This window comes from Stenotrophomonas sp. YJH_SMC_119, assembly GCF_059368315.1.
In genome coordinates, this window is the sequence record NZ_JCAFRP010000008.1 from 1 (window position 1) to 56,847 (window position 56,847).

47 protein-coding genes and 4 tRNA genes (1 of these 51 only partly in view) are annotated in these 56,847 nt (G+C 67.4%); 25 read left to right on the top strand and 26 right to left on the bottom strand.

The genetic code is table 11. The features are described 5' to 3' along the window. The 6 genes from AC5P6S_RS13310 to AC5P6S_RS13335 form a co-directional block, all read right to left on the bottom strand. Positions 1 to 321 (bottom strand): GTP-binding protein (locus tag AC5P6S_RS13310; RefSeq protein ID WP_254005100.1); only part of this gene is annotated, 321 nt, incomplete at its 3' end. A gap of 41 nt (positions 322 to 362) precedes the next feature. Continuing rightward, positions 363 to 438: transfer RNA gene (locus AC5P6S_RS13315), tRNA-Thr, on the bottom strand. A 49-nt stretch (positions 439 to 487) separates the two neighbouring features. Beyond that, positions 488 to 561, bottom strand: a tRNA-Gly gene (locus AC5P6S_RS13320). A gap of 24 nt (positions 562 to 585) precedes the next feature. Then, a tRNA-Tyr gene (locus tag AC5P6S_RS13325) sits at positions 586 to 671 on the bottom strand. Positions 672 to 808: 137 nt separating this feature from the next. Continuing rightward, the gene (locus AC5P6S_RS13330; protein ID WP_049395824.1) at positions 809 to 1,825 is read right to left on the bottom strand and encodes an isoaspartyl peptidase/L-asparaginase family protein; all 1,017 of its coding nucleotides are present in this window, start codon (positions 1,823 to 1,825) and stop codon (positions 809 to 811) included. Between the two features lie 104 nt (positions 1,826 to 1,929). Continuing rightward, on the bottom strand, positions 1,930 to 2,949 hold the full coding sequence (locus AC5P6S_RS13335; protein WP_495204633.1) for a cyanophycinase: 1,020 nt from the start codon (positions 2,947 to 2,949) through the stop codon (positions 1,930 to 1,932). Positions 2,950 to 3,119: 170 nt separating this feature from the next. On the opposite strand from AC5P6S_RS13335, the gene AC5P6S_RS13340 reads away from it, so the two are divergent. The 6 genes from AC5P6S_RS13340 (at position 3,120) to AC5P6S_RS13365 (ending at position 17,514) form a co-directional block, all read left to right on the top strand. Beyond that, positions 3,120 to 5,858, top strand: coding sequence for a TonB-dependent receptor plug domain-containing protein (locus AC5P6S_RS13340; protein WP_495204634.1), 2,739 nt, complete (start codon positions 3,120 to 3,122; stop codon positions 5,856 to 5,858). 162 nt (positions 5,859 to 6,020) lie between these two features. Further along, a complete protein-coding gene (locus tag AC5P6S_RS13345) occupies positions 6,021 to 8,792 on the top strand; it encodes a response regulator (protein WP_005408198.1) in 2,772 nt (923 codons plus the stop codon). After that, positions 8,789 to 10,009, top strand: coding sequence for an EAL domain-containing response regulator (locus tag AC5P6S_RS13350; RefSeq protein WP_495204635.1), 1,221 nt, complete (start codon positions 8,789 to 8,791; stop codon positions 10,007 to 10,009). Before AC5P6S_RS13345 ends, AC5P6S_RS13350 begins: the two co-directional genes overlap by 4 nt. 124 nt (positions 10,010 to 10,133) lie before the next feature. Further along, a complete protein-coding gene (locus tag AC5P6S_RS13355) occupies positions 10,134 to 13,361 on the top strand; it encodes a hybrid sensor histidine kinase/response regulator (protein WP_495204636.1) in 3,228 nt (1,075 codons plus the stop codon). Then, the gene (locus AC5P6S_RS13360) at positions 13,358 to 13,999 is read left to right on the top strand and encodes a response regulator (RefSeq protein WP_005408195.1); all 642 of its coding nucleotides are present in this window, start codon (positions 13,358 to 13,360) and stop codon (positions 13,997 to 13,999) included. Before AC5P6S_RS13355 ends, AC5P6S_RS13360 begins: the two co-directional genes overlap by 4 nt. A gap of 263 nt (positions 14,000 to 14,262) precedes the next feature. Next, positions 14,263 to 17,514, top strand: coding sequence for an autotransporter outer membrane beta-barrel domain-containing protein (locus AC5P6S_RS13365; protein WP_495204637.1), 3,252 nt, complete (start codon positions 14,263 to 14,265; stop codon positions 17,512 to 17,514). Between the two features lie 504 nt (positions 17,515 to 18,018). Here AC5P6S_RS13365 and ychF read toward each other — a convergent pair. The 8 genes from ychF to AC5P6S_RS13405 all read right to left on the bottom strand — a co-directional run bounded on the left by ychF (position 18,019) and on the right by AC5P6S_RS13405 (position 25,124). Continuing rightward, positions 18,019 to 19,110: a redox-regulated ATPase YchF gene (gene ychF / locus AC5P6S_RS13370; protein WP_005408193.1), complete on the bottom strand. Its 1,092-nt coding sequence runs from the start codon at positions 19,108 to 19,110 to the stop codon at positions 18,019 to 18,021. Positions 19,111 to 19,374: 264 nt separating this feature from the next. Beyond that, a complete protein-coding gene (gene pth / locus AC5P6S_RS13375) occupies positions 19,375 to 19,953 on the bottom strand; it encodes an aminoacyl-tRNA hydrolase (RefSeq protein WP_049417790.1) in 579 nt (192 codons plus the stop codon). Positions 19,954 to 20,001: 48 nt separating this feature from the next. Next, positions 20,002 to 20,619: a 50S ribosomal protein L25/general stress protein Ctc gene (locus AC5P6S_RS13380; RefSeq protein ID WP_005408191.1), complete on the bottom strand. Its 618-nt coding sequence runs from the start codon at positions 20,617 to 20,619 to the stop codon at positions 20,002 to 20,004. A 109-nt stretch (positions 20,620 to 20,728) separates the two neighbouring features. Next, positions 20,729 to 21,688 carry a ribose-phosphate diphosphokinase gene (locus AC5P6S_RS13385; RefSeq protein ID WP_005415400.1) on the bottom strand — a complete coding sequence of 320 codons (960 nt, stop codon included), beginning with the start codon at positions 21,686 to 21,688 and terminating at the stop codon, positions 20,729 to 20,731. Positions 21,689 to 21,828: 140 nt separating this feature from the next. Next, positions 21,829 to 21,905 (bottom strand) — tRNA-Gln (locus AC5P6S_RS13390). An 11-nt stretch (positions 21,906 to 21,916) separates the two neighbouring features. After that, positions 21,917 to 22,786 (bottom strand): 4-(cytidine 5'-diphospho)-2-C-methyl-D-erythritol kinase, encoded by an 870-nt coding sequence (gene ispE, locus AC5P6S_RS13395; RefSeq protein ID WP_005408190.1) that lies wholly within the window; start codon positions 22,784 to 22,786, stop codon positions 21,917 to 21,919. After that, positions 22,783 to 23,442, bottom strand: coding sequence for a lipoprotein insertase outer membrane protein LolB (gene lolB, locus AC5P6S_RS13400; RefSeq protein ID WP_049417788.1), 660 nt, complete (start codon positions 23,440 to 23,442; stop codon positions 22,783 to 22,785). The genes ispE and lolB overlap by 4 nt, the downstream gene beginning before the upstream one ends. Then, entirely contained in the window at positions 23,439 to 25,124 is a 1,686-nt protein-coding gene (locus AC5P6S_RS13405; RefSeq protein WP_171956746.1) for a tetratricopeptide repeat protein, read from the bottom strand. Before AC5P6S_RS13405 ends, lolB begins: the two co-directional genes overlap by 4 nt. 63 nt (positions 25,125 to 25,187) lie before the next feature. Between AC5P6S_RS13405 and hemA the strand changes: the two genes are divergently transcribed. The 4 genes from hemA to ppk2 all read left to right on the top strand — a co-directional run bounded on the left by hemA (position 25,188) and on the right by ppk2 (position 30,236). Further along, on the top strand, positions 25,188 to 26,471 hold the full coding sequence (gene hemA / locus AC5P6S_RS13410) for a glutamyl-tRNA reductase (protein WP_012479225.1): 1,284 nt from the start codon (positions 25,188 to 25,190) through the stop codon (positions 26,469 to 26,471). Beyond that, positions 26,449 to 27,531 (top strand): peptide chain release factor 1, encoded by a 1,083-nt coding sequence (prfA, locus tag AC5P6S_RS13415; RefSeq protein WP_005412330.1) that lies wholly within the window; start codon positions 26,449 to 26,451, stop codon positions 27,529 to 27,531. The genes hemA and prfA overlap by 23 nt, the downstream gene beginning before the upstream one ends. Before the next feature lie 5 nt (positions 27,532 to 27,536). After that, entirely contained in the window at positions 27,537 to 29,249 is a 1,713-nt protein-coding gene (locus AC5P6S_RS13420) for an O-linked N-acetylglucosamine transferase, SPINDLY family protein (RefSeq protein WP_049417783.1), read from the top strand. 204 nt (positions 29,250 to 29,453) lie between these two features. Further along, positions 29,454 to 30,236, top strand: a complete 783-nt coding sequence (gene ppk2, locus AC5P6S_RS13425) for a polyphosphate kinase 2 (RefSeq protein ID WP_049417781.1) — start codon at positions 29,454 to 29,456, stop codon at positions 30,234 to 30,236. Between the two features lie 608 nt (positions 30,237 to 30,844). On the opposite strand, the gene AC5P6S_RS13430 is transcribed toward ppk2, so the two are convergent. Together AC5P6S_RS13430 and AC5P6S_RS13435 are read right to left on the bottom strand one after the other, a co-directional pair. Continuing rightward, positions 30,845 to 31,414, bottom strand: coding sequence for a TlpA family protein disulfide reductase (locus AC5P6S_RS13430; RefSeq protein WP_049417647.1), 570 nt, complete (start codon positions 31,412 to 31,414; stop codon positions 30,845 to 30,847). Beyond that, positions 31,411 to 32,685, bottom strand: a complete 1,275-nt coding sequence (locus AC5P6S_RS13435; RefSeq protein ID WP_005408182.1) for a YihY family inner membrane protein — start codon at positions 32,683 to 32,685, stop codon at positions 31,411 to 31,413. Before AC5P6S_RS13435 ends, AC5P6S_RS13430 begins: the two co-directional genes overlap by 4 nt. A gap of 77 nt (positions 32,686 to 32,762) precedes the next feature. Between AC5P6S_RS13435 and wrbA the strand changes: the two genes are divergently transcribed. From wrbA to AC5P6S_RS13450, 3 genes are all read left to right on the top strand, one after another. Then, entirely contained in the window at positions 32,763 to 33,356 is a 594-nt protein-coding gene (gene wrbA / locus AC5P6S_RS13440; RefSeq protein WP_005408181.1) for an NAD(P)H:quinone oxidoreductase, read from the top strand. After that, complete coding sequence (locus tag AC5P6S_RS13445) at positions 33,353 to 33,688, top strand: DUF2069 domain-containing protein (protein WP_005408180.1); 336 nt, start codon at positions 33,353 to 33,355, stop codon at positions 33,686 to 33,688. Before wrbA ends, AC5P6S_RS13445 begins: the two co-directional genes overlap by 4 nt. A gap of 79 nt (positions 33,689 to 33,767) precedes the next feature. Continuing rightward, positions 33,768 to 34,253: an asparaginase domain-containing protein gene (locus tag AC5P6S_RS13450; RefSeq protein ID WP_010481766.1), complete on the top strand. Its 486-nt coding sequence runs from the start codon at positions 33,768 to 33,770 to the stop codon at positions 34,251 to 34,253. Positions 34,254 to 34,373: 120 nt separating this feature from the next. On the opposite strand, the gene AC5P6S_RS13455 is transcribed toward AC5P6S_RS13450, so the two are convergent. The 3 genes from AC5P6S_RS13455 to sufT form a co-directional block, all read right to left on the bottom strand. After that, positions 34,374 to 36,116 (bottom strand): S8 family peptidase, encoded by a 1,743-nt coding sequence (locus AC5P6S_RS13455; protein WP_005408178.1) that lies wholly within the window; start codon positions 36,114 to 36,116, stop codon positions 34,374 to 34,376. 450 nt (positions 36,117 to 36,566) lie between these two features. Beyond that, positions 36,567 to 37,661, bottom strand: coding sequence for a branched-chain amino acid aminotransferase (locus tag AC5P6S_RS13460; protein ID WP_012479223.1), 1,095 nt, complete (start codon positions 37,659 to 37,661; stop codon positions 36,567 to 36,569). A gap of 59 nt (positions 37,662 to 37,720) precedes the next feature. Next, positions 37,721 to 38,272: a putative Fe-S cluster assembly protein SufT gene (gene sufT / locus AC5P6S_RS13465; protein WP_012479222.1), complete on the bottom strand. Its 552-nt coding sequence runs from the start codon at positions 38,270 to 38,272 to the stop codon at positions 37,721 to 37,723. Positions 38,273 to 38,394: 122 nt separating this feature from the next. Here sufT and AC5P6S_RS13470 point away from each other — a divergent pair, with 122 nt between their 5' ends. Beyond that, positions 38,395 to 38,814, top strand: coding sequence for a hypothetical protein (locus tag AC5P6S_RS13470; RefSeq protein WP_005408175.1), 420 nt, complete (start codon positions 38,395 to 38,397; stop codon positions 38,812 to 38,814). Positions 38,815 to 39,104: 290 nt separating this feature from the next. Here the strand turns inward: AC5P6S_RS13470 and AC5P6S_RS13475 are convergent, their stop codons facing one another. Then, a complete protein-coding gene (locus AC5P6S_RS13475; protein WP_005408174.1) occupies positions 39,105 to 40,565 on the bottom strand; it encodes an NAD(P)(+) transhydrogenase (Re/Si-specific) subunit beta in 1,461 nt (486 codons plus the stop codon). Beyond that, positions 40,562 to 40,882, bottom strand: coding sequence for an NAD(P) transhydrogenase subunit alpha part 2 (locus AC5P6S_RS13480; protein WP_005408173.1), 321 nt, complete (start codon positions 40,880 to 40,882; stop codon positions 40,562 to 40,564). Before AC5P6S_RS13480 ends, AC5P6S_RS13475 begins: the two co-directional genes overlap by 4 nt. 98 nt (positions 40,883 to 40,980) lie before the next feature. On the opposite strand from AC5P6S_RS13480, the gene AC5P6S_RS13485 reads away from it, so the two are divergent. Genes AC5P6S_RS13485 through AC5P6S_RS13495 form a run of 3 tightly spaced genes read left to right on the top strand, consistent with a single transcriptional unit; the run spans position 40,981 to position 42,353 of the window. Then, entirely contained in the window at positions 40,981 to 41,565 is a 585-nt protein-coding gene (locus tag AC5P6S_RS13485) for an RNA polymerase sigma factor (RefSeq protein ID WP_005408172.1), read from the top strand. Continuing rightward, complete coding sequence (locus tag AC5P6S_RS13490; protein WP_005408171.1) at positions 41,562 to 41,888, top strand: hypothetical protein; 327 nt, start codon at positions 41,562 to 41,564, stop codon at positions 41,886 to 41,888. The genes AC5P6S_RS13485 and AC5P6S_RS13490 overlap by 4 nt, the downstream gene beginning before the upstream one ends. 3 nt (positions 41,889 to 41,891) lie before the next feature. Next, positions 41,892 to 42,353 (top strand): DUF3106 domain-containing protein, encoded by a 462-nt coding sequence (locus AC5P6S_RS13495; protein WP_005408170.1) that lies wholly within the window; start codon positions 41,892 to 41,894, stop codon positions 42,351 to 42,353. Positions 42,354 to 42,474: 121 nt separating this feature from the next. Here AC5P6S_RS13495 and AC5P6S_RS13500 read toward each other — a convergent pair whose 3' ends face one another. After that, entirely contained in the window at positions 42,475 to 43,554 is a 1,080-nt protein-coding gene (locus AC5P6S_RS13500; protein ID WP_005408169.1) for an NAD(P) transhydrogenase subunit alpha, read from the bottom strand. A 51-nt stretch (positions 43,555 to 43,605) separates the two neighbouring features. Next, positions 43,606 to 45,927 (bottom strand): PacR family protein, encoded by a 2,322-nt coding sequence (pacR, locus tag AC5P6S_RS13505; RefSeq protein WP_005408168.1) that lies wholly within the window; start codon positions 45,925 to 45,927, stop codon positions 43,606 to 43,608. Positions 45,928 to 46,258: 331 nt separating this feature from the next. Here pacR and AC5P6S_RS13510 point away from each other — a divergent pair, with 331 nt between their 5' ends. Genes AC5P6S_RS13510 through AC5P6S_RS13525 form a run of 4 tightly spaced genes read left to right on the top strand, consistent with a single transcriptional unit; the run spans position 46,259 to position 49,113 of the window. Continuing rightward, positions 46,259 to 46,840, top strand: a complete 582-nt coding sequence (locus tag AC5P6S_RS13510; protein ID WP_005412319.1) for a nitroreductase family protein — start codon at positions 46,259 to 46,261, stop codon at positions 46,838 to 46,840. Continuing rightward, positions 46,837 to 47,772, top strand: a complete 936-nt coding sequence (locus AC5P6S_RS13515; RefSeq protein ID WP_012479214.1) for a 5'-3' exonuclease — start codon at positions 46,837 to 46,839, stop codon at positions 47,770 to 47,772. Before AC5P6S_RS13510 ends, AC5P6S_RS13515 begins: the two co-directional genes overlap by 4 nt. Further along, complete coding sequence (locus AC5P6S_RS13520; protein ID WP_005408165.1) at positions 47,769 to 48,323, top strand: NUDIX hydrolase; 555 nt, start codon at positions 47,769 to 47,771, stop codon at positions 48,321 to 48,323. Before AC5P6S_RS13515 ends, AC5P6S_RS13520 begins: the two co-directional genes overlap by 4 nt. Then, positions 48,316 to 49,113 (top strand): N-formylglutamate amidohydrolase, encoded by a 798-nt coding sequence (locus AC5P6S_RS13525; protein ID WP_235643798.1) that lies wholly within the window; start codon positions 48,316 to 48,318, stop codon positions 49,111 to 49,113. Before AC5P6S_RS13520 ends, AC5P6S_RS13525 begins: the two co-directional genes overlap by 8 nt. Positions 49,114 to 49,251: 138 nt before the next feature. Here the strand turns inward: AC5P6S_RS13525 and AC5P6S_RS13530 are convergent, their stop codons facing one another. Then, positions 49,252 to 50,670: an MFS transporter gene (locus tag AC5P6S_RS13530; RefSeq protein ID WP_005408163.1), complete on the bottom strand. Its 1,419-nt coding sequence runs from the start codon at positions 50,668 to 50,670 to the stop codon at positions 49,252 to 49,254. A gap of 106 nt (positions 50,671 to 50,776) precedes the next feature. Here AC5P6S_RS13530 and AC5P6S_RS13535 point away from each other — a divergent pair, with 106 nt between their 5' ends. Further along, a complete protein-coding gene (locus AC5P6S_RS13535; protein ID WP_033834184.1) occupies positions 50,777 to 51,661 on the top strand; it encodes a LysR family transcriptional regulator in 885 nt (294 codons plus the stop codon). 173 nt (positions 51,662 to 51,834) lie between these two features. Here AC5P6S_RS13535 and pip read toward each other — a convergent pair whose 3' ends face one another. Continuing rightward, positions 51,835 to 52,776 carry a prolyl aminopeptidase gene (gene pip, locus AC5P6S_RS13540; protein ID WP_014646006.1) on the bottom strand — a complete coding sequence of 314 codons (942 nt, stop codon included), beginning with the start codon at positions 52,774 to 52,776 and terminating at the stop codon, positions 51,835 to 51,837. Positions 52,777 to 52,824: 48 nt separating this feature from the next. After that, positions 52,825 to 53,682, bottom strand: a complete 858-nt coding sequence (gene prmC / locus AC5P6S_RS13545; protein ID WP_005408160.1) for a peptide chain release factor N(5)-glutamine methyltransferase — start codon at positions 53,680 to 53,682, stop codon at positions 52,825 to 52,827. A gap of 297 nt (positions 53,683 to 53,979) precedes the next feature. Here prmC and ahpC point away from each other — a divergent pair, with 297 nt between their 5' ends. The 3 genes from ahpC to AC5P6S_RS13560 form a co-directional block, all read left to right on the top strand. Then, positions 53,980 to 54,543, top strand: coding sequence for an alkyl hydroperoxide reductase subunit C (ahpC, locus tag AC5P6S_RS13550; RefSeq protein ID WP_005408159.1), 564 nt, complete (start codon positions 53,980 to 53,982; stop codon positions 54,541 to 54,543). Positions 54,544 to 54,766: 223 nt separating this feature from the next. Next, a complete protein-coding gene (ahpF, locus tag AC5P6S_RS13555; RefSeq protein ID WP_005408158.1) occupies positions 54,767 to 56,359 on the top strand; it encodes an alkyl hydroperoxide reductase subunit F in 1,593 nt (530 codons plus the stop codon). An 85-nt stretch (positions 56,360 to 56,444) separates the two neighbouring features. Then, a protein-coding gene (locus AC5P6S_RS13560) for a LysR substrate-binding domain-containing protein (protein WP_005412310.1) crosses the window boundary here: on the top strand, positions 56,445 to 56,847 show its beginning. Its footprint extends 560 nt past the window's final position; 403 of the gene's 963 nt are visible here — the first part of the coding sequence; its start codon is at positions 56,445 to 56,447; the stop codon falls past the right edge of the window.

The following is a 56,847-nucleotide window of genomic DNA, read 5'->3' on the forward strand; positions in this document are numbered from 1 at the left end:
CGAGCACACCAGGATCGCGCCGTCCATCTGGGCGGCACCGGTGATCATGTTCTTGACGTAGTCAGCATGGCCCGGGCAATCGACGTGGGCGTAGTGACGGACCGGGGATTCGTATTCGACGTGCGCGGTCGAGATCGTGATACCACGAGCCTTTTCTTCCGGAGCGGCGTCGATCGAGGAGTAGTCCTTGAACTCGCCACCGAAGCGCTCGGCACCGATCTTGGTCAGTGCGGCGGTCAGCGTGGTCTTGCCGTGGTCGACGTGACCGATGGTGCCGACGTTGACGTGCGGCTTGGTGCGCTCGAACTTACCCTTGGCCATGGCTGCTTATCTCGAATTCGTCTGAGAGGTGATGCTTAAGATGGTGCTCACGAAAGGAATCGAACCTTCGACCTCTTCCTTACCAAGGAAGTGCTCTACCGACTGAGCTACGTGAGCCGAGTTTTGCATTATGACATGAACTCGATAATATTCAAAGTTCATTCAATGGAGCGGGAGACGGGAATCGAACCCGCACCATCAGCTTGGAAGGCTGAGGTTCTACCATTGAACTACTCCCGCGCCGGGAATGTCACAACGTGAAACTGGTGGAGGGAGGTGGATTCGAACCACCGAAGGCGTAAGCCAGCAGATTTACAGTCTGCCCCCGTTGGCCGCTTGGGTATCCCTCCTTACCACCCCATTCCGTTGCCGCCGAAGCGTTGCGGTGTGTGGTGGTGAGCCGCTTATTCTGCTGATGGGACGGGGGGCTGTCAACGCTTTTTTCCATTTTTTTCACACGCTGTCGCAAACCCATTGATACGCAAGGTTATTGCCCGGGAACCGGCAGGGTCTCGTTGGCGAAAATTGCGACATGAGGGACGCCGTCGCCGCCGATCCAGCCCCGATACATGCCCTGGGTGTTGAACGGCGTGGCCATTTTTCCGTCTGCGCCGAGCACGATCGCACCGCCGTCGCCGCCCATCTGCGGAATCGTCTCGTTGATCACGCCCTTGCCGGCCTGCTCCGGGCTCTGCCCCTGGTAGCGCATGCGCGCACAGATCTCGTGCGCGGCCGCAGTGCGGATGTAGTACTCGCCCCACCCGGTGCCGGACACCGCGCAGCGTGCGTCGGCCCAGGTGCCGGCACCGATGATCGGCGAGTCACCGACCCGGCCGTAACGCTTGTTGGTCATGCCCCCGGTGGAGGTGCCGGCGGCCAGATGCCCCTGCGCGTCCAATGCGACCGCACCAACGGTACCGAAGTGCTTTGCAGTCTCCAGGTCGGCATGCGCCTGGCCGCTGGCCTCTTCCTTCAGCGCGCGCTGCAGCTGCTGCCAGCGCTTCTCTGTACGGAAGTAGGAGGGATCGACCAGAGGAATGCCCTGCTCGGCCGCGAAGGTTTCGGCGCCCTGCCCGACCATCATCACGTGGCGGGATTTCTGCATCACGGTCTGCGCCAGCAGGATCGGGTTGCGCACCCGCTGCACGCCCGCCACCGCGCCCGCCGCCTGGTTCGCGCCATCCATGACCGCCGCATCCAGCTCGTTGCGGCCGTCGTGGGTGAACACTGCGCCCTTGCCGGCGTTGAAGGTGGGATCGTCCTCCAGCACGGTGATCGCGGCGGTGACTGCGGCCAGCGCGGGGCGCCCCGCCGCCAGTTCCGCATGGCCCTTCAGCAGTGCCGCCCGCAGCGCGTCACGTGCGGCCTTTTCCTCGGCCGGCGACAGGTCCTTGCGCTCGACGCCGGCGCCGCCGTGGATGACCAGCAGCGGTGAAGCGGCCGGTGCGGCCTGGGCAAGCATGGGCAGGGACAGCAGCGCAGACAGCGCCAGGCGCAGTTTCATCGGATACGTCTCCAGCAGTAGCGGGGAATGAATTGCAGGATAGTGCCGGCCGCTGGCCGGCGGGGGCGTATCAGGGAAGGTGGGTTGCCGGCGAGCGGCCGGCACTACCGAAGCGTGAACTCAAGCTCGCCATCGCTGACGTCGGCCACGGCCTGGTAGTCGGCCTCGGCCTGGACGTCATCCAGGCGCATGCGGCTGCCGCTGGCGACCACCGTTACCGGCACCGCGCGGAAGCGCAGCGGCTCGCCCTCGACCAGGCGGTCGGCATCGCGGCCGGGGCTGACCACCCAGACCTTGCCCTCGCCGTCAGCACTGTAGACCTGCGCCTGGCCATCAGGCTCCACGCACAGGGCGGTGTCCTCGTCGACGCCGATGCCGACGATGTCGGGGTCGCCACTGTCCTGTGCGGCGCGCGCCACGAACACGATCAGGCGACCGAGCCGGTCGCGCTTGTCGAAGTGGGTGTCGGTGACCACGCGCTGCAGGTAGGGCATCTGCAGGAAGCCGCTGTCCATGGTCACCGCGCTGCCCATCGGGTCCGCCAGGGCGCCGGCAGAGGTGATGCTGCCGCCGTCCATCGCGCCGTAGGCATAGCCACCGAGGATGGCGAGCCCCGCACTGGTACCGGCAATCGGCTTGCCAGCGCGCACGTGGGCGTTCAGCGCGCGGTTGAGCGCAGTGCCCTTCCAGAAGCGGATGTAGCGCGACTGGTCACCACCGGCAATGAAGATGGCATCAGCTGCGGCAACCACGCGCAGCAAGGCCGGATCGTCGGCGCCGCGGCGGCTGTCGAAGACCAGCGTCTGCACTGCGGTGGTACCGCCGATCTCGCGGTACAGGCGGTCCTGCAGCTCATCACTGCCAGAAGCGCGCAGGATCAGCACACGGCCATTGCCAGCCTGCTTCAGCCACCAGTGGAAGGCCTCCGGCACCCATTCGCCACCGCCCATCAGCATCATGGCCGGTGCGCGCGGACCGGGCCGGGGCGCGTCGAGATCGCCGGCTTCGTAGTAGGCGAAGCCCGGGCCCTGCAGGTCCTGCGCAAGGGCGACCAACGGCACGGCCAAGACCAGCAGCGCCAGCCAGGCGAAGGGGGCACGCAGGGTCCGATGGAGGCGTCGCATCTTGATCTCCCTGAACAAAATCGACTTGCAAGCGTTTCCACTCTTTGCCAGATAGGGACCCAGTAGTCAAGGACATGAAAAAGGCGTTAAATGCGCGCGCCCGTTCCGGAAATCTGAATGGGGGACAGGGCCCCTCCTCTGCGGGCCGGCTTCATTTCCGAGAATTCCTCATGCGTAGAAAGGCGATGGCGTGGTCGATCCAGCTGGCGTTGATGGGCGTGGCTGCTTCCGCGGCGGCCCAGGCACCGGCTTCCTCCTCGGTTCAACAACTGGATGCGGTGCAGGTCACCGGATCGCGCATTCCGCGCGCCCAGGTGGAAGGCCCCGCCCCGATCACGGTGATCAACGCCGAACAGATCCGCTCCAGCGGCTTCACCAGCGTGCCGGACGTGCTGCGTGCAATGACCCAGAACGGCGGTGAGACCCAGAGCCAGCAGTCTTCCAGCGGCGCCGACTTCTCGCCGGGCGCCCAGCAGGTGGACCTGCGCGGCCTGGGCCCGAACCACACGCTGGTGCTGGTCAATGGCCGCCGCATCGCCGACTTCCCGATGCCGTTCAAGGGCCGCAGCAACTTCACCGATGTCTCCAACATCCCGCTGGGGATGATCGAGCGCATCGAAGTGCTGACCGGCAGCGCCTCGGCCATCTACGGCTCGGACGCGATCGCCGGCGTGGTCAACTTCATCCTGAAGAAGAAGGCCGACGGCACCACGATCGACATGCGCATGGGCACCACCAGCGAAGGCGGTGGCGAGTCGTTCGACATGAGCCTGGCCAGCGGCTTCAGCCGCGGCAACTTCAACGCCGTGTACAGCGTCGAGCTGCAGTCGCAGACCCCGCTGTGGGCCTATGAGCGCGACATCCAGGATTCGACCCAGGACGGCCCCACCGAGGGCTCGCGCATCGCCCGCCGCGCTTACCTGCGTACGGACTACAACGACGACTACCTGGATCCGGGCGCGGCCACCTGCGAAGCGCTGGCCGGGCAGAACCAGGGCAGCACCTACCGCGCCTACCGCCCGCGCTACGGTTACTACTGCGGCAGCGACAGCTCGATCGGCTACGGCACCATCCTCAGCAAGCGCCGCGGCGCCAATGGCTACGCCTCGCTGAGCTACGACTTCGACAACGGCCAGCAATGGTTCGCCGATGTGCAGCTGGGCTACCACACGATGTCGCTGATGCGCGACGTCACCAAGTGGGGCCGCATGGACGCCAATGGCGATGAGTCGGGCTACTTCAACAACCAGGCCACCGGCGAGATCGAGTTCTGGCAGCGCCAGTTCTCACCCGAGGAAATGGGGGGCCTGCGCAATGCGATGGTGCGCAGCACGCAGAAGACCTTCAGCGTGACCACCGGCTTCAAGGGCAATCTGGCCGGCAACTGGGACTACGAAGCGGCGCTGAGCCATTCGCAGTACCAGTCGCGGATCAGCTGGGCGCAGATCATCGCCTCCAAGGCGAATGACCTGTTCCTGGGCCCGCAGCTGGGCGTGGACGACGACGGTTTCCCGATCTACAACGCGGCCCCGTCGCGGCTGTACCGGCCGCTGACCCGCGCCGAGTACGATTCGATTGCCGCACGCACTACCTATTCGCCGAAGTCGCGCACCGAGACGGCTGCATTCACGCTGACCAATTCCGCGCTGTTCGGCCTGCCGGGCGGTGATGCCGGGTTCGCCGCGACCGTGGAAGTGGGCCAACAGGCCTATGCGCTGAATCCCGATCCGCTGGCCACCCAGTACTACTACTACAGCTGGAAGGATTCGGACGGCCAGGGCTCGCGCAACCGCTGGGCGACCGCCGCCGAGCTGCGCATGCCGCTGCACGAGACGGTCAACCTGAGCGTGGCCGGCCGCTACGACCAGTACCGCTATTCCGGCCACACCATCGGCAAGGCGACCTGGAGCGGCGGTCTGGAATGGCGCCCGATCGACACGCTGCTGGTACGCGGTTCGTATGGCACCGCGTTCCGCGCGCCGGACCTGCACTACGTGTTCGCCGGACCGGGCAACGACGAGACCACCGCCGAAGACCTGTACAGCTGCCGCGCCGATGGCGCCAGCGACTGTTCCGACTACGAGCGCAACCTGATCCGCAGCCGCACCGGCAACCGCCAGCTCGACCCGGAAACCAGCACCTCGTGGAGCGCAGGCTTGGTCTGGTCGCCGGCGATCGGCCTGGACCTGTCGGTGGACTGGTTCGACATCGACATGCGCAAGCAGGTGCAGGACATGGATGTGCGCACCCTCCTGGCCAACGAAGCGAACTGCCGGCTCGGCAGTGCCGACATCAATTCGCCGACCTGCGTGGACGCGCTCGACCGCATCACCCGTACCAGCGACGGCCGCCTGTACGGCGTGCGCGTGGCGCCGATCAACGTCGCCCGCGAGTCGACCTCCGGCATCGACGTCGGCCTGCGCTACCGCCTGCAGACCGGTATCGGCGACTTCATCCTCAATGGCACCCACACCTGGGTGAAGAGGCACGATTTCCAGCGCTACCCCGGCGATCCGACCCTGGACCAGTTCGCGGTCAACAGCGGATTCGACATCCCGCGCAGCAAGACCAGCCTGAGCGTGACCTGGGAGAAGGACGCGTGGTCGGCCACGGTCTACGGTTCGCGCCTGGGCAAGCTGCCAACCTCGGACAACTACGACCAGTCGTTCGACTGGGAAAGCGGTGACAGCCCCTACGTGAAGGCGACCTACCGCTACAACGCCTCGGTGCAGTATCGCTTCGACGACCATTCGCGCCTGTCGCTGTCGGTGGTCAACGTGTTCAACAAGATGCCGCCGAAGGATGCCACCTACACCGCGTATCCGTACTACGACGTGTCCTGGTTCGACAGCGTCGGCCGCACCATCAACCTGCAGTACACCCACAAGTTCGGTGGCAGCGCGCTGTAAGTGCCCGGCCAATGTCGGTACAGGAAACCCCCGCTTCGGCGGGGGTTCCTTTTTTTGCCACCTGAACAGTGCCCGCGTGCAGGCTCCGGGCCGGTCGGCCAGCCGGAGATTTTAGGAAACAGCTGATTCCGCGCCGTCCGCGCCGCTTCCTAGCATCGTTGCATGTTCCGCTTCCCCCGCCCTTCGCTGCAGAAGACCGTGCCATCGACCACCGCGTCGGTGCTGTTGCGCTGCCTGACCGTCTGTGTCTTCATCTGCCTGGCCGCCGCGGCCGGGTTCTACCTGCTCACGGCATTCACCGAGGACATCTCGACCCATCGCCGCGAGATGAATGCAGCGGCCTACAGGGCCCAGATCTATTTCGACCAGCGCGAAGCCCTGCTGCGCTACCTGGGCGATTCGGTGCTGGCCGGCCGCCCGGATGCGCCAACTGCGGACAGCGAAGGGATGCGCCAGGTGCCGCTGGATGGTCCCGGTGGCCAGCCGGGACAACGGCTGCTGTTGTCAGCGCGTGCCGAGCACACGCTGCAGGCGCTGCAGACGCACCTGCTGCTGGTCGATGCGCGGGGTGCGCATTGGCTGGCCGGCGACGCGGTCGACGTCGACCTGGCGCGCCTGCCGTCGCTGCGTGCACTGCAGGCGCGCAACGGCAGCCTCGAGGGCGCTGACCGGGTGTACTGGCTGCGCCCGGGTGACCGTGGCGTCGCACTGGCGCAGCCGGTGCAGTCCGGTCCCCATCCGGCGCAGTGGCTGGTACTGCTGCTTGATACAGATGCAGCGGCGGGCATGATCGATGGCCAGGGCATCGGCGGTTATGCGTTGCTCGACCGTTCTGGGCAGCCTGCATTGTCCAGCCAGGCGCCGCGGCTGGATCGCGCGGGCTGGACAATCCTGCGGGAACGCCAGGACGACAGCTTCGGTACGTTATGGAGCGGCGGCCTGCCGCGCGGCGTAGCGCTGGTGAAAAGTGTCGGCAATGACGGCTGGCGGTTGGTCTACCACCTGCCGCCGCAGCTGCTGCTGGGCGACCTGGCCGTGCCCCTGCTGGTCTGCGTGCTGTTGCTGCTGCTGGCCGGTGTTGCGCTGCGCCTGCTACGGCATCGCGTGGACCTGCAGCTGATCCAGCCGGCCCTGCAGCAGCACCGCCGCCTGCTGGAGAACCTGGACTTCAGTTCGACGGTGATCGACATGGCGCCGGTCGGCATCTGCGTCCTGCGCCGCAACGACCGCGCGCTGCTGCTGTCCAACCAGCTGCTGCGCGACTGGCTCGGCGAGGAAGGCGAACACAGCGACTGGCAGGCGCCATGGCGCGGACATGCCGGCGAGCGCGGGCGCGGACTGGAATTCACCGCCCGCGACGGGCGCCAGCTGCAGGTGCTGCACGCCGCCTGCCGCTACCAGGGCGATGATGTGCTGCTATGCGTCTTCCATGATATTTCCCGACACCGCCAGGCACAGGCCGCACTGTCGTCGGCACGCCAGGCGGCCGATGCGGCCAATCAGGCCAAGAGCGCGTTCCTGGCCACCATGAGCCATGAAATCCGCACTCCGCTGTACGGCGTGCTGGGCACGCTGGAGCTGCTGGGGCACACCTCGCTGGACGCCCGGCAGTCGCAATACCTGCGCACCATCGAGAGTTCCTCGTCGGTCCTGCTGCAGTTGATCAGTGATGTGCTGGATGTGTCCAAGATCGAGTCAGGGCAGCTCAGCCTGGAGCCGGCGGCGTTCTCGCCGCGCGAGCTGACCGAGAGTGTGCTGCGCAGCTTCGCCGCGTCAGCCACCTGCAAGGGCCTGCAGATCCTGGTCTGCACCGATCCGCGCCTGCCGACGCGGGTGCTCGGTGATGCCGACCGCATCCGCCAGGTGCTGGGCAACCTGCTCAGCAACGCGATCAAGTTCACCGAGCATGGCCGGGTGATGTTGCGCGTGCGCCAAGTACAGCGCGAAGGTGAATCGAGCGTGCTGGCCTGGCAGGTGACCGATACCGGCGTGGGTATCGCTGCGGAGGAACAGGCGCGGCTGTTCGAACCGTTCCGCCAGGTCCGCGGCGCGGCCAGCGCGCAGGGTACCGGCCTGGGCCTGTCCATCAGCGACCGTCTGGTGCGCTTGATGAGCGGCGAGCTGCAGGTGGTGAGCGAGCCGGGCCTGGGCAGCAGCTTCAGCGTCCGCCTGCCATTGCCGGTGCTGGCCGCTGCCGAGGATGGGCCCACATTGCTGCCGGAACCACCGATCCTGGTGCGCGGCCGCGACCGCGAGCTGGTCGACAGTGCCTGTGGCTGGCTGTGTCGCTGGGGTGCCAACGCGCAGCCCCTGCTTGGTGACCCGACGCTGCTGGACCATGACGGCGCGATCCTGATGGATGGCGAAGCAGCCACTCCGCTGGCATGGTCGGGCCCGCGCGTGGTGGCATCGATCGAGGGCGGTGACCAGCCGATCACTGCCGCCGATGGCAGCCTGGTCGTGACCCTGCATGGCATGACCGCGATCGGCAATGCGCTGGCCAACGTGCAGCAGCAACGTGCGGCGCAGCCGGAGACCACGCGCTTGGCACCGCCCGTGCCGCTGGGGCTGCGCGTGCTGGCGGTCGAGGACAACCCGATCAACCGGGTGATCCTGGCTGAGCAGCTGCGCACCCTCGGCTGCGACGTGGAGCTGGCACAGGATGGCATTGAAGCGCTGCAACGGTGCCGCGAGCAGTGCTTCGATCTGGTGGTGACCGACATCAACATGCCGCGCATGGACGGCCACGCGCTGGCCCGCGAGCTGCGCGATGACGGCAACCTGGTACCGGTGATCGGCGCCACCGCCAATGCCACCGCCGAAGAGCGCGAGCGCTGCCTGGCCAGTGGCATGCAGGGCTACCTCAGCAAACCCATCGACATCGCCCGCCTGCGCAAGGCACTCACCGCCCTGCGCCAAGGAGATCCCGCATGACCCAGCGTGTCCTGATCCTGGAAGACCAGCCCTTCCAGCGTGGTTTCCTGGCCAATCTTTTCGGCAGCCGTGCCGGCGTCCAGGTCGATGCCTGCGAAGACGTGGATGCCGCCATCGCACTGTGTGCCTGCCAGCCCTACGACCTGGTGGTCAGTGACCTGCTGATGCCCGGGCAGGACGGCATCCAGTTCATCCAGGCGCTGGCGGCGCAGCCACGCCCCCCCCGCCTTGCCGTGGTCAGCGCGGCCCCGCGGCGGATGATGACCTCGGCACGGCTGATGGCCGAATCACTGGGGCTGGAGGTGATCGGCCTGCTGCCCAAGCCGGTGGCGGCCGCCGAAGTGAATGCCCTGTTCGAGGCGCTGGCGCAGGCGCGTCCGGCCACTGGCAAGGCCCCCACGCGCGCGGCGGCTGCACCCGAACCGGATGTTTCGCAGCTGCGCCAGGCCATGGCCGATGGCAGCCTGACGGCCTGGTTCCAACCGAAAAAGTCACTGCAGTCAGGGCGGGTCGTGGCGGCCGAGGCACTGGTGCGCTGGCGCCATCCGCAGCTGGGCACGCTGGCCGCTGGCAGCTTCCTCCCGGCGATCTGCCGATACGGGCTGGAGGGCGATCTGCTGCGGATGATGCTCAAGGCCAGCATCAGCGCACAGGCACGCTGGCGCAAACAAGGGTTCCGGGTACCGGTATCGATCAACCTGCCCCCTCACCTGCTGGAGCAGTCGGACCTGCCCGACGAACTGCTGGCACTGACCCTGGCCAACGGCGGTACGCCTGGTGAATTGTGCTTTGAGCTGATGGAAAACAGCACCACGCGGCACGTCAGCGACTTCTACGCCGGTGCCTGCCGGCTGCGCATGAAGGGCTTCGGCCTGGCCCAGGATGATTTCGGGCAGGGCCTGAGCTCGGTCCACAACCTGGTCAATACCCCCTTCACCGAGGTCAAGATCGACCGCGCGCTGGTCAGCGGCTGCGCCCGTGACCCGGCCCTGCACCTGACCTTGTCGACGGTGATCGCGCTGGCCAACCAGCTCGGGCTGACCATCGTGGCCGAGGGCGTGGAAAGCGATGCCGACCTCGCGGCGTTGCGACAGCTCGGCTGCAGCCAGGTGCAGGGTTTCCTGATATCGCAGGCGCTGCCCTCAGACGAGTTCACCCGCCTGCTGGACGAAGAAGCACCGCAACTGGACGAAAGATCGCGAGCCGCCCTGAGCTGACACGGTTTCCACAGCGGCTTCACAACATCATCAAGCGCCATTGACGATCCTGTCTGTGTAGTGGCGGCGGACTTTGCGCTGCCGCCACCGGTACCGCTGTCCGCCCCCTGCCCTGAGACCCGCCATGCCGGCCGAGGCCGTACCTGTTCGCCGACTCGCTCGCCGCTCACTGCGCGTCCACGCCCTGCTGATCGGCGTGGTGGTGCTGGCGACCCTGCAGGCCGGACTGCTGCTGTCGGCCGGCTCGCAGCTTTTGAACGAAGAGCGCAGCAAGATCGAGTACCACTTCCGCCGCCTGGACGGCACGCTTCGCGAGCAGGAGCGCTTCCTGCGCCAGTGGCGGCTGCACGATGTCGGCGCACGAGGACAGCCGGTTGCCGATGCCAGCGTGGAACTGCAACGCGGCCCGTTGTTCGCCAACTTCGCGGCGATCGGGAGCGAGGGAGCCAGTCTTTCGCTACCGAACGAGCTGGGCGATCGTTTCCTGCGCTTCTACGGCACGTTCTGGTCAGCCTCGCACTACCCACCACCGCAATGCCTGCTGGTCGATGGCCAGGGCACGCGCGGGCTGCTGGCACCGGTGCAGATCGGCGTTACCGATGCGAGCCAGAACAGCCCGCATCACCTGCGCCCGGCGATCGCCGACATCCACCGGGTCATGGGCACGCGTCCGGCGCTGCAGCGCGGTGGCATCGTCTGGGTGAGCGTACCGTGGCGCGACCGGCAGACCCGTTTGCTGGCCATCGCGCATGCGCCGCAGGATGCACGCCTGTGGGGCGAGGACGACAAGGATTCACAGGCCGCGCTGGCCTGCCTGCTCGATCCGGGACGTGTCGATGACTACCGGCAGGTGCTGGGTGTTCCGGTGTTCCAGCGGCTGTCGCTGTTCGATACCGATGGCCAGCGCCTGCTGGGCGATGCAGCAGACGCCAGTGACGCTGGCACCTCCTGGAAGGCCGGCCTTGCAGGCCTGCAGTTCCGCATGCGCAGCGAGCGCGGCTGGCTGGCGGTGTACCACGTCAGCTGGCGGCAGGTGTTCCAGCACCCACAGGGGCCCTTGCTCGGCGCGATCGTGGTGGCCCTGCTGCTGGCGTTGGGTGGCACGCTGCTGCTGCGCGCGTATCGGCGTTCGGTCATCGAACCACTGCGCAGCAACCACGCGCGCCTGCTGGAAAGCGAGGCCTTCAGCCGCACCATCCTGGACAACGCGCCGATCGGGCTGTGCCTGCTGCGCCGTATCGATGGCAATGTGCTGCTGGACAACACCCTCGCCCGCCGCTGGCTGGGCGAAGACCACCACAGCGGAGGCTGGCATGGCCCTTGGCGGCGCAGCGTGCTGGCCGCTGGAGGCACTACGCTCGGCGATGGGCTGGCCTACACCACGCCCGAAGGCCGCCACCTGCTGGTGACCGCGACGCCGGCGCGCTATCGCGGCGAGCCGGCGGTGCTGTGTCTGTTTATCGATCTCAGCAGCCAGCATGAAGCCGAACAGGTGCTGCAGCAGGCGCGCCGTGCCGCCGACCAGGCCAACCGGGCCAAGAGCCAGTTCCTGGCCACCATGAGCCATGAAATCCGCACGCCGCTGTACGGCGTGCTCGGCACCCTCGAACTGCTCGGACTCACACCACTGGATGCGCGGCAGCAGGACTATCTGGCGACGATCCAGCGTTCGTCCTCGACCCTGATGCAGCTGATCAGCGACATCCTCGACGTCAGCAAGGCCGAGGCCGGGCAACTGAGCCTGGAGCCCAGCCCGTTCGATCCGGTGCGACTGACCGAGGATGCGCTCGACTCGTATGCTGCCGCGGCCGCCAACAAGGGGCTGCGGTTCTACGCCTGCATCGATGCCGACGTGCCACCCGTGGTGTGCGGTGATGCCGCGCGGATCCGCCAGGTCCTCAACAACCTGATCAGCAACGCACTGAAGTTCACCGACAGCGGGCGCGTGGTGGTGCGCGTTTCGGCACGCTGGCAGGAGCAACGCTGCTGGCTGCAGTGGCAGGTCGCCGATACCGGTATCGGCATTGCCAGCGAACACCAGGCGCACCTGTTCGAGCCGTTCTTCCAGGCCAACCCGGGCACCGATGCGATGCGCGGCACCGGCCTGGGGCTGGCCATCTGCGCGCATCTTGTGGCGTTGATGGAAGGCCAGCTGCGTGTGGTCAGCGAGAGCGGCCTGGGCAGCAGCTTCAGCGTCGAACTGCCGCTGCCACCGGCGCCGGCGGATCCGCAGCAATCCCCTGCGCCGCAGCTGCCTGCGGGCCTGCAGATCCAGGTACGGGGCGGCGTGCGCGAGCTGGTGCAATCGCTGTGCGAACGCCTGCAGCAGCGTGGTGCACAGGCCAGCGTGTACCGGGAAGACAGCACGGCAGACTTGCCATCGCCCACCGTGCTGCTCGACCTGGTCCTTGACGACCCGCTGCCCCGGTGGGCCGGTGGACCGCGTGTGGTCGCCTGCCGCGAAGGCGGCGTGCGCCCCCGGCACATTGATGGCTTCTGGCAGGTTGGCCTGCACCGGTTCGATGCGATCGTGCTCGCGTTGGCCGCGGCCAGTGGCCAGCCACTGGCGGCGAGCGCCGAAGGGCGCCTGCCGGCGACGCGTCGTTTCGGCCTGCAGGTGCTGGTGGCCGAGGACAACCCGATCAACCAGGCGATCCTGCGCGACCAGCTGGAACAGCTCGGCTGCCGTGCCGTGGTCGCCAGCGATGGCAATGAAGCGCTGGGCTACTGGCAGCAGGGCGCGTTCGCGCTGGTGCTGACCGACCTGAACATGCCCGGGATGGATGGCTATGGCCTGGCGCGCGCCTTGCGGGCGCGCGGTGTCAGCGTGCCGATCCACGGAGCCACCGCCAACGCCGATCCGGCCGAACGCCAACGCTGCCAGGAATCGGGCATGCAGGGCGTGCTGGTCAAGCCGATCACGCTGGAAGCGCTGCAACGCCTGCTGATCCGGATCACCCAGGGCGATGTGGCGGTTTCCGCGCCGCCGCAAAGTCCTGTATCCACCGATACGCGCGATGATGATCCGCCGCTGCAGGTTCCCGCAAGAATGCAGGCATTGTTCGTGCAGACCATGCAGGCTGACCTGGACAGCCTGCGCCAGTCGATTGCCACCGCCGATCCCGCGCGCGTGGTGCAGGTACTGCATCGCATCCGCGGCGCACTGGTCATCGTCGGCGCACCTGCGCTGGTGGACAGCGGCCTGCAGATCGAACAGGGCCTCGCAGGCGGCGATGACCTGGTCACCCAGGAGGCTCCGCTTGCCGGCTTCCAGCGACGCCTCGAACAGCTGCTGCATCCGCTGCTCGGCGCGGTATCTCCTTCCTCATCTGACGACCCGAACCCGCCATGACCACACGGATCCTCATCGCCGACGACCACCCGATCGTGCTTGCCGGCATCCGCGACGTACTGGCCGGGGAGCTGGACCTCGAGGTCGTGGGCGAAGCGGCCGACCCGGCGACGCTGATCGAGCTGATGACCCGGACCCGGCCACAGGCGGTGATCACCGACTACAGCATGCCAGGGGGCGACCGCTTCGGGGACGGCATAAAGCTGATCTCGTTCCTGCGCCGCAGCTTCCCGGAGACGCGCCTGCTGGTGCTGACGATGGTGTCCAACCCGTCGTTGGTTGCGGCGATGTATGCCGCTGGTGCCGGCGGCGTGGTGCTCAAGAGCCATGGATTGGGCAGCCTGGTACAGGCCCTGCGCGTGGTGCTGGCCGACCGCGTCTACCGGCCCCCGGGCCTGCTGCCGGTAGCGGCGAGCGAGCCGGCCGATGCCGATGCGGTGCGTGCGCGGCTGTCGCCGCGCGAGCTGGAAGTGATCCGGCTGTTCACCGGCGGCATGAGCGTGGGCGACATTGCACGCCAGCTGCAGCGCAGCGCCAAGACGGTCAGCACGCAGAAGATCAGCGCGATGCGCAAGCTGGGCGTGGACAGTGATCAGGCGCTGATCGAGTACTGCCTGCAGGCCTCGTTGTTCGCCTGAGGTCCACTCCAGGCTGAACCCTGCAGCCCCTGTACAAGGGTCTGCACCGGCTTTAGGAAACGCCTGATTCCATAGGACAGCGCCGATTTCTAGGCTGGACGCATCCCGCCTTGGTGCGCCTGCCGGCAGTAGCTGCGCCGCCCTGGGGGACGGAAGTCCGATGGCGCCTGCAGCTGCCATCGCGTGTGGCTTCCGCAGCGACGCGGCACTGCCGCGCCAGTTCGCGCAGCCGTGCTGCGCCCTGCCACAGGAAGTCCAACAGAATGTACGCCTCCCCCACACGGTACCGCCGTGCGCCCGGGCGCGCGCGCCTCGCGCCTGCCCCCCTCCTTCCCAGCCTGCTGGCCACCGCCCTGTGGGCGGCGCTGCCGGTCCACGCTGCCGATCTGACCGGGCCGCTGAAGGTCATCAATGGCCAGACCCTGCAGCTGGGTGCGAGCGATACCCTGCTGCACTCCATGGGCGGCTTCGCCCTGGACGTGAACGGAGCCGGCAGCACGGCAACGCTCGATGGCACGCGCGTCGATGTCACCGGCGGCGGCAGCGCAATCCAGGCCTCCGCAGGCGGCAGTGTTCTTGTACAGGGAGGTCGCATACAGCTTGGCAATGGAAGTTCAAGCGTCGGTTATGCGCTCAACGCAACCGGCATCGGCAGTGTCATCCACGCCAGCAACCTGGTCATCAATGCCTATCGCAACAGTTCCGGCTACGGCACGGTCAACGCCACCAACGGCGGCAAGATATGGCTCGATGGCGGCAGTGTAAGCAGCGATGGTCATGCCCTGTATTCCAGCGGACGTGGAAGCGAGCTGCATGTATCGGGTACCACGATCAGCAACGGTGCCGGCCGCGCCATCTATGCCGACGGCGGCGCACTGCTTTCGTTGGAATCACTGGCGATGACGTTCGCGCAGGCAACCAACGGTTCCAGCGGCCGCCTGTCCGCAAGCGGCAGCGGAAGCGTGTTGTCGCTGCGCGATGTGGATGTCATCAATGGCTACTTCGACATTGACAACGGGGGGATCCTCCGCATCTCCGGGGGCACCGCCACCGCCAACGGCAGCAGCATCCGACTGATGGGAAACCGGACCAGTCGAACGTTCGCCACAGCGGAAATCACCAATGCCCGCTTTGAAAGCACCGGCGGCTACGGCGTCAACGTCAACAGCTGGGGCAAGTTGACCGCCGAGGGCGCGCACTTCACCGTGCGCGATGGCAATTCCGGGATCTGGCTGTCCGGTGCCGATTCGCTGGCGGACCTGAGCAACACTGTGATCAGCACCCTTGGTGACAACGGGTATGGCCACGGTGTGGACGTATGGGGTGGCACCGCGACGATCACCGGTGGCAGCATTGATACCCATGGCGATGGCGTCTACGGCCTGCGCGCTTCCGGCAGCAACCCTCCAACGCCCTACTCCCGGATCCGTGCCAGGAATCTCGACATTGCGACCTACGGTGCGGTGTCCGGTGGTGTGTTCCTGGGCGGCAGTACCGCGGACATACAGCTGGACGGCGGCTCGATCACCACCCATGGCGCAGCCTCGTTCGGCATCGTGCAGATGAACACTGCAAAGCTCACTGCGGACGCCCTGCACATCCAGGCGCTGGGAACGAACTCGGGCGCCTATCGTTCCTACATCACCGTATTTGGTCCCTACTGGGATCGGCTGGTGTTCAACGACAGCCAGATCGAGACCCTGGACGGCCCTGCGTTGTGGCTGCAGGGAAGCAACCACGAACTGACACTCAACAATACCGCCGTTGTCGCCCGTCAGGCAGGTGACCTGGGCGGCGGCCGACTGCTGAGGGTCAGCGATACCGTGTTCACTGATGGCAGCTCGGTGGCAACGTCCGAGATCCGCTTCACTGCGGACAACAGCCGCCTGAGCGGCGACGTGGTCGTCGACAGCGCGACTGCGGAGGTGCACATGGTGCTGCGCAACGGTACTCAGTTCAGCGGCGCCCTGCGCAACGACTCCGGTTACCAGGTCGCACAGCTGGCGCTGGATGGCAGCAGCCAGTGGAACGTGCGTGACAGTTCCAGCGTCGGTGCACTCGAACACGCCGGCACCATTGCCTTCGATGCACCGGCGGCGGGCGGTTTCAAGACCGTCACTGTCAGCGGCGACTACGTGGGCAACGGTGGCCAGTGGATCTTCAACCGCGCGCTGGGCGACGACACTTCGCTGGGCGATCAGCTGGTGATCAACGGCAACAGCAGCGGCACTGCCAACGTGAGCGTGCGCAACGCCGGCGGCGCCGGTGCATTGACCCAGGAGGGCATCCGCCTGATCACCGTGGCTGGCCAGTCGGATGCACAGTTCAGCCTGCAGGGGCGCGCGGTCGCCGGTGCCTACGACTACTTCCTATTCAAGGGCGGCGTGTCGACCCCGGATGATGGCAACTGGTACCTGCGTTCGGAATACGCGCCGCCGGTCGATCCACCGGAGCCACCGATTGATCCGCCGCAGCCACCAGATCCCCCGGTCGATCCGCCGTCGCCGCCGGAACCGCCGGTCGATCCGCCATTGCCGCCGGAGCCGCCGATCGATCCGCCGCGCCCGCAGGTGGAACGCCCGGAACCGGCGGCCTACCTGGCCAACCGCAGCGCCGCGCTGGGCATGTTCCGGCACAGCCTGCACGACCGCGCCGGTGATCCCGCCGCCGAAGCGGGCGTCAGCGGCGATGCCGTGGCTTGGATGCACCTTCGCAGCGCGCAGCCCGACAGCCACGACCGCAACCGCCAGGTCCAGGTCGATGGGCAGATCAGCAGCGTGCTGGTCGGCGTCGGCCGCCGTTTCGAGGTGGGTGGCAAGGACGAACTGCAGGCAGGTGCGATGCTCGGTCACGGCCGTGCGCGCAATGACAGCCGATCGCAGGTGACCGGCTACGCCGCGCGGGGCGTGGTCACCGGCACCAGCGTGGGCGCCTATGCCACCTGGCTGCAGGATGCGCGCATGCAGGGCGGCGCCTATGTGGACGGTTGGCTGCAGTACGGCCGCTTCCGCAACAGCGTGCAGGGCGAAGGCCTGCAGAAGGAGCGCTATGACGCCCGCAACTGGAGTGCGTCGGCCGAAGCCGGCTATGTGCTCCCCCTGCGGCGCACCGCGCAGCGCGGCATCTACCTGGAACCGCAGCTGCAGGTGGTTCACAGCCGCTATGACAGCGACCGCGTGGTCGAGGCCAACGGCACGGTGGTCGAGGACCGCGGCGGTAGCGAGACCAGCAGCCGCCTCGGCCTGCGCCTGTACAGCCGCGGGTTGAGCCCGGCGCAGGGCCAGGTGCATCCGTACGTGGCGGTGAACTGGTGGTCCGGCGGCAATGGCGCAGGCCTGGCGATGGACGGCGAGCGCCTGCAGCGGCAGCTGCCGCGCGACATCTACGAAGCCAAGGCCGGTGTGCAGGTGAATCTGTCCGGCGGTTGGCGAGGCTGGGGTGAAGTGAGCCGGCAGAGCGGTGGCATGGGCTTCCGCGATGTCAGTGCGCAGATGGGCGTGTCGTACACCTGGTGATGCGGGAAGTGCCCGGCAAGGGAGTGCCGGGCGCTTTTTCCACATGCCGCGTGGAAAGCGATGGGGGTTAGGTGTGGACAAGTGCCTGCGAACCGCATGGAGCAAGCGTTTCAGGACGTGGCTGTTTTTTATCCATGCCTCTTCGCGGTTTTCCACACCCCTCGTGGAGAGTGGTTGGGATTTGATGTGGACAAGTAGGTGGGAGTGTTGCTGCGCAAGCGTTTCGAAGCGTGGTCAAAATTTGTCCACGCTGCACGATCGAGGCAGGTAGCGCCGCGCCCGCGCTCTGCTCACGTCCATCGCAGCCGTGCATCGGCTCGGCGCTGCATCAGGTTCGCCGGTTTTCCACACCCGACGTGGAAAGCGATGGGAGTTTGCTGTGGACAAGTACCCGCGAACATCACACCGCAAACGTTTCGCAACGTGGTGTTTTTTTGTCCACCCGCAGAAACGCGAACGCCCCGCGCAAGGCGGGGCGTCCAGGGTCGATCCGCTGCCGCAGGATCAGACGTTGAAGCGGAAGTGCAGGATGTCGCCTTCCTGCACGCGGTATTCCTTGCCTTCCAGGCGCAGGCGACCGGCTTCCTTGGCGCCGGCTTCGCCCTTGTACTTGATGAAGTCGTCATACGCGATCGTTTCGGCGCGGATGAAGCCCTTCTCGAAGTCGGTGTGGATGACGGCGGCAGCCTGCGGGGCGGTGGCGCCCTTGCGCACGGTCCACGCGCGGACTTCCTTCACGCCGGCAGTGAAATAGGTCTGAAGGCCGAGCAGGCTGTAGGCCGCGTTGATCACGCGGTTCAGGCCCGGCTCGCTCAGGCCCAGATCGGCCAGGAAGGTGTCGCGGTCTTCGTCGTCAAGCTGTGACAGCTCTTCTTCGATCGCGGCCGACACCGGCACCACCTGCGCGCCCTCGGCGGCGGCGTGCGCGCGCACGGCTTCCAGGTGCGGGTTGTTCTCGAAGCCGTCTTCCAGCACGTTGGCGATGTACATCACCGGCTTCAGGGTCAGCAGGAACAGGTCGCGCACCAGCGCCTTCTCTTCCTCGTCCAGACCGACCGAGCGACCGGCCTTGCCGTCCGACAGCGCAGCCTGCAGCTTGGCCAGCACCGGCTTGCGCGCCGCTGCGTCCTTGTCGCCGCCCTTGGCCGCACGCTCGGCACGGTTCAGCGCCTTCTCGACACTGTCCAGGTCAGCCAGCGCCAGCTCGGTATCGATGGTTTCGATGTCCGAGATCGGATCGACCTTGCCGGCCACGTGCACGATGTCGCCGTGCTCGAAGCAGCGCACCACGTGGGTGATCGCGTCGACTTCGCGGATGTGCGCCAGGAACTTGTTGCCCAGGCCTTCACCGCTGGCGGCACCGGCCACCAGGCCGGCGATGTCGACGAACTCGACCGCGGTCGGGATGACCTTCTGCGGATTGATGATGCCCGCCAGCTCGTTCAGGCGCGGGTCCGGCACCGGCACGATGCCGACGTTCGGCTCGATGGTGCAGAACGGGAAGTTCGCCGCGGCGATACCCGCCTTGGTCAGCGCATTGAACAGGGTCGACTTGCCGACGTTGGGCAGGCCGACGATGCCGCATTTGATACCCATGGGTGACAGCTCTCTGGGGTGAAAGTGATTGGGGAAACAGCGGCCTGGGCGCTGCTTTTCCAATCATTCTCCGTACCGACCAACGGTCGGTACCTACCGGATTGGTTGGTTCCGTACCGACCAACGGTCGCTACCTACCGGATTGGTTGGTTCCGTACCGACCAACGGTCGGTACCTACCGGATTGGTTGGTTCCGTACCGACCAACGGCCGGTACCTAGCGGATTGGATGGTTCCACACCGACCAACGGTCGGTACCTACAGCTTATTTCGGGGTATGCAACCGCTTCATCGCTTCGTTGAAATCGCCCTGTACCGCCAGCGGCATCACGTCGATCGCATCGTCGATGGCGCGTGCGATCAGCACGTCGTCCTCCTTGGACGGGCGCCCCAGCACCCAACCCACTACGCGGTCCTTGTGGCCGGGATGGCCGATGCCCACGCGCAGGCGATGGAACTTGCCGTGGCCGAGCAGGCGGATGGTGTCGCGCAGGCCGTTCTGGCCGCCGTGGCCACCGTCGAACTTCAGCCGCGCCACGCCGGGCGCCAGGTCCAGTTCGTCATGGGCCAGCAGGGTCTCTTCCGGTTCGATCTTCCAGAACCGCTGTGCGGCGGTGACCGACTTGCCGCTGAGGTTCATGAAGGTGGCGGGCTTGAGCAGCCACACCGTCTGCCCGGCGATCTCGACCTTGGCGGTCTCACCGAACAGCTTGCTGTCCACATTCCATCGCGCACCGGCTTTCTCCGCCAGGGCCTCAACGAAATGAAACCCGGCATTGTGCCGGGTCCGGGCGTGTTCCGATCCGGGATTGCCCAGACCGACGATCAGTCGCAGTCCTGCCATGGTTCCTTCCAGTACGGTGCCTGCCCGGAGGCAGGCACCGTAACGGTATTACTCGGCGGCAGCCGCTTCTTCGTCAGCCTCGTCGGCCTTGCCGGCCTTGGCGGTGACGATGGCGTCGTCGTGGTCCTTGCCCAGCGCCAGGGCCGGGATTTCCACGCCCTTCGGCAGCTTGATGTCGGACAGGTACACCACGTCACCGGCCTTCAGCTCGCCCAGGTCGACTTCGATCGACTCCGGCAGGTCCTTCGGCAGGCAGGTGATGGTCACTTCCTTCAGTTCGTGGGTGACCACGACGTCGGCAGCCTTGCCGGCCGGCGAGGTGTCTTCGTTGACGAAGTGCAGCGGGACCGAAGCGGTCAGGGCTTCGTTCTCGTTCACGCGCTGGAAGTCCAGGTGCATGATCAGCTGCTTGTACGGGTGGCGCTGCATGTCACGCAGCAGGACCTTCTGCACCTGGCCATCCAGGTTCAGGTCCAGGATCGAGGCATAGAACCACTCGTTCTGCTGGGCCAGCCAGATTTCGTTGTGGTCCAGGCTGATGGCGACCGGCTCGGCGTTGCCGCCGTACACGATGGCCGGGATCACACCGGCGTGACGCAGGCGGCGGCTCGCACCCTTACGCTGCAGTTCACGCTTGGTGACCTTGATTTCATGGGTCTTCGACATTTTCGACTACTCAGGTTGTTGCCGCGCCCTGCGGCGTGGCGGTTGAAGATGCTTCCGCGACCAGAAGCATCCGGGTATGCCCCCGCCGTTGCCGGCAGGGGCGAAAAACTCAGTCGACGTACAGCGAGCTGACCGACTCGCCGAAGGCGATGCGGCGCATCGTTTCGGCCAGCATTTCTGCCACGCTCAGCTGGCGGATCTTGCTGCACACCCGCGCCGCGTCCTTCAGCGGGATGGTGTCGGTCACCACCAGCTCGTCGAGCTGGGAATTGGTGATGTTGTCCACCGCCGGGCCCGACAGCACCGCGTGGGTGCAGTAGGCGGCGACCTTGAGCGCACCGCGCGCCTTCAGGGCAGCAGCAGCAGCGCACAGGGTGCCGGCGGTGTCGACGATGTCATCGACCATCACGCAGGTCTTGCCTTCGACGTCACCGATGATGTTCATCACGGTGGAGACGTTGGCGCGCGGGCGGCGCTTGTCGATGATCGCCAGGTCGGCGTCATCCAGGCGCTTGGCCACGGCACGGGCGCGGACCACGCCGCCCACGTCCGGCGACACGACGATCAGGTTCTCGGTGCCGTAGGCGCGCCAGATGTCGGCCAGCAGCAGCGGGGACGCATACACGTTGTCCACCGGAATATCGAAGAAGCCCTGGATCTGGTCGGCGTGCAGGTCGACGGTCAGCACGCGATCAGCGCCAGCGGTGCTGAACATCTTCGCCGCCAGCTTGGCGGTGATCGGCACGCGCGAGGAACGCATGCGGCGATCCTGCCGCGAGTAGCCGAAGTACGGCACCACGGCGGTCACGCTGGCCACCGATGCGCGCTTGAGCGCGTCGATCAGCACCAGCAGTTCCATCAGGTTTTCCGCGCTCGGCGCGCAGGTCGGCTGGATCACGAACACGTCCTGCTTGCGGACGTTCTCTTCGATCTCCACCTGCACTTCACCATCGGAGAAGTGCGAGACCAGCGCCTTGCCCGGGCGAACCCCCAGTTCCTTGCAGATGTTCTGCGCCAGACGTTTGTTGGCGTTGCCGGAAAAGACCAGCAGGTTCGGGGACTCTTGCATCATGATTGTCTCGGGCGGGGACGAGTGGCGGGGATCCGGAGTCGGCAAGGACCCCGATGGACCCTTGCTGCTGACAACACCGCGGTTGTTTCCACGTCCCGCGCGGGCGATGCGCTGGAAGGCGCGGACACAGCCGCTATTGGCAGGGGCGGTAGGATTCGAACCTACGAATGCCAGGATCAAAACCTGGTGCCTTGGGCCTCTTGGCGACGCCCCTGCATTGATAAATCAGTGTTGCTCGAGTGCATCCAGCAGTGGCGAACGCGCAACGCCCGCTGCCACCCTTGCCCGCAACTCCTTCGGCAACTTCGACCGTCCCTGCTCTGCGGCAGACTGCGATGCGAACTCGACGAAACAACCACTTCCCGAACCGGTCAGCCGCGCCGTGCCGATGTCGCTCAACGCGGCGAACGCTGCCTCGACGGCAGGCTCACGGCGGCGCAGCACCGGTTCGAACGCGTTCCCGACCAAGGTCCCGGAAGCGAAGTCCTCTATTTTCGCCACTGGGCTGCCGCGCGTCAAATCCGGGTCTGCGAACAGAGCCGGGGTGGGAACATGAACACCCGGTTCAACCACCACATACCAGGCCGGCTCCAGCACGATCGGCTGCAGGCGCTCACCCACCCCTTCGGCCCAGGCATTGCGCCCGCGCACGAACACCGGCACGTCGGCGCCCAGGCGCAGGCCCAGCGCAGCAAGCGCGTCCTCGTCCAGACCGGCACGCCAGAGCCGGTTCAGCACCACCAGTACGGTGGCCGCGTCGGACGAACCGCCGCCAAAGCCACCACCTGCAGGAACGTGTTTTTCGACGATGATGTCTGCGCCTTGCACGATATTGGCTGCATCTTTCAGAAGCCGCGCGGCGCGGACCGCCAGGTCATCCGCCTCGGCCACGCCAGCCAGCCCCTCGCCCTGCCGGCGCACTTGGCCGTCTTCACGCAGGCGCAGACCGATGCGGTCGCCCCAGTCCAGCAGGCGGAACACGGTCTGCAGCTCGTGGTAACCATCGGCACGGCGGCCGGTGATGTGCAGGAACAGGTTCAGCTTGGCCGGGGCCGGCCACCAGGACCAGCCCGTGTCATCGCGCCCGGCACTCATGGGGTGCCCTGCCCCCATTGGTCGACCAGCAGGCGCACCTTGGCGTCGCCATTGCTGGCCTCGATCCGGCGCGGCAGCGCCGGGCGCCCGGCCTCGGCCGGGTACCAGTCCAGGTACTGCACCTGCCAGCCCATCTGCTGCATGCGACGCGGCCGGCCTTCACCATCACGCTCGACCTTCTCCGGACCGGCAGCATCACCGGCCACCAGGCCACGGATCCACGCCGGCAGCTGGTTGACCGGGATGTCCCAGCCGGTCGCCTCCAGCAGCAGTTGCTGGGCGTCTTCGCCGTCACGCGGCCCGCCGGCCAGTCCTTCCAGCCGACCGGCTTCGGAATGGGTATCGCCGATCAGCTTCCAGCTCTGCCGGGTCACCGGCGCGCTCAGCTCAACCACATAGCGGCGTCCTTCCTGCTTCCAGTCGATGCGTCCGCTGCCGCCGTCCTTGCCCTTGCTGACCGCGACCCGGCCCTGGAAAGCCCAGTCCGGCTGTGCCTGCAGCGCGGCCACGCGCGCCGCCTCGGCCTGCGCCGCCTCGGCCGAAACAACCTCGACCACCGCCGGCGCCGGGATCTTCTGCGTGCCCACGCTGGTACAGGCAGTCAGCGCCAGGGCCGCAGTTGCCAACAGCAGTGGCCGGATCAGGGAAACACTCATGGATTGAATTTCTCGCGGGCGCGCAGCAGCGCGCGGTTTTCAGGGTCGAGCTTGGCCGCTTCGTCGAAGAAATGGCGGGCCTCGTCATGCTTGCCCAGCACCCACAACACTTCGCCGACATGGGCGGCGATCTCAGGGTCCTTGGCCAGGGTCCAGGCACGGCGCAGCTGAACCAGTGCTTCTTCCTTGCGGCCCAGGCGATACAGCACCCAGCCATAGCTGTCGACGATGGCAGCGTTGTCCGGTTCGGCCACGCGGGCGCGGTCGATCAGCTCCAGCGCTTCCTGCAGGCGACCGGTGCGATCGGCCAGGGTGTAACCCAGCGCGTTCAATGCCGGCACGTTCTCCGGGTCGGTCACCAGGATCTTGCGCAGGTCGGCCTCGGCGCGCGGGATCTCGTCGCGGCGTTCCCAGGTGAGCGCACGGGCGTACAGCAGGCCGTTGTCATCCGGGTAGGCGGCCAGGCCACGGGCCAGCGCATCCAGCTCCCCGGCACTGTCGTCAGCACGCTGGCGCAGTTCGGCCTCCAGCAGGTAGGCATCGCGGCGCACATCGTCGTCGACCACCGCATCGGACTGGATCGCGTGCACTTCATCCAATGCCTGCGGCAGGCGCCCGGCCAGGGCCTGGGCATTGGCCGCGCGCAGGCGCGCCTCGCTCAGTTCATCGCCGCCGGGCACGCTGTGGTACCACTGCACCGCCTCGGGATAACGCTTCAGGTATTCGGCGATCTTGCCCAGCAGCAGGCGCTGCGCCGGGTCCGGCTTGGCCGCCTGCCGCGACAGTTCGTTGTAGAGGTTGGACAGCGCGGCCTTGTCGCCCTGCTTGGCCAGCAGCGAGGCGCGCATGCCCCAGGTCTGCACGTCCTGCGGGCCGAACGCCAGCACGCGCTCGGCGGCGGCGGGCTGGCCGAGGCTGTCATAGGCAATGGCCACTGCATTGCGCAGTTCCGGGTCCTGGCGGGTCTTCGGCTCCACATCGTGCAGCAGCGACAACGCCTTGCCGGTCTCCCCGGCCTGCTGCAGCTGGCTGGCCCGCAGCAACGCCACACGCGGTTCTTCGGGGAAGCGCTTGACCACTTCGTCGATCATGCGCCGCGCCAGCTCGGGCTTGTCCATGCGCAGGGCAAGGCGTCCGAACTCCTGCCACGCCTCGATCTTCGGCGGAATGGCGTTGGCGTCGACCAGCTCGCCCAGCACCTGCGCCGGTACTGCCGGGTCGCGGCCGCCGCCGATCAGGGCGGCCAGGGCGAACTTCCAGCCACGTTCATCCGGGTCGGCCAGCAAGGCCTGCAGATCGCCACGCGCTGCCTTCACATCGCCCTGGCGCATGGCCAGCGCGGCAGCGGCACTGCGCATGGTCAACGAGCTGGGCGCGCGCTGCTGCCAAAGGGCCAGGCCCTTGGCGGCGCTGGCGTCATCGTTGGCGAGCATGGAAATGCGGGTCGCGCGCTCGGCCAGGCCGGCGTCGCCGTCGGTCTGCTGGGCCGCCTGCAGGTACCAGCGGGCCGCCTCGGCCAGCTTGCCGGCCTGCAGCGCGAACTCACCGGCCATCACCGGTTCCAGCGCCAGTTCCTCAGTGGCCGGGGCCCGTACGGGGGCCTTGGCCGGCACCGCCGCCAGGGCCTGGCTGCAGGCCAGGGACAGCAGCAGAACACTGGGGATGCGAATCAATGCGGGCATCGTCGGCATCGGGGCCTTAAAATGTCGTCCAATGGCCAGCAGCTTATCGCAAGCAACTGAACAATGACCCTGTGGGTGCTCGGACTGAATCACCAGACCGCACCGGTGGAGCTGCGCGAGCGCGCGGCCTTCGCCGGTGAGGCGTTGCCGCGCGCGCTCGGTTCGCTGCGCGATACTCCGCAGATCGCCGAGGCGGTGCTGCTGTCCACCTGCAACCGCACCGAGCTGTATGCCGTGGCCGATTCGGCACAGGCACTGGACCAGTGGCTGCACGCCCAGGCCGGCGACCTGCAGGGCTACCTGTACCAGCATGCCGATGCAGAAGCCGTACGCCACCTGTTCCGGGTCGCCACCGGCCTGGACTCGATGGTGCTGGGCGAACCGCAGATCCTCGGCCAGGTGAAGGACGCATGGTCGACCGCGCGTGACCACGGCCTGCTCGGCCAGCGCCTGGACCGCCTGTTCCAGCAGACCTTCTCGGTGGCCAAGCGTGCGCGCACCGATACCCAGGTCGGCGCCAACCCGGTATCGGTGGCGTCGGCGGCGGTGCGCCTGGCGCAGAACGCGTTCGCGCGGCTGGACGATTCCACCGTGCTGCTGGTCGGTGCCGGCGAGACCATCGAACTGGCTGCACGGCACCTGAGCGAAGGCAAGGTACGCCGGCTGCTGATCGCCAACCGCACCCTCGCCCACGCGCAGGAACTTGCCAGCCGCCATGGTGGCGTAGCCCTGCCGCTGACCGAACTGGACCGCCACCTGGGCGAGGCCGACGTGGTGTTCTCGGCCACCGCTGCGCGCGAACCGGTGATCCACCGCGAGATGGTGGCCAAGGCCCTGCGCGCGCGCCGGCACAAGCCGATGCTGCTGTTCGACCTGGCCGTGCCGCGTGACATCGAGGCGGAGGTCGGCACGCTCAACGACGCCTTCCTCTACACCGTCGACGACCTGGAGCGCGCGGTGGAAGACAACCGCCGCGGACGCCGCGAGGCGGCCGCCGAGGCCGAGGCGATCATCGACCTTCAGGTATCGCGTTTTATCGAGACCCAGCAGGCCAGCGCCCACCAGGCGCCGCTACGACAGCTGCGTGCGTTCGGCGAGGCCACCCGCACTGAACTGCTGGAACGCGCGCGCCAGCAGCTGGCCAACGGCAAGCCGGCCGACGAAGTGCTGGAACTGCTGGCGCACGGCCTGACCAATCGATTGCTGCATCCTCCTACCGCTGCCCTGCGCGCTGCCGCACTGAGCGGCGATGCCGACCTGACCCGCGCCGCCGAGCGCCTGTTCCCGGCTACGCCGGGTTACCGCCACCCACCCGTGAGACCCGATGACGCCGACCCTGCGCCGTAAGCTGGAAGCGCTGGCCGAGCGCCGCGAAGAACTGGAACGCCTGCTCGCCGAACCCGACGTGGTCGCCGACAACACCCGTTTCCGCGACCTTTCGCGCGAATTCGCCCAACTTGAACCGATCGCCATCGCCTTGGCCGATGAATCCCGTGCCAAGGCTGATCTGGCCGCCGCCGAAGGCATGCGCGCCGATCCCGACCTGCGCGAACTGGCCGACGAGGAAATCGCCGCCGCGCAGGCGCGCCTGCTGGAACTGGAGCAGGAACTGGCGCTGCTGCTGGTACCGCGCGACCCGCGCGACGAAGGCAACCTGTTCCTGGAAGTGCGCGCGGGTACCGGCGGCGATGAAGCGGCGATCTTTGCCGGCGACCTGTTCCGCATGTACGCCCGCTACGCCGAGCGCCAGGGCTGGAAGGTCGAGATCGAATCGGACAATCCCGGCGAGCACGGTGGCTACAAGGAAGTGGTGGCACGGGTGGTCGGCCGTGGTGCGTTCTCGCGCCTGAAGTTCGAATCGGGCACGCACCGTGTGCAGCGCGTGCCGGCCACCGAATCGCAGGGCCGCATCCATACCTCGGCGGCCACCGTGGCGATCATCCCGGAGGCCGACGAAGTCGATGACATCGTCATCAACCCGGCCGACCTGAAGGTGGATACGTTCCGCTCCTCCGGCGCCGGTGGCCAGCACGTCAACAAGACCGAGTCGGCGATCCGCATCACCCACGTACCGACCGGCGTGGTGGTGGAATGCCAGACCGAACGCAGCCAGCACGCCAACCGCGACAAGGCGATGAAGCGCCTGAAAGCGCAGCTGCTCGACGCCGAGCGCCAACGCCAGGACGCGGCCCAGGCCGAGTCGAGGCGCCTGCAGGTCGGCAGTGGTGACCGCAGCCAGCGCATCCGCACCTACAACTTCCCGCAGGGGCGCATCACCGACCACCGCGTGGAGGGCCTGACCCTGTACGACCTGCCCAACATCCTGGCCGGTGACCTCGATCCGCTGCTGCAGCGGCTCAGCCACGAACACCAGGTCGACGCCCTGGCCCAGCTGTCGGCGGGCTGAGCACGATGTCGGCCTGGCAGCAGCGACAGCAACTGCAGCAAGCGATCGCCCGCCAGCCCGACGACTTCGTCGCCTGGGTGATGCTGGCCGACGTGGAACTGGAAGCCGGCGACATCGCTGCCGGCGAACAGGCCGCGCGACGTGCGCTGCAGCTGCGCCCGAATCACCCCGAAGCGCTGGCACGGCTGGGCCGCGTGGCGTGGATGGCCGGTGCACATGGCGATGCGGCCAAGCTGCTCGGCCAGGCCTCGGCATTGGCACCGCAGCATCCCGGCATTGCACTGTGGCTGGGCCATGCACTGGAAGATGCCGATGATGCCGAAGGCGCGTCGGCGGCCTATCGACGCGCGCATGGGCTGATGCCGGCCGAGCCGTACATCGCCGCCCAGCGCCTGGCCTGGCAGCGCCGCCTGTGCGATTGGCAGGACCTGGACACGCTGGCGGCACAGGTGCGCGCCGCCGTTGCCAGCGGCCAGGGCGTGGTCGAGCCGTTCGCCTTCCTCAGCGAGGACGCCAGCGCTGCCGAACAGTTGGCCTGCGCGCACACCCGTGCGCTGGCCGTGGCTGCCTCGGTGCGGCCATTGCCGCCGGCAACGGTGCGCCCGCACGGCCCGCTGCGCGTCGGCTTCCTCTCCAATGGGTTCGGCGCACATCCGACCGGATTGCTGACCGTGGCGCTGTTCGAGCAGCTGCGTCGCGACCCCGCACTGCAACTGCATCTGTTCGCACTGAACCGCGACGACGGCAGCCGCATCCGCCAGCGGCTGCAGGCAGCGGCGCAGCTGCATGATGTGGCTGGCCTGCGACATGCCGATACCGCCGCACGCATCCGCGCACAGGGCATCGACCTGCTGTTCGACCTGCGCGGCTGGGGCGGTGGCGGCACGCCGGAAGTGTTGGCGATGCGCCCTGCCCCGCTGCAGTTGAACTGGCTGGCCTATCCGGGCACGTCGGGGGCGCCGTGGATGGACGCGGTGGTCGGCGATGCCTTCGCCCTGCCGCCGGCACTGGAGCCGTGCTACAGCGAACGCGTGCTGCGCCTGCCACGAGCCTTCCAGCCGTCAGACAATACGCGCGTGCTGGAGCCTGCGCCGACCCGTGCGGACTGCGGCCTGCCCGCGCAGGGCGTGGTGTTCTGCTGTTTCAACAACAGCTACAAGCTCAACCCGCGCAGCATGGGCCGTGCCTTCGCAGTGCTGCAGGCAGTGCCCGGCAGCGTACTGTGGCTGCTGTCCGGACCGGGCCAGGCCGACGCCCGCCTGCGCACTGCCGCGCAGGCTGCCGGCCTGGACCCGGCACGCCTGGTGTTCATGGCCAAGCTGCCGCATCCGCAGTACCTGGCCCGTTACCCGCTGGCCGACCTGTTCCTCGACACGCATCCGTACAACGCGCACACCACCGCGTCCGACGCACTATGGGCCGGCTGCCCGGTGCTGACCTGCCCCGGCGACACCTTCGCCGCGCGCGTGGCCGGCAGCCTCAACCACCATCTGGGAATGGCACGGATGAATGTCGCCGACGATGCGGCGTTCATCGCCACCGCCAGCGCGCTGGGCAACGACCCTGCAGCACTGGCGGCGTTGCGCGCTGAACTGGCACAGGCGCGCGAGCGCAGCGGGCTGTTCGACATGGACGGGTTTGCCCGCGATCTGTCGGCGTTGGTGCAGCAGCTGGCGCGCGAACACGGCTGGCTGGGAACAACCGAACCGACTGGGTAATGCCGGCTGGGTAATGTCGACTGGGCAACGTCGATTGGATGACGTCGACTGGGTAGAGTCGACTGCTGGTCGACTGCCCTCGGCAGGAAGCCGAAAACCCCGCGCTGCGCGCGATAGTCGACTGACCGTCGACTCTGCCCGGCGTCGACATCACCTGGGCAGCCCCTGCGCTACGCTCGGGCTTCCTCCCCGCGTGGTGTGACGATGGCCAAGCTCAAGCGCAAGGACTACGACGAATTGCTGCTGCCGCTGCAGCTGGAACTGACCGCCATGGCGCGCTGGGTGCAGCACAGCAGACAGCGCCTGCTGGTGCTGTTCGAAGGCCGTGATACCGCAGGTAAAGGCGGCGCGATCCAGGCCATCAGCCAGCACCTCAACCCGCGCCAGTGCCGGGTGGTGGCGCTGCCCAAGCCCACCGACCGCGAAGCCACGCAGTGGTACTTCCAGCGCTACGCCTCGCACTTGCCCGCCGCCGGCGAGATCGTGCTGATGGACCGCAGCTGGTACAACCGCGCAGGCGTCGAACGGGTGATGGGCTACTGCAGCGAGACCGAGTACCAGCAGTTCCTGCGCCAGGCGCCGGTGTTCGAACAGCTGCTGGTGGACGACGGCATCCTGCTGTTCAAGTACTGGCTGTGCGTGGACCAGGAGCAGCAGGAGAAGCGCTTCGCCGAGCGCCATCTCGATCCGCTGAAGGGCTGGAAGCTCTCTCCGGTGGACCTGAAATCGCGCAGCAAGTACAGCGCCTACACCGAGGCGCGCGAGGCGATGCTGCGCGCGACGCATCGGGAGGCGGCACCGTGGACGTTGGTGGATTTCAACGACCAGCGGCTGGGCCGGCTGACGCTGGTGCGCAACCTGCTGGACCGGTTGCCGGACACGCGCGTGGATGCACCGTTGCCGGAGCTGCCGAAGCTGAAGGGCAAGCTGCATCGCGAGCACTACGATGTGCTGAAGCCGATCGAGGACTTCCCGGTCGAGGATTAGGGTAGGTCGGCAGGGCCTGCGGCCCTGCACCTGCCGAAGCCAGAGCAACGGCAACAGCAACAGCAACGGCGGGCTTCCTGAGGGATGGCGGGGCGGGTCCGGGTGGGGGGGGCGCTGCAAGTACGTCCATGTAAGCTCGGTCGCGGCTTGCTCGTGTGCGCTGTCCTGCGCACACGGCAAGACCGGGGTTGGGCGTCCTGCCCAACCCGCCCGAGGCGTGCCTCGCGCCCATGCGGCTCACGCCCCCGCACCCGGACCCACCCCGCCTTCGACAGTTCTCCGCGATCTGTCGTTGATCCACACCATGCGTGGATGCTCTTCGAATTCAATTCGAAATATTCGATTTGTCTGGAGAATCATCCACGCATGGCGTGGATCTACCAGACATGAGGAATCTGTCAGAGGTGGGGCGGTGTCGGAGTGCGGGGTGTCAGCCGCATGGATGCGGCTGCCAAGCTTACAGGGACGTACTTGCAGCGTCCCCGCACTCCGACACCGCCCCGCCATCCCACGGATAGCCCGCTGTTGCTGTTGCTTTTGCTGGGGTTGCCGGCCAGCGGCCGGCACTACCGCGGGTGCAGGGCCGCAGGCCCTGCCGCCCAACCCCATTACTTGGCAGCAGCGATCTGCTTTTCGATGTCGGCGGCCGTCACCGGGCCGAGGAAGGTGTACGCCAGCTTGCCCTGTGGATCCAGCAGGTGCGTCAGCGGCAGGCCGCGCGGCGTGGCGAAATCGGCCGGCGGATCGAACGGGTCCACGATCACGATCGGATAGGTCACCGGATGCTTGGTCAGGAACGACTGCATTTCCGGCACTTCGATGTCCTCGTAGGCCAGGCCGACCACTTCGATGTTGCTGCGCATCGCATGCAGCGCCGACAACTCCGGCATCTCCTTGCGGCACGGGGCACACCAGGTCGCCCAGAAGTTCACCACCACCCACTTGCCGCGGTGCGCGGCCAGGTCGTAGTCGCTGCCATCCACCGCCTTCATCTTCAGCGTCGGGAACTCGGCGGTGGTGCGCTCGGCCGGGGTTTCCTCGACCGGTGCCGGTGCGGTCGGCGTCGGTGCCTGCGCCGGCGGTTGGCTGCTGGCCGGCGTCGGCTCCTGGGCCGGCTTGCAGGCCGACAGTGCCAGCAGCAGGGCCAGCGGGAGCAGCAACGGGGTCTTGCGGGTCATGGCATGTCTCCAGAGTCGGTATAGATATCGCTGACCTTGCGCTTCAGGCGTTCACGCAGGGGCAGTCGCAGATCATCCAGCGCCGCCAATGCGGCACGGCCCAGGCTGTCGTCGCGATACGGCAGATGCTGCTCGGCTACCGGAATGCGCAACTGGGTACATTCGTAAAGATCGGCCAGGCTCACCTGGTCCAGGTCGCGCGAGAGCAGCCATTCGCCACGTTCATCGCGGCGCAGCAGGCCGATCTCCTGCAGGTTGCAGGCCAGGTCCTGCAGCAGCGAATCGGTCAGCATCGGCTCCAGCCGCAGGATTTCATCATCGGCCAGGCCCTTGCCCTTGGCTCGGGCATGGTGGAAGCGGCCGAGCAGGCGCAGCAGGCCATAGAACTCGTAGCCCTGCGGCAGGCGCAGTTCCACCGGCTGGTAGCGGAAGGCCGCCATCGACGAAGACAACGACGCGCCCAGCAGCACCGCCACCCAGCACAGGTAGATCCACAGCAGCAGGATCGGCACGAAGGCGACCGTGCCATACAGCTTCTGGTAGGACTGGAAGCTGCCCAGGTAGGCGCCGATGCCCCACTTCACCAGCTCCAGGATCACCGCGGCCAGAATGGCGCCAGGCACTGCATGCCGCCACTTCACCGTGTGGTGCGGCACCACCCGGAACATCAGCGTGATGCAGACGAACTCGATCAGGATCGGCGCCAGCCGCAGTGCCAGTTCGGCCAGCCAGCGGCCCTCCTGGGTGCCGAACAGCGGCATCGCGAACACCCTCGCCGACACCGCCAGCGAAGCCGCCGCGAGCATCGCGCCCAGCGTCAGTACAGTCCAGTAGACCAGGAAGCGGGTCAGCTTGGGCCGGGTCGAGCCGACCCGCCAGATCTGGTTGAAGGTTTCTTCAACACTGTTGAGCGTGATCAGCAGCGACACCACCAGCGCGATGAAGCCGGCGGCGGTGAGCTGGCCGGCACTGGCCGAGAACTGCCGCAGGTAGCCCTCGGCCGCGCGCGCGGCATTGGGCACGAAGTTGGAGAAGACGTAATCGCTGAGCTGGTCGCTCCAGCGGTCGAAGACGGGGAAGGCCGAGAGCACGCCGAACACCACGATCGCCAGCGGTACCAACGCGAACACCGTGGTGTAGGCCAGCGCCGCCGCTGCCTGGAACAGGCGGTCGTCGAGGAAGCGATGCCACAGGAAGCGGCCGAAACTGATGGCCCGTGCACGATCCCGCGCGCGCTCCATCCACAGGTTGAGCGTATCCAAAGGTTCCATCGGTGGAAGGGTACCCGATGCGGAATGCTGGCAGGATAGCCATACTGGCGACCACACGACGAGGAGAAGCGGGCACGATGGGCGAGATTCTGGTGCTGTACTACAGCCGGGGCGGTTCGGTGGCACGGCTGGCGCGCCAGATCGCGCGGGGCATCGGCGAAGTGCCGGGCATGAGCGCGCGCCTGCGCACGGTGCCGCCAGTGGCCGCCGTGACCCAGACCGCGCAGCCGCCGGTACCCGACGACGGCGCCCCCTACGTGAGCGTGCAGGACCTGGTGGAATGCCAGGGCCTGCTGCTCGGCAGCCCCACCCGCTTCGGCAACATGGCCGCGCCGGTCAAGCACTTCCTGGATGGACTGGGCGCCGAATGGGTCAATGGCACCCTGTCCGGCAAGCCGGCCGGCGTGTTCACCTCCACCGCCTCGATGCACGGCGGCCAGGAATCGACCCTGCTGTCGATGCAGGTGCCGCTGCTGCACCACGGCTGCGTGATCGTCGGCATCCCGTTCACCGAACCGGCGTTGAGCCACACCACCAGCGGCGGCACGCCCTATGGCGCCAGCCACGTGGCCGGTGCCGCCGACGATCCGCAGCCGACCGACGACGAGGCCGTGCTGGCCCGCGCGCTGGGCCGCCGGGTGGCCGACATCGCGCAGCGGTTGGCCCGATGAGCCGCCCGCCGCGCACGGTCCTGCTGCTGGCCCTGATGGGGCTGGCCGCGCTGTTCGCAGGCTGGTTCATCAATGACAAGCACTGGCTGGCCACCCAGCTGGTGTTCACCGCGCCGCCGCTGGCGCTGGCCTTTGCGCTGCGGCTGGGCTGGCGCAAGGCCGGGTTCTGGGCCTCGGTGCTGGCGCTGGGCTGGTTCAGCCACGGCGTGATGAGCGCCTGGAGCCACCCGGAAACACGCTGGCTGGCGCTGATCGAAATCGCCCTGGCCCTGCTGGTGATCTTCAGCGCCAGCCTGCCGGGGCTGCGCGCCCGCTTCGGCAAGCGACGCTGACGCTGCGCCCGCCGGGCCGTATCATCTGTGTTCCTGGCCCCGCGCCGCTGTACCTGTCCTGGTTTCGCGCATGCACATGATGGAAGAGCTCCTGGTCGTCACCACCGGTGGCACGATCGACAAGATCTACTTCGACGACAAGTCGGACTACCAGATCGGCGACCCCCAGATCGGCATGATCCTGCGCGAGCTGGGCGTGACGTTCCGCTTCAACGTGATTCCGATCCTGCGCAAGGATTCGCTGCACATCAACGACGAAGACCGCGAACTGATCCGCGCCACCATCGCCGCGCAGCCGACCCGCCACGTGCTGGTGACCCACGGCACCGACTCGATGGTGCAGACCGGCAAGGTGCTGGCGACGATCCCGGACAAGACCATCGTGATGACCGGCGCGCTCAGCCCGGCGCGGTTCCGTGGGTCGGATGCGGAGTTCAACATCGGCTGCGCGATCGGTGCGGTGCAGTCGCTGCCGAGCGGCGTATACATCGCCATGAACGGTCGTATCTTCGATCCGCAGCACGTGCGCAAGAACGTGGCCGCGAACCGCTTCGAGTCGGTCTGAGGAACAGCATGCCGACCAAGGTCGGCACGCACCAAAGCGCTGCCCTTGCAAGGCCGGTACCTACCCAAAGAAGAACGCCCCGGCCTGAGCCGGGGCGTGCCCATGGAGAGGGGCTTGGGCTCAGTACTGGGCGTTGAGGGTCAGGCCCGAGAAGGTGCTGTAGGCCTTCACCCGCACATACCAGGTGCCGGCGGCAGGACTGTTGATGGTGCAGGTCTCGCTGTTGCCGCTCAGGTACGGACGGCAGGTGTAGGTGGTATCGGTCGGGGCACTGCCTTGGCGCACATACAGGTCGGCATCACCGCTGCCGCCACTGATCGCGACGCGCAGCTGGGTGCTGCCGGCCGGAACCGCGACGGTGTAGTTCAGCTCGGCACCGGTCGCAGCGCCCAGGCCGGTCACCGGTACGTTGTTCTGCAGCACGTTGCCACCCGGGTTCGGGTTGCCGCCACCATTGATCGCTGCGGCCACGGCGGCATTGGCGTCGATGATGCCGGCGCCGCAACCACCCGAGCAGGCGCCCGGCAGCGGACGTGCCGTGCTCTTGATGATGCTCTCGACCTGCGCCGGGCTCAGCGGGCTCGGAGCGACCGACTGCATCAGCGCGACCACGCCGGCCACGTGCGGCGCCGCCATCGAGGTGCCGTTGTACGACGCGTAGGTCGCGCTGCCCGGCGTGGTGGTGCCGGTGTTGAGGGTGGACAGGATGCTCTGGCCCGGTGCCGAGATGTCGATGCCGGTACCGTAGTTGGAGAAGCTGGCACGTGCACCGGCTGAGGTGGTCGCCGCCACCGCGATCACGTTCGGGCAGTTGGCCGGCACCGACGAGGACACGTTGGTGTTGCTGTTGCCGGCGGCGACCACCACGGTGGTGCCACGGCCGACCGCGCCGTTGATCGCGTTCTGGTAGGTGGTCGAGCAGCTGCCACCGCCGCCCAGCGAGAGGTTGATGACTTCGGCCGGATTGGCGTTGGCCGGTACGCCGCTGACGGTGCCACCGGACGCCCACACGATCGCATCGGCGATGTCGGAGGTGTAGCCGCCGCACTTGCCGAGCACGCGCACCGGCACGACCTTGGCATTGAACGCGGTACCTGCCACGCCGGTACTGTTGTTGGTCACCGCCGCCACGGTGCCGGCAACGTGGGTGCCGTGCCAGCTGGAGTTGGAGGCCGGGATGCCCGAGCCACACTCGTTGGCGCCGTACCAGTCGCCTTCGTCGTTCGGATTGTTGTCGCGGCCGCCGCCATCACGCGCCATCGCGGCGTCGCTGATGAAGTCATAGCCCGGCAGGATGTTGGCGTTGAGATCGGCATGGTTGGTGATGCCGGTATCGATCACGGCCACCACCACGCCGGTGCCGGTGGCCTTGTCCCAGGCCGGCCGGATGTTGATGCCGGCATTTGAGGTGCCGAAGCCCCATTGCTCGCTGAAGCGGGTGTCGTTCGGGGTCAGCGTCGCGCGCATGATCTGGTCGACTTCGACGTATTCCACGTTCGGGTCGGCGGCCAGCTTGCGCATCAGCAGTTCGGATTCGGCCTGGTCGAGCGGACGGTCGGTCTTGACCAGGGTCGGGCCGACGGCCAGCTTGCGGACCTGCTGCAGGCCCAGCGCGCGGCCCTGGCTGCTGGCCAGGCCGGCGGCGGCCGTCTTCAGCGACGAAGCCAGCGCAGTAGTGTTGGCCACGGCGGCGCTGCCGTCGCGGTACTTGACGATGAAGCGCTGGTGCGTCGGCGCGGACTGCAGGCCGCTGAGCTGGACATCACCGGCCAGCGCAGGCGTGGCCAGCAGCAGCGATGACAGAACGGACGCACCAAGGACCACCCACACTCGACGCACACGCGGTTGCGTTACCTGGGACATCGTATTTCCCTTTCTTGTGGTGTGAATGCCGGAATCGGCAGAAGCACCGGCCCGAACCCTGGGCTGGCTTGCATTGGCGAGGTTCGAAGTCCGGTGAGTCAGCGGATCCCCCTAACGATCCGCCGTGCACATGACGCTAATGGCCGAAACCGGACACCACAAGATTTTCAGCGTCTTTTCAGCAAGATGAAATGTTCGTTCTGAGACTTTTCGGGTCGAGGGTTTGTGAAGGTGAAGGAACCTTCTCGTGTCCTGCACAGACCTGACTGGGCCGTCACGTGTCCTGGAATGACTATGCCGACATCGGCGTTCGCTGATTCGGGGTCAGATCCCTTTTCCCATGGAAAAGGGATCTGACCGCAGGCCCATAACGCAGAAAGCCCGTCACGGGGACGGGCTTTCCGGAAGAGCAGTCGAGCGTGGCTCGACGCTACAGTTCAGCGTGGGCGATCAGCCCAGCTTGACCAGCCAGTTGTGGCGGTCCGGCAGGCGGCCATACTGGATGTCGGTCAGCTCCTTGCGCAGCGACATGGTCACTTCGCCGGCCGGCGCGTTGATGTCGCCCACCGAGAAGCCCTCGCCCTTCAGCTGGCCGATCGGGGTGACCACCGCGGCGGTGCCGCAGGCGAACACTTCGCTGATCGCGCCGGAGGCCACGCCGTCCTTCCACTCGTCGATGCTGACCTTGCGCTCTTCGACCTTCATGCCGCGGTCGCGGGCCAGCTGCAGGATGCTCTCGCGGGTGATGCCCTCGAGGATGCTGCCCGACAGTTCCGGGGTCACCAGAGTGCCGTCCTTGTAGACCAGGAACACGTTCATGCCACCCAGTTCTTCCAGGTACTTGCCTTCGACCGGGTCGAGGAACAGCACCTGCGAGCAGCCCTGTGCCTGCGCCTTCTGCTGCGGCAGCAGCGACGCCGCGTAGTTGCCACCGCACTTGGCGGCACCGGTGCCGCCCTTGGCCGCACGCGCGAATTCGGTGGACAGCCAGATCGACACCGGGGCCACGCCCTTGGCGAAGTACGGGCCGGCCGGGCTGGCGATGACGTAGTAGCCGGCCTTGTGCGCGCCGCGCACGCCGAGGAAGGCTTCGTCGCCGATCATGAACGGGCGGAAGTACAGGCTGGACTCATCGGCCGACGGCACCCAGTCACTGTCGACCGCGATCAGCTGCTTCAGCGATTCGACGAAGATCTCCACCGGCAGTTCCGGCAGCGCCAGGCGCTGCGCCGAACGCTGCAGGCGACGGCCGTTGGCATCCGGACGGAAAGTCCAGATCGAGCCATCGGCATGGCGGTAGGCCTTGATGCCTTCGAAGATTTCCTGGCCGTAGTGCAGCACGGCCGCAGCCGGATCCAGCTGCAACGGGCCGTAGGCACGCACGTTGGCGTTGTGCCAGCCGGCATCCTTGTCCCAGCGCACTTCCACCATGTGATCGGTGAAGTGCAGGCCGAAGCCCGGCTTCTCCAGGATCTTGGCGCGCTCTTCAGCGCTGCGCGGGTGGTCCGAACGGGTAACGGCGAAGCTGGGGATGGACTGGGACACCGGAGGATTCCTGTTCTGGTTGCGGGTAGTGCCGGGCCCGCTTCACTGCGGGCCCTGGGTCAAAGCATGCCGGTCTCGAGCCGGGCCGCCTCGGACATCATGTGCTGGTTCCACGGCGGGTCGAACACCAGGTCGACGTCGGCCTCGGCCACCGTCGGGATCATTTCAAGCTTGCTGCGCACGTCGTCGACCAGGATGTCGCCCATCCCACAACCCGGTGCGGTCAGGGTCATCTTCACGTCGATCTCGCGCTGGCCTTCGTCCAGGTGCTTGATCTCGACCTCGTAGACCAGGCCCAGTTCGACGATGTTCACCGGAATTTCCGGGTCGAAACAGGTGCGCAGCTGCTGCCACACCAGCTGTTCCACCTGTTCATCAGTGGCGTCGGCCGGCAGTTCCAGCGGTGCCGGTGCCTCCTTGCCGATGGCGTCGCCGTCCTTGCCGGCAATGCGGAACAGGTTGCCCTCGACGAACACCGAATAACTGCCGCCCAGCGCCTGGGTGATGTACCCATAGCTGCCGGCGGGCAGGGTCACGGTATCGCCCTGCGGGACCATCACGGCCTCGCAATCGCGCTCGAAGTGGACAGGTTCGCTGCTACGGGAATACATGGGGACCGATATGGGGCCGTGGCCGGGGCCACGCAAGACGGCATTCTAGCCCAGCCGCTCCGGCACCGCCGGTGCACCGCCGCAAACCACAGTATCCTGTGGGTGATCTTCAGGGAGCTTCGATGTCCTCCAATGCCGCGCGTGCCAGGACCGTGACCTGGCTCTGGCCCATCATGCTGTTGCTGGGCCTGGTTGTTGCTCCCCTTGCCTGGATGGTGCTGGCGCTGATGACCGGCCGGCAGGTCGGCTGGATGGCGGTACTGACCGCCCTGGAACTGGTGTTCATGCTGCGCATGGGTACGCTCGGCCCGGGCCGGCTGCGCATCGTGCTGGTCGTGGTGGGCACCCTGCTGGTGGCCGCCGTGGCCAACTGGACCATCGCCAGCGCCTGGATGGGCGGCTCGATCGGGCTGGACCTGTGGGACGCCACGATGCGGATGGGCCCGCACCTGGCCTGGACCCTGGTCACCCTGGCCAATGGCGCGGTGGAGTGGCTGTGGCTGGCCGTGGCCGTGGCCGTAGGCGCCTGGCTGGCGCGCTGAGCGCGCCGGTTGCCACGCCCGCCGGGGACATGCAGGTAGATCCACGCATGCGTGGATGGGATGGTAGTGCCGGCCGCTGGCCGGCAAACGCGTGCGGACCAGGGCCCGCACCCACCCGATGTAGCCGCCACACGTGGATGCGGTAGTGCCGGCCGCTGGCCGGCAAACGCGTGCGGACCAGGGCCCGCACCTACCCGATGCAGCGGCCACACGCGGATGCGGTAGTGCCGGCCGCTGGCCGGCAAAGGGGTCAAAGCCCATTCCTGCGGAAAGGGATCCGACCCCGGTCCTCAATGCCCGCCGTCGAGCGCCTTCAACTCGCTGACCAGCGAGGCTGCCGCTTCGGCACCGTCGCCATACAGCATGCGGGTGTTGTCGGCGTAGAACAGCGCATTCTCGATGCCCGCGAAGCCCGTGCCCTTGCCGCGCTTGATCACCACCACGTTGCGCGCATTGACCACGTCCAGCACCGGCATGCCGTAGATCGGGCTGGCCGGATCGGTTCGTGCGACCGGATTGACCACGTCGTTGGCGCCGATCACCAGCACCACGTCGGTGTTGGCGAACTCCGGGTTGATGTCGTCCATGTCCGCGATCAGGTCGTAGGGCACGCCCGCTTCGGCCAGCAGCACGTTCATGTGCCCCGGCATGCGCCCGGCCACCGGGTGGATCGCGAACTTCACCTTGACCCCGCGCTGGCCCAGCCGCTGCGCCAGTTCCCAGATCTTGTGCTGCGCCTGCGCCACGGCCATGCCGTAGCCGGGCACGATCACCACGCGCTCGGCGAAGGCCATCATCGCGGCGACGTCAGCCGCTTCGATCGGCTTCTGCGAGCCGCTGATCGCCTGCGCTTCGCCACCAGCACCACCGCCGAAGTTGGAGAACAGCACGTTGCGGATCGGCCGGTTCATCGCCTTGGCCATCAGCCGGGTCAGCAGGATGCCCGCCGCGCCGACCATCATGCCGGCGATGATCAATGCTTCGTTGCCCAGCACGTAACCTTCGAACGACACCGCCAGGCCGGTGAACGCGTTGTACAGCGAGATCACCACCGGCATGTCGGCGCCACCGATCGGCAGCGTCATCAGCACGCCCAGCGCCAGCGCAAGTACGAAGAAGGCGACGATCGCCCAGGTGCTGAGCGTGCTGGCGGCGATGATCGCCAGTACCACCACCGCCAGCGCCACCAGCAGGTTCATCACCTGCTGGCCCGGCCAGGTCACGCGCTTGTCCAGGCGTCCATCCAGCTTGGCCCAGGCGATCACCGAGCCGGACAGCGACACCGCGCCGATCGCTGCGCCGACCACCGCCAGCAGCAGCACCGTGCCCGACGGCTGGCGCGCGGCCAGGTCGGCCAGCGCCTGCGCGCTCCAGTGGCTGGTATCGCGGTTGGCAAGGAAGGCGTAGCGCAGCAGCTCCACCGCGCCGATCGCCGCCGCCGATCCACCGCCCATGCCGTTGTACAGCGCCACCATCTGCGGCATGTCGGTGATGGCAACCTTGCCGGCCGACCACCAGGCCAGGCCCGCGCCGAGCAGCAGCGCCACCAGGATCAGCGGCACGTTGTGCAGTTCGGGAAGCAAGAAAGTGGCCGCCGTGGCCAGCAGCATGCCCAGCCCGGCCCAGCGGATGCCGCTGCGCGCGGTCAGTGGCGAGGCCATGCGCTGCAGGCCCAGCAGGAACAGCGTGGCGGCGACGAGGTAGCTGGCCTTGACCAGCCAGTCGAGCAGTTCGACGGTGCTGATGTTCAAGCCTGCGGCTCCTTCGGCTCGTCCTTGCCGCCCTTGGGCGCGCTCGGCTTGAACATTTCCAGCATGCGCGCGGTGACCACGTAGCCACCGGCGGCATTGCCGGCACCCAGCACCACGGCGAGGAAGCCCAGAGCCTTCTCCAACGGTGTCTGCGCGTGCCCCAGCACCACCATCGCGCCGATCAGCACGATGCCGTGGATGAAATTGGAGCCCGACATCAGCGGGGTATGCAGGATCACCGGCACCCGCGAAATGATCACGTGGCCGGCGATGGCGGCCAGCATGAAGATGTACAGCGCTACGAACCCGTCACTCACTGGCAACGCTCCCGCTCTGTCTTCGTCGGCCCATCATAACCATGGGCTGAACCCGGCGTGCACCCGGCGTCAACCGAAGTGGCGCTCACGCGTTGTCGATGGTGACCCCGAGCGAGGAACCGTACCCTGTGCTGGTGAGCAGCCCCGTCCCCCCGAGCGCCGAGACCGATGCCCTGCCGGCATCGCTGGAAGCGTTCCTGGCCAGTGTTGGCCCGCGTGCGTTCCGCTTCGCCGAGGCCGGCCTGCGCCAGCGCGAAGACGCCATGGACGCGGTGCAGGACGCGCTGCTGCGCATGCTGGACTACGCCGACAAGCCGGCAGCCGAATGGGCGCCGCTGTTCTGGAGCATCCTGCGCCGGCGCGTGATCGACGTGCAGCGCCGGCGCCGCTTCCGCCTGCCGTTCTGGCGCGACAACCAGGACGCGGAAGGCGGCGAGATCGACTGGGCCGATCCCGGCCCGGACCCGGCACAGGCGCATGAACAGCGCCAGCAGTACCAGCAGCTGGTGGACGCGTTGCGCCGCCTGCCCGCCCGCCAGCGCGAGGCCTTCACCCTGCGCGTGCTGCAGGACCTGGACGGGGCCACCACCGCCCGCGCCATGGGCTGCAGCGAAGGCGCGGTAAAAACCCATCTGGCACGCGCCCGGCAGGCGCTGCAGGACTACCTGGAGATCCACCCGTGAACCGCTCCCTGCCTTCCGATGACACCCTGCGCAGCCTGCACGCGCAGTCGCTGCACGCGCTGTCGCCGGCTACGCTGGCACGCCTGCGCCAGGCCCGACACGGCGCCAGCGCGACCCGGCACGGGCGCCTGCGCTGGTGGCTGGCCAGCGCCTGTTCACTGGTGGTGGCGCTGGGTCTCGGCCTGCAGTTCACTGGCCATGGCACGCTGACGGGCCCCGCGCCGGCACCTGTGCTGGCCTCGGTGGAAGACAACAGCGCGCTCTACGACGAAAATCCCGATCTGTACCTGTGGCTGGGCGATACCGACCTGGCGATGGAGTGAATCATGCCCCGACTGCACACCCTGCCCCTGCTGATGACCCTGTTGCTGCTGCCGGCCCTCCCGGCGCTGGCGCAGAGCGCCGCGCCCGCCCCTGCGGCACGCCCTGCGCCGGCCACGCCGCTGCCGGCCTGGGAACAGTTGAGCGAAGCGCAGCGGGAATCGCTGCTGGCGCCACTGCGCGACCGCTGGAACAGCGCCGATGCCGGCCAGCGCCAGCGCATGCTCTCGCATGGCCAGCGCTGGCAGACGATGAGCCCGGAGGAGCGCGACAAGGCCCGCCGTGGCCTGCGCCGCTTCGAGCACATGAGCCCGGAACAGCGTGAGCAGGCCCGGGCCCTGTTCGGCCAGATGCGGGAACTGCCGCCCGCGCAGCGCGACGCACTGCGCGAGCGCTGGTCGCAGATGACGCCGGAACAACGCAAGGACTGGGTGCGCGACAACCCACCGCCGGCGAAGCCGCGCTGAAACGCCGCGGGGAACGGGGTCAGAGCCCTTTGCTGAGGCAAAGGGATCCGACCCCTGGCAGATTCCGGGAACCAGGGTCAGAGCCCTTTGCCAGAGGCAAAGGGATCTGACCCCATGTCGTTCATGCCTGCCAGCGTGTCTTCGCCAGCAGCTCGTCGTCCCAGTCGAACGCCAGCTGCCCCTCGCGCACGAACAGCGCGACGAAGTTGAGCAGGTTGCGCGCATACATCTCGCTGGCCTGGGTCGCGCCCCGGCTGGCCAAGCCCAGCGGGCCATCGATGGTCACGCCCTGATGCTCGATGCACTGCCCCGGTTGGGTCAGTGCGCAGTTGCCGCCGCTCTCGGCGGCCAGGTCCACGATCACGCTGCCGTTGGCCATGCCCTCCACCATCGCGGCAGTCACGATCGTCGGCGCCGGTCGCCCCGGTACCGCTGCGGTGCAGATCACCACATCCACGCTGCGCAGGTGGTCGGCCAGGCGGCGCTGCTGCTCGGCACGCTCTTCATCGGTCAACGCGCGCGCGTACCCGCCTTCGCCCGCCGCGCTCACCCCCAGGTCGAGGAAGCGCGCGCCCAGCGACTGGATCTGCTCGCGGGTTTCCGGACGCACGTCGAAACCTTCCACCTGTGCACCGAGACGCCGGGCAGTGGCAATGGCCTGCAGCCCCGCCACGCCGGCACCGATCACCAGCACCTTGGCCGGACGCACGGTGCCGGCAGCGGTGGTCAACATCGGGAAGAAACGTGGTGCGCGTTCGGCGGCGATCAGCGCGGCCTTGTAACCGGCCATGCCGGCCTGCGAACTGAGCACGTCCATGGCCTGCGCACGGGTGGTGCGCGGCAGCTGCTGCAGCGGGAACAGGTGCAGGCGGTCATCGGCAGCCAGTGCCGCCAGGCCCGGATCACTGGCCGGGGTCAACAGGCCAACCACGGTGGCACCCGGCTTCAGCTGTTCAAGCACCGCCGCTGGCGGCGCCTGCACGCACAACAGGATGTCGATTTCGGCCCAGCGGCCGGCGTCGAATGCGCGGGCACCGGCATCGTCGTAGGCTGCATCGGTGAAACCTGCCGCGAGACCGGCGCCGGCCTCGTACCAGACGGTAATGCCGAGGGCGCCGAGCTTGCGCGCGGTTTCCGGCGTCAGCGCCACGCGCCGTTCGCCCGGCGCGGTCTCCTTGATCCCCAGCAACGCCACGGCCATGCAGGTCCCCGCTGATCGGTGAGTTTTCCCGATCCTAGCAGGCGGCTCCACTCAGTGCAGCGTGGCGCTGCCCGGGTCCAGCCGATCGATCACGCCCTGCATGGCGCTGTCGAACGCACCGTCATCCACATGGGCGCGCAGACGTCCCAGCCGCACCATCACCGCCAGTTCCTCCGGCGAGGCCACGCAGAAGCGCACGCCGCGACGGTTGACGAACAGCAGGCGCGAGGAAATCGGGCTGACCCAGGACAGCTTGCCGGCCTGCACCTTGCCGTCCTTGTCGACGAAGTCCAGCCAGTTGCCGATCTCCATCCGGCGGAAGCGATCGGCGTCGGCATTGTCGAAATCATCGGCATCGATCTGCCCGCCCAGCTCGACCGCCGGCGATTCGGCCACCGGCGGGGTCGGTAGTGCCACCTGCGGCAGTTCCGGCAGCGCGCGTTGCAGTTCCGGCCGCGATTCGGCAATGCCCTGCAGGGTGTCATGCAGGGCATCGATGGCGCCGGTGGCGGCGTCGCCATGCACGCCCACGCTGGCGAACACCTTGGCCAGCGCCGGCTGCCAGGCCTGCAGCCACGGCTTGCCGACGATCTGGCGGCGGGCCTCGGCCACTTCCTCCAGCAGCCCGTCGCCCAGGCTCAGGGCCTCGGCCACCGATGCGCCCTCCTCGCCCTCACGCAGCAGCGCCAGGGTCAGGTGGTGCTGCCACGGCTGGCGCAGGAATTCAGCGATGGCCGGCGGCAGGGTGGCATCACCAATGCGGCGGTCCAGCTCGGCACCGGCACGGGTACGGGCCATTTCCAGCTTTTCCTGGCCACGCTGCGTTTCGGCGGCGCGACGCTCGGCGATTTCCACGCGGCGGCGATGCTGCACGAGGAACTCGCGGAATTCTTCTTCCAGGGTCAGGAAGATCGCCAGGTTCTCGTTGAACTCGGCGACCAGGCGCTCGATGATCTCCTCGACCTTGGCCATCAGCATGCGCTCGGCCTGGCTTTCGCCAGTGTTGCCTTCGCAGGCCTCGGCCAGCGAGTTGAGCAGCTTGCGCGCCGGATGGGTCTTCTGCACGAACATGCGACGGTCGAGCATGGCGACCTTGACGAACGGCACCACCAGGCGGCCGATCAACTCGCGCGAGCGGCCTTCCAGTTCGCGCTCGTCCAGCATCACGTCGAACAGCATGCCCACCAGGTCGATCGCATCCTCGTCCTGCGGGTCCAGCCGGGTCTGGCCCGGGTCGACACCGAGACGGGTGGCGCTGGACAGCACTTCGCTCTTCAACCGCTGCGCGAGTGATTCGCCGTCCTCGCCGATCGCTGCGCGCAGGGTCGCACTGGGCGTGGCCTGCAGCAGCGACAGCACCGACATCATCTCGCGCTGGCTGAGCGGACGCTGCTGGCCGATCGCCACCTGTGCGGCCGACGTCGCGTCCTCGCGCACGTGGCGGGTCTGCTGCAGCAGTTCGTGCAGCGCCTCCAGCAGCATGCCCTGCTGGCCCGCATGGGCCTCGCCGGTGCCGCTGCCTTCGGCGCCCAGGTGCTGCTGCATGTGGCCACGCCGCTCGGACCAGCGTGCGGCAAAGCGCTGCGCCCAGGCCGGCGCGGCCTGCTCGTCATCACCGAATTCGCCGTCCAGGCCCGAGCCCGGGCGCTGCTCCACCAGGTCATCCAGGCCCGAGGCCATGCGCGGGTCGGGCGCGGCCGACGGCGGACGCCGCGGCGCCCCCATCTGCGACATCACCCCGGCCGCGGCCAGTTGCTCGTCCAGCTTCTCGTAGATGCGACCCACCGGCGCGCGCAGGTCGCGCTCGCACAGCTTGATCAGCACCAGGTGTACTTCCGGGGCCAGTTCACAGCCGGCAAAGGCTTCGTGGATGGCCACGCCCAGGTGTTCGGGGCTGATGGGATTATGGTCGGCATCCAGTTCGGCGCCGCCGACCAGACGGCCCAGGCGACGGTCGAGCCGCGCCAGCACCGGCTTGAAGTCACGCAGCAGCACCGTGGCGAAATTGCGCACCGCCAGCCGCGACTCCAGCACGTGCTCGGCCAGCAGGCTCAGGCCATCCTCGGCTGGGCCGGACAGCGTCGATTCGGCCGACATGGGCTCACCACTGGCCAGCGCATCCCAGGCCCGCTGCAGGTGGCCAGAGAAGGCACCGGCAATGTCCTCGCGGCGGCGGCGCAGTTCGCGCATCGCATCCAGGAACAGCAGCTGCGACGAACCGGCATTGCCGGCCCGGTCGAACAGGGCATCGTCGAAGCGCGCCAGTGCCGCGCCAAAGGCCTGGCACAGCGCGGGCAGGACCATGTCCCGGGCACGCTGGAGCTGGGCCGGGTCACGGCCCGGCGATCCCATCGGTGTGGGCGCGCTCATCATTCGGGAAGGCTCCCCACCTTCTCTGGTACGACAGACAACGTGGACATCGCGACGACCGGCACACCCCATGTACCGGTACGTCGATGGTAGGCCGGCCAGCCCGTCACGGACAGTGAAACAGTCCTCACTTCAAACCTCATGACCGGCGGCCCGGCAAGGTAGATATCGTAAGCCGTGCAAGGCCTGCGAGGCGAGGGGAAGCGGCCGCCCGTTTCCCGCCAGTGGCATGACGTTCATCACAATTTGGTATTCAAAGGCCAGACGCGACACAGACGGTGTCTTTGACCACCCCGACTATAATCAAACCTTCGTGATGACCGGTTCAGACTCCATGCCCGACCCCGCCGCCCTGCTCGCCCTGGATGCCCGCCGCTCCGTGCCTTCGCGGCAACTGGCCGAGCCCGGCCCGGACCCGGCCACCCTGCAGCGGATGCTGGCTTCGGCAGTGCGCGTGCCCGATCACGGCAAGCGCGTACCGTTCCGCTTCCTGAAGATCGCCGGCGATGCACGTCACACTCTGGGCGACTTCCTGGCCGAGCGCAGCCGCCAACGCGACCCGCATGCGGGCGAGGCCGTGTTCGAGAAGGATCGCCAGCGTTTCAGCCATGCGCCGCTGGTGATCGTGGTGGTGGCCAGCCCGCGCCCGGACCCGAAGGTGCCCGAACAGGAGCAGCTGATGACCGCCGGCTGCGTCTGCTTCGCCCTGCTGCAGGCCGCACAGGCGCTGGGCTTTGGCGCGCAGTGGCTGACCGCCTGGATGGCCTTCGACCCCGCCGTGCACGCCTACCTGGGCCTGGCCGAGGGCGAAGGCATCGCCGGTTTCATCCATATCGGCACGCCGAAGGCCGCCGTGCCCGAGCGCGAGCGTCCGGACCCTGCCACCCTGCTGCGCGACTGGACGCCTCCGGCATGACCCTGCCGGTACCACCGCCGTCGCTGTACCTGGTCGACGCCAGCATCTATGTGTTCCGCGCGTGGCACTCCCTGCCCGACCAGTTCCAGGACGCGCAGGGCTGGCCGACCAATGCCGTGCACGGCTTCGCCCGCTTCCTGCTGGACCTGCTCGAGCGCGAACGCCCGCGTCACATCGCCATCGCCTTCGACGAAGCGCTGGACAGTGGCTTCCGCCACCGCCTGTACCCCGCCTACAAGGCCAACCGCGACCCGGCGCCGGAGGCGCTCAAGCGCCAGTTCGTGCACTGCAAGGCGTTGTGCGCGGCGTTGGGCCTCGCCGTTCTGGCCCACCATGAATACGAGGCTGACGACCTGATCGGAAGCGCCCTGCATGTGCATCGTGGCAGCCACCGCGGCGTGATCATCTCCGCCGACAAGGACCTGTCGCAGCTGCTGCTGGATCACGACGAGCAGTGGGACTACGCACGCAACCAGCGCTGGAACGTGGCCGGAGTGAAGGCGCGGCACGGCGTGCACGCGCACCAGATTGCCGACTATCTGGCGCTGTGCGGCGATGCGGTGGACAACATTCCCGGCATCAGTGGCGTCGGCAGCAAGTCCGCCGCCGTGCTGCTGGCCCATTTCGGCAGCATGGATGCACTGTACGAACGCCTGGACGAAGTGCCGTTCCTGCGCCTGCGCGGCGCCGCCCAGATGGCGGTGCGCCTGCGCGAGCAGCGCGAGCACGCCCAGCTCTGGCGCCAGCTGACCACCATCGCGCTGGACGCGCCGCTGGAAGGCAGCCAGCCCGGCCTGTTGCGCCAGACCGCCGATCCCGAGCTGCTCGGCGGCCTGTGCCAGACCCTGCGCTTTGGCCCGATGACCCGCCGCCGGCTGTTCGATGCCGCCGGCGTGCCCGATATTCTTCCCACCCACAGCGAGCCCGCATGAGCCAGCGCAACACCGAAGCCCCGCGTGTCGTCTATGAAGGCAAGTACCAGCGCATGCTGGTGCGCGGCACCTGGGAATACAGCGAACGTACCCATGCCGGTGGCCTGGCCGCGATCATCATCGCCGTCACCCCCGAGGACAAGGTGCTGTTCGTGGAACAGTTCCGCGTGCCGCTGCAGGCACCCACCATCGAGATGCCGGCCGGCCTGGTCGGCGACATCCACGCCGGCGAATCGATCGAAGTCTCGGCCGTGCGCGAACTGGAAGAAGAAACCGGCTGGACCGCCGATCACGCCGAAGTGCTGCTGATCGGCCCGACCTCTTCCGGCGCCAGCAGCGAAAAAATCGCCTTCGTGCGCGCTACCGGCCTGCGCCGCGTTGGCGAGGGCGGTGGTGACGACAGCGAAGACATCATCGTGCACGAGATTCCGCGCAGTGAGGCAGCGGCCTGGCTGGTGCAGAAGATGGGCGAAGGCTACGAGCTGGACGCCAAGCTCTGGGCCGGGCTGTGGATGATCGAGCACCATCTGGACGGACGCCCGCGTGGCTGACGCCGACCTGCACGCGCTGCCGGCGCTGCTCGGCGCCGACGACCCGGCGATCCATACGATCCACCGGCCTCAGGGTGCCTCGCCGTACCTGATGCTGGCCGATCATGCCGGCCAGCAGGTGCCGCGTGCCCTCGCAGGCCTGGGCTTGCCGCAGGCCGAACTGGACCGCCATATCGGCTGGGACATCGGCATTGCCGGCACCACCCGCGCACTGGCCGAACGGCTGGATGCCTGGGCCATCGAACAGACCTATTCGCGGCTGCTGATCGACTGCAACCGCCCGCTGGCCTCGCCGACGCTGATTCCGGAGGTGAGCGACCACACCGTGGTGCCGGGCAATGCCGGGCTGTCGGCGGCACAGCGGCAGCAGCGTATCGATGCGATCCACGCGCCCTACCACGCGCGCATCGACGCGGAACTGGATGCGCGCCGAGATGCCGGCCGCTCCACCCTGCTGGTGATGATGCACAGCTTCACTCCGGCGATGAATGGCGCGCAGCGACCTTGGCATGCCGGCGTGCTGTACCACCAGGACACGCGCTTCGCCCATGCCTTGCTGCAGGCACTGCGCGAGGAAGGCGACCTGGTGGTGGGTGACAATGAACCGTATTCGGTGAGCAGCACCAGCGACTACGCGGTGCCGGTGCATGGCGAAGGCCGCGGGCTGGTGCACGTGGAACTGGAAATCCGCCAGGACCTGATTGCCGATGTGGCTGGGCAGCAGGCCTGGGCTGAGCGGCTGGCGCGGATCTTCAGCGCATTGCAGCCGCAGTTGCTGGCGTTCGGTTGAACGCGCGTGGATCCATTCCGGATCGGTAGTGCCGGCCGCTGGCCGGCCACCTCAGGGTAGTTGGATCATTGCATTGCCGGCCAGCGGCCGGCACTACCGCAGGCGTGGGACATCCACCACCCACGCCAGCGCCTTCAATCATGCATCGCTGACCGGGCAGACGGTGGCGGCCGATTCGACCGGCGCCGGGCGCAGGCCCAGCGCGATCACCACGCCGAGCGCGGCGAACAACGCGGCGCCGTACTGTGCATTGACCATGCCCTGCAGGGCGTCGGCACTGGTTGCTGCCTGCGTGCCGCGCGCGGCGTTGGCCACCATCACCAGCACCGCCAGTCCCAACGCCCCGCCGATCTGCTGGGCGGTGGCTGCCATGCCGGACGCGACGCCTTGCTGCGGACCCGGCACGCCCTGCCCGGCCACGATCCACATCGCCGTCCAGCTCATGCCCTGGCCGATGCTGAGCACCACGATGCCCGGCAGCAGCGGCCAGTAGCTGGCACCGTGCGGCATCGCCAGCGCCACCGCGGCAATGCCGATGGCACCGGCGGCGAAGCCCCAGGCCAGTACCTGCCGTGGCGAACGGCGCCGCAGCATGCGTTCGGCAATACGGATGCCGAAGGTGCACACCAACGTCGGCAGCAGGAAGGCCATGCCGGCCTGCAGCGGGCTCCAGCCATAGCCATCCTGGAAGTAGAGCGCCAGGAAGTAGTACTGCACGCCATAGCTGCTCATGAAGGCGAAGGTCAGGCCGAGTGCCGCGCGCAGGCCCGACAGGCGCAACAGCGAAAACTGCATCAGCGGGTCACGGCTGCGTTTTTCGATCTGTACGAACACCGTCAACAGCACGGCTGAAAGCAGCAGGCAGATCAGCGTGGCCGGTGCCGTCCAGCCCCACTCCGGCCCTTGCACCAGGGTAGTGACCAGCAGGCTGCCGCCGGCGGTGACGGTCAGGCAACCGGCCAGATCGAAGGAGCGGCCGCGCACCCTTGGACCATCGGACGGCAACCACGCACCGGCTGCGACCGCGCACGCCGTGGCCAGCGGCACGATCACCGCCAGCACCGCCGGCCAGCCGAACGCCTGGGTCAGCACGCCACCCAGCAGCGTGCCCAGCGCCAGGCCCACCGCGCTGGCCATGCTCCAGATCGCCAGCGCGCGGTTGCGCACCGGGCCTTCGGCGTACAGCGTGTTGATCAGTGCCAGCGTGGCGGGGAACAGCAGGGCCGCACCGACGCCCTGCGCGGCGCGCGCGATGATCAACAAGGTGGCATTCGGCGCCAACGCACCGAGCAGCGACGCCAGTGCGAACAGCAGCATGCCCAGCCGGTAGAAACGGCGACGGCCGATCAGGTCGGCGGCGCGACCACCCAGCAGCAGGCTGCCACCGAACGCCACGGTGTAGGCACTGACCACCCACTGCAGCTGCTGCGCGTTGATCTGCAGCGCGCGGCCCATGTCATGGAGGGCGACGAAGATGATGGTGGCGTCCAGGGCGATGATCAGCTGCGCGGTGGCCAGCAGGGTCAGCGCCCAGCGTGGATATTTGAGGGGAGGCATCGGCGGATTGAAGCGGTGGGGGGAGCGCAGTCTCATTGATGCGGACTATTCAATAAACCCCTTGCCACCCATATCTGTCATGATTTTCCGCATGAATGCAGCCTCGATGGACCTCAATGCGGTGCGCATGCTGGTGCAGGTGGCCGAAGCGCGCAGCTTCACGGTGGCCGCCGGCCAACTCGGCCTGAGCCAGTCCGGCCTGTCGCGCGCGATCGGGCGGCTGGAAGCCACGCTGGGGGTAAAGCTGCTGCAGCGGAACACCCGCAACGTGGCGTTGACCCCGGATGGCCGCCAGTTCGTGGAACAGGTGGCACCGCTGCTGGCCGGCCTGGACGATGCCGAGCGGCAACTGGCCGACCGCCCGTGCACGCCCTCGGGTACGTTGAAGATCAGTGCGCCGTCGATGTTCGGGCGCAAGGTGCTGGTGCCGATGCTGGCGCCATTACTGGAACAGCATCCGCAACTGCAGGTGGAAGCCGTGCTCAGCGACCGCCTGGTCGATCTGGTCGAGGAAGGCTTCGATGCCGCGCTGCGCACCGGCGTCATCGCCGACCAGCGCATCGTCGCGCGGCCATTGCGGCCGCTGCGCTGGGTGACGGTGGCCAGCCCCGCGTATCTGGCCCGCTGTGGCGCACCGGACGATGTGGCCGCGCTGCAGGATCACGCCTGCCTGGCGGTGCGCAACCTGCGCAGTGGCCGGCTGGTGGACTGGCAGTTCCTGCAGGACGGGCAACTGCGCGAGTTCACGCCGCCGACGCGGATGGTGTTCGACAGCGGCGATCCTCTGGTGGAAGCGGCCATCGCCGGCATCGGCATCGTGCAGGTGATGGATTTCGCGGTGGCCGACGCGCTGGCTGACGGCCGCCTGCAACGTGTGCTGCAGCCGTTTGAAGGTCGCAGCCGTGCGCTGTCGCTGATCTACCCACCGTCGCGCCAGCATTCGCCGAAGCTGCAGGTGCTGGCCGACGCGTTGCTGGCCGGGGATTGGTAGCGCCGGCCGCTGGCCGGCGCCTGCAGGAATCCACCCGTTTCAGGTTTGCCGGCCAGCGGCCGGCACTACCAGGCTGTGGTCGATCCACGCCATGCGTGGATGAGGGTTGGTAGCGCCGCGCATGGCCCGGCGCTACCGGTGCGGCGTTGCCGGCCAGCGGCCGGCACTACCGATCAGGCGAAGCTGTCGGTGGCGCGCACCAGCGCGTCCACGTTCTCGGCCTCGAACGCCGAATGGCCCGAGGCCGGCGTGATTTCCAGCTTCGCCTTCGGCCAGACCTTGGTCAGGTCCCAGGCGTTGGCCAGCGGGCAGACCACGTCGTAGCGGCCGTGCACGATCACGCCGGGAATATCGGCGATGCGGTGCGCGTCGCGCAGCAGCTGGTCTTCCACTTCGAAGAAGCCGCCGTTGACGAAGTAGTGGTTCTCGATGCGGGCAAACGCCAGCGCGAAGTGCGGGTCTTCGTGGCTGTTGATGAAGTCGTCATCGACATGCAGGAAGCTGGTCGCGCCTTCCCACACCGCCCACGCCTTGGCCGCTTCCAGGCGGGTGGTTTCGTCGTCGCTGGTCAGGCGGCGGTGGAAGGCCGAGATCAGGTCATGGCGCTCCACCGACGGGATCGGCTTCAGGTAATGCTCCCACGCATCCGGGAACAGGCGGTTGGCGCCTTCCTGGTAGAACCATTCCAGTTCCCAGCGACGCAGCATGAAGATGCCGCGCAGGACCAGTTCGGTCACGCGCTGCGGATGGGTTTCGGCATAGGCCAGCGCCAGGGTCGAACCCCAGCTGCCACCGAACACCTGCCAGCGATCGACCTTGAGGTGTTCGCGCAGCTTCTCGATATCGGCAACAAGGTCCCAGGTGGTGTTGTCCACCAGGTCGGCGTGCGGGGTGGAACGGCCGGCACCGCGCTGGTCGAACAGGATGATGCGGTACTTGGACGGGTCGTGGAACTGGCGCATCTTGTCGCTGCAGCCACCGCCCGGGCCACCGTGCAGCATCACCACCGGCTTGCCGTCCGGGTTGCCGCACTGCTCGAAGTACAGCGTGTGGCGGTCGTCGACCTTCAGGGTGCCGACGTCATAGGGGGTGATGGCGGGGTACAGCGTACGCATGCTTGCAGCTCCAGGGTGATGCCCTGCCGTGGCAGGAGAACCTCCATTCTAGGCCGGACGCCGGCCCAGGGTGATGCGGTCGCGCTGCTCCAGATCCTGCACGGTCTGCACCTCGGCAAACCCCGCCGCGTCGAACAGCGCGCGGATCGCCTCGCCCTGGTCCCAACCGTGCTCGATCAGCAGCCAGCCGCCGGGCAGCAGGTGGGCCTGGCCACCGTCGACGATGCGGCGGATGTCGTCCAGGCCATCCGGACCCGAGGCCAGTGCGGTGGCCGGCTCGAAGCGCAGGTCACCCCGCTCCAGATGCGGATCGTCGCTGGCGATGTACGGCGGGTTGCTGGCAATCAGATCAAAACGCGCGCCCTGCAGCGGTGCATACCAGTCGTGCCCGCCTTCAGCGAAGCGGACGTTGCGCAGATCATGGCGGGCGGCATTGCGCGCGGCCACGGCCAGCGCGCCCGGGCTGGCGTCGGTGGCCAGCACCTGCGCCTGCGGCCGTTCGCTGGCCAGTGCCAGTGCAATCGCACCACTGCCGGTGCCCAGGTCGGCCAGCTGCAGCGACTGGTCTGGCGGCAGGCGCTCCAGCGCCAGCTCGACCAGCAGCTCGGTTTCCGGACGCGGGATCAGCGTGGCCGGGTCGACCTCCAGGTCCAGCGTCCAGAATCCGCGACGGCCGGTCAGGTAGGCCACCGGCTCACCGGCCACGCGGCGGGCCAGCAACGCCTCGAAGGCGGCCTGGTCATTGGCGGCCAGCGGATCGGTGGCGTGGGCGAACAGCCAGCTGCGCGGGCGGTCCAGTACGTGCAGCAGCAGCAGTTCAGCCTCGTGGCGGGCCTCGATGCCGCCGAGACGGGCACTGGCCTCAGCCACGGTCTGGCGCAGGGAGGGTTCGGTTTGGAAAGACATGCCGCAATTGTAGAGCCGCAGTCGAGCGTGGCTCGACACTGCAAAAAGCTGCAATCCGTTCAGGTTCTGCCGGAGGGAATAAGGAGGGGCTATCGGCCCCTTTCCGCGCCTCCGGGAGATTTCCCTTGTCACACAGCCAGTTGCAGGATGGGAGCGGCAGGGTTCAGTGCCTGCTCATGACCAAATGATAGACTCCATCTATCAAATAGATGCAATCAATGGATTGTTCTTATCGCCAGTGAGTCGGTAACCTAGCTCCTGTCGATTCACCCACTCCCCTTCACCAGAGGAAAAACGATGTCCCTGATCAACACCCAGATCCAGCCGTTCGAAGCCAACGCTTACCACAATGGCGAGTTCATCAAGGTTTCCGACGCCAGCCTGAAGGGCCAGTGGTCCGTCCTGATCTTCATGCCGGCCGCCTTCACCTTCAACTGCCCGACCGAGATCGAAGACGCGGCTGACCATTACGCCGAGTTCAAGAAGGCTGGCGCCGAGGTCTACATCGTCACCACCGATACCCACTTCTCGCACAAGGTGTGGCACGAAACCTCGCCGGCCGTCGGCAAGGCCCAGTTCCCGCTGGTCGGCGACCCGACCCACCAGCTGACCAACGCCTTCGGCGTGCACATTCCGGAAGAAGGCCTGGCGCTGCGCGGCACCTTCATCATCAACCCGGAAGGCGTGATCAAGACCCTGGAGATCCACTCCAACGAGATCGCCCGTGACGTTTCCGAGACCCTGCGCAAGCTGAAGGCTGCCCAGTTCACCGCCGCCAACCCGAACCAGGTCTGCCCGGCCAAGTGGAAGGAAGGCGAGAAGACCCTGACCCCGTCGCTGGACCTGGTCGGCAAGATCTAACGCAGTACCGGCCTTCCGTGGCCCCACGCCACGGCGCGCCCTTCGTCCCCATGCCGGTGCCCTACCGGCGTGGGGGTGAACCCAAGACAGCCAACGCTCGCCCGCCTTGGCCAGCCAGCCCCTTCCACGGTCGCTGTCTTGGGTTCACCCCTACCCCCAGCTGGTCCGCTACCTTGTACAGCGGTGCCACGCCCCCTGTTTGCCTGAAGCCAGGAGAAGACCGATGTTGGACGCCAACCTGCAGTCGCAGCTGAAGACCTATCTGGAGCGCGTGACCCGCCCGATCCAGATCACCGCGCACGCCGACGACGGCGCCAAGTCGCAGGAGATGCTGGAACTGCTGCAGACCCTGGAAAGCCTGTCGGACAAGATCTCGCTGCAGGTGCTGCGCGATGGCCAGGGCCGCGTGCCGTCCTTCGACCTGGGCACCCCGGGGCAAGACATCCACCTGACCTTCGCCGGCCTGCCGATGGGCCATGAGTTCACCTCGCTGGTGCTGGCGCTGCTGCAGGTGGGCGGTCATCCGTCCAAGGCCACCGCCGAGCTGATCGAGCAGGTGCAGAACCTGGAAGGCGAGTACAGGTTCGAAACCTACTTCTCGCTGTCCTGCCAGAACTGCCCGGACGTGGTGCAGGCTCTGAACCTGGCGGCGGTGCTCAACCCGCGCATCCAGCACGTGGCCATCGACGGTGCCCTGTTCCAGGACGAAGTCGAGAAGCGCGAGATCATGTCGGTGCCGACCGTGTACCTCAACGGCGAAGTGTTCGACCAGGGCCGCATGACCCTCGAGCAGATCGTGGCCAAGCTGGACACCAATGCCAGCAAGCGCGATGCCGAGAAGATCGCCGCCAAGGACGCCTTCGACGTGCTGGTGGTGGGCGGTGGCCCGGCCGGTGCTGCAGCGGCGATCTACGCCGCACGCAAGGGCATCCGCACCGGCATCGCCGCCGAGCGTTTCGGTGGCCAGGTGCTGGACACCATGGCGATCGAGAACTTCATTTCGGTGAAGGAGACCGAAGGCCCGAAGCTGGCCACGGCACTGGAACAGCACGTGCGCGAGTACGAGGTGGACATCATGAACCTGCAGCGCGCCAGTGCGCTGGTGCCGGCCGGCGAAGACGGCCTGGTGCAGGTGCAGCTGGAGAACGGCGCGGTGCTGAAGTCGCGCTCGGTGATCCTGTCCACCGGCGCGCGCTGGCGGCAGATGAACGTGCCGGGCGAAGACCAGTACCGCAACAAGGGCGTGGCCTACTGCCCGCACTGCGATGGCCCGCTGTTCAAGGGCAAGCGCGTGGCGGTGATCGGCGGCGGCAACTCCGGCGTGGAAGCGGCCATCGATCTGGCCGGCATCGTGTCGCATGTAACCCTGCTGGAGTTCGATTCCAGCCTGCGCGCCGATGAAGTGCTGCAGAAGAAGCTGCGCAGCCTGGCCAATGTCACCGTGCTGACCAGCGCACAGACCACCGAAGTGCTGGGTGACGGCAGCCGTGTCACCGGCCTGGTCTACAAGGACCGCGTCGGCGGCGACGCCCACCGCGTCGAGCTGGAAGGCATCTTCGTGCAGATCGGCCTGTTGCCCAACACCGAGTGGCTGAAGGATGTGGTGGCGCTGTCGCCGCGTGGCGAGGTCGTCATCGACGACCGCGGCCAGACCAACCTGCCGGGTGTGTTCGCTGCTGGCGATTGCACGACGGTACCCTACAAGCAGATCATCATTGCCATGGGCGCCGGTTCGACCGCCGCACTGAGCGCGTTCGACCACCTGATCCGCTCGTCGGTGAGCAACAGCAGCGGTGCCGTTGCTGAAGCGGCCTGATCCACCGTTCCCAGATCACCGGGAACATTGTCTGCCTGTCGGGTAACCATGCCGTCAGCCGGTCCGTTACCCCTGGGGTGTAAGGATGAACCTACGTGATCTGAAGTACCTGGTAGCCCTGGCCGACCACAAGCATTTCGGCCGGGCTGCCGCCTCCTGCTTTGTCAGCCAGCCCACGCTGTCCACGCAGATCCGCAAGCTGGAAGAAGAACTGGGCCTGCCGCTGGTGGAACGCGCACCGCGCAAGGTGATGCTGACCCCGGCCGGCCAGGAAGCGGCGGCACGGGCACGGGTGATCGTGTCCGAAGTGGAGCAGCTGAAGGAAGCGGCGCGACGCAGCCGCGACCCGGAAGCCGGGACGGTGCGCCTGGGGATCTTCCCGACCCTCGGTCCGTACCTGCTGCCGCATGTGATCCCACGCATCCGCGAGCGCTTCCCGGAGCTGGAACTGCTGCTGGTCGAGGAAAAGAGCGATGTGCTGCTGGACC

Excerpts from the sequence above, each read along its gene's own strand:
- lolB (WP_049417788.1), bottom strand. The coding sequence starts at position 23,442 with ATGAGTGTTTCCCTGATCCGGCCACTGCTGTTGGCAACTGCGGCCCTG.
- ispE (WP_005408190.1), bottom strand. The coding sequence starts at position 22,786 with ATGAGTGCCGGGCGCGATGACACGGGCTGGTCCTGGTGGCCGGCCCCG.
- prmC (WP_005408160.1), bottom strand. The coding sequence starts at position 53,682 with ATGTCTTTCCAAACCGAACCCTCCCTGCGCCAGACCGTGGCTGAGGCC.
- AC5P6S_RS13350 (WP_495204635.1), top strand. The coding sequence starts at position 8,789 with ATGACCCAGCGTGTCCTGATCCTGGAAGACCAGCCCTTCCAGCGTGGT.
- AC5P6S_RS13520 (WP_005408165.1), top strand. The coding sequence starts at position 47,769 with ATGAGCCAGCGCAACACCGAAGCCCCGCGTGTCGTCTATGAAGGCAAG.
- AC5P6S_RS13355 (WP_495204636.1), top strand. The coding sequence starts at position 10,134 with ATGCCGGCCGAGGCCGTACCTGTTCGCCGACTCGCTCGCCGCTCACTG.
- prfA (WP_005412330.1), top strand. The coding sequence starts at position 26,449 with ATGACGCCGACCCTGCGCCGTAAGCTGGAAGCGCTGGCCGAGCGCCGC.
- AC5P6S_RS13530 (WP_005408163.1), bottom strand. The coding sequence starts at position 50,670 with ATGCCTCCCCTCAAATATCCACGCTGGGCGCTGACCCTGCTGGCCACC.
- AC5P6S_RS13445 (WP_005408180.1), top strand. The coding sequence starts at position 33,353 with ATGAGCCGCCCGCCGCGCACGGTCCTGCTGCTGGCCCTGATGGGGCTG.
- AC5P6S_RS13435 (WP_005408182.1), bottom strand. The coding sequence starts at position 32,685 with ATGGAACCTTTGGATACGCTCAACCTGTGGATGGAGCGCGCGCGGGAT.
- pip (WP_014646006.1), bottom strand. The coding sequence starts at position 52,776 with ATGCGTACGCTGTACCCCGCCATCACCCCCTATGACGTCGGCACCCTG.
- AC5P6S_RS13470 (WP_005408175.1), top strand. The coding sequence starts at position 38,395 with ATGTCCTCCAATGCCGCGCGTGCCAGGACCGTGACCTGGCTCTGGCCC.
- wrbA (WP_005408181.1), top strand. The coding sequence starts at position 32,763 with ATGGGCGAGATTCTGGTGCTGTACTACAGCCGGGGCGGTTCGGTGGCA.
- ahpC (WP_005408159.1), top strand. The coding sequence starts at position 53,980 with ATGTCCCTGATCAACACCCAGATCCAGCCGTTCGAAGCCAACGCTTAC.
- AC5P6S_RS13515 (WP_012479214.1), top strand. The coding sequence starts at position 46,837 with ATGACCCTGCCGGTACCACCGCCGTCGCTGTACCTGGTCGACGCCAGC.
- AC5P6S_RS13455 (WP_005408178.1), bottom strand. The coding sequence starts at position 36,116 with ATGTCCCAGGTAACGCAACCGCGTGTGCGTCGAGTGTGGGTGGTCCTT.
- AC5P6S_RS13360 (WP_005408195.1), top strand. The coding sequence starts at position 13,358 with ATGACCACACGGATCCTCATCGCCGACGACCACCCGATCGTGCTTGCC.
- ahpF (WP_005408158.1), top strand. The coding sequence starts at position 54,767 with ATGTTGGACGCCAACCTGCAGTCGCAGCTGAAGACCTATCTGGAGCGC.
- AC5P6S_RS13500 (WP_005408169.1), bottom strand. The coding sequence starts at position 43,554 with ATGGCCGTGGCGTTGCTGGGGATCAAGGAGACCGCGCCGGGCGAACGG.
- ychF (WP_005408193.1), bottom strand. The coding sequence starts at position 19,110 with ATGGGTATCAAATGCGGCATCGTCGGCCTGCCCAACGTCGGCAAGTCG.
- ppk2 (WP_049417781.1), top strand. The coding sequence starts at position 29,454 with ATGGCCAAGCTCAAGCGCAAGGACTACGACGAATTGCTGCTGCCGCTG.
- sufT (WP_012479222.1), bottom strand. The coding sequence starts at position 38,272 with ATGTATTCCCGTAGCAGCGAACCTGTCCACTTCGAGCGCGATTGCGAG.
- AC5P6S_RS13340 (WP_495204634.1), top strand. The coding sequence starts at position 3,120 with ATGCGTAGAAAGGCGATGGCGTGGTCGATCCAGCTGGCGTTGATGGGC.
- AC5P6S_RS13365 (WP_495204637.1), top strand. The coding sequence starts at position 14,263 with ATGTACGCCTCCCCCACACGGTACCGCCGTGCGCCCGGGCGCGCGCGC.
- AC5P6S_RS13380 (WP_005408191.1), bottom strand. The coding sequence starts at position 20,619 with ATGTCGAAGACCCATGAAATCAAGGTCACCAAGCGTGAACTGCAGCGT.
- AC5P6S_RS13330 (WP_049395824.1), bottom strand. The coding sequence starts at position 1,825 with ATGAAACTGCGCCTGGCGCTGTCTGCGCTGCTGTCCCTGCCCATGCTT.
- AC5P6S_RS13495 (WP_005408170.1), top strand. The coding sequence starts at position 41,892 with ATGCCCCGACTGCACACCCTGCCCCTGCTGATGACCCTGTTGCTGCTG.
- AC5P6S_RS13405 (WP_171956746.1), bottom strand. The coding sequence starts at position 25,124 with ATGCCCGCATTGATTCGCATCCCCAGTGTTCTGCTGCTGTCCCTGGCC.
- AC5P6S_RS13335 (WP_495204633.1), bottom strand. The coding sequence starts at position 2,949 with ATGCGACGCCTCCATCGGACCCTGCGTGCCCCCTTCGCCTGGCTGGCG.
- pacR (WP_005408168.1), bottom strand. The coding sequence starts at position 45,927 with ATGATGAGCGCGCCCACACCGATGGGATCGCCGGGCCGTGACCCGGCC.
- AC5P6S_RS13485 (WP_005408172.1), top strand. The coding sequence starts at position 40,981 with ATGGTGACCCCGAGCGAGGAACCGTACCCTGTGCTGGTGAGCAGCCCC.
- AC5P6S_RS13450 (WP_010481766.1), top strand. The coding sequence starts at position 33,768 with ATGGAAGAGCTCCTGGTCGTCACCACCGGTGGCACGATCGACAAGATC.
- pth (WP_049417790.1), bottom strand. The coding sequence starts at position 19,953 with ATGGCAGGACTGCGACTGATCGTCGGTCTGGGCAATCCCGGATCGGAA.
- AC5P6S_RS13345 (WP_005408198.1), top strand. The coding sequence starts at position 6,021 with ATGTTCCGCTTCCCCCGCCCTTCGCTGCAGAAGACCGTGCCATCGACC.
- hemA (WP_012479225.1), top strand. The coding sequence starts at position 25,188 with ATGACCCTGTGGGTGCTCGGACTGAATCACCAGACCGCACCGGTGGAG.
- AC5P6S_RS13535 (WP_033834184.1), top strand. The coding sequence starts at position 50,777 with ATGGACCTCAATGCGGTGCGCATGCTGGTGCAGGTGGCCGAAGCGCGC.
- AC5P6S_RS13430 (WP_049417647.1), bottom strand. The coding sequence starts at position 31,414 with ATGACCCGCAAGACCCCGTTGCTGCTCCCGCTGGCCCTGCTGCTGGCA.
- AC5P6S_RS13420 (WP_049417783.1), top strand. The coding sequence starts at position 27,537 with ATGTCGGCCTGGCAGCAGCGACAGCAACTGCAGCAAGCGATCGCCCGC.
- AC5P6S_RS13385 (WP_005415400.1), bottom strand. The coding sequence starts at position 21,688 with ATGCAAGAGTCCCCGAACCTGCTGGTCTTTTCCGGCAACGCCAACAAA.
- AC5P6S_RS13510 (WP_005412319.1), top strand. The coding sequence starts at position 46,259 with ATGCCCGACCCCGCCGCCCTGCTCGCCCTGGATGCCCGCCGCTCCGTG.